Source organism: Sinomonas halotolerans (genome assembly GCF_039615075.1).
GTDB lineage: Bacteria > Actinomycetota > Actinomycetes > Actinomycetales > Micrococcaceae > Sinomonas > Sinomonas halotolerans.
Window position 1 is genome coordinate 26,127 of the sequence record NZ_JBDFRB010000008.1, and the last position, 41,405, is coordinate 67,531.

Sequence of the window (41,405 nt, forward strand, 5' to 3'; positions counted from 1 at the left end):
CCCGCCTCGCGCACGTCCGCGGGCCCCCGGCCCGCGGCCCCGCCCCCGCCCGCGCGGCCGGCCCCGCCCCCATCTGCCGGGGCCGGCCGCGCGAAGCCCAGCGGCAGGTAGAACTCGCCGTCCCACGCGAAGGGCAGCACGTGCTCCCCGGGGGCCAGCGGCCGGTCGAGGCGCACGATGAGGGGCTGCTCCGGGGTCACGCTGCCGGGATCGCCTCCCTCCTCGAGCGTCAGCACGAGCGCGTCCGCCTCTGCCTCGCCCGCGCGGGTCGCGGACAGCGCGAACGACGACGACCCCTCGCCCTGCAGCGCGTCCGGCACCGGGGGCGCATCGAGGTCCCGGGTGGCGGACAGGGCGGGCGCGAGCTGGGCGCGGGCGCGCAGGGCAGGGTGGGGCGCGATGCCCACGCCCGGGGCGAGCTCGGCGCTGCGGTCCGGCGAGACGGCGACGCCGTCCCGTGGCCGGACGGAGACGACCTCGAGGCTGTGGGCATACCAGTCCGCGGCGGCTGCACCGGCGCCCTGGGGCTTGGCCCGCCGCGTGGCGGCCCGCCCGAGCACGGCGTCCAGACCGGTGGCGGTGGAGCGCACGGCCGCGTCCCGCGGGGGCGCGGAGACGTCGAGGTCGCCCTGCTGCAGGCCCCGGAGGTCGAACTCCTCCGTGCCGACCACGAGCTTGAGCACGTCCGTCACCTCGGTGACCCCGCGCTCCCACAGCGCGTCCGGCACGTCGGTGAGCAGCGCGATCTCGGTCGACTGGCCCGGCGCGAGCTGCTCGGACCCTGCCGGCACGGCGTCCGCGTAGACGCCGAAGGTGTCGGTCAGGTCCAGGAGCCCCACCCAGAGCGGCTGCTGGGACGTGTTGGTGGCCTTGACGGTGTAGCGGCGCGCGCGGTGGGTCCCGTCCGACTCGCGGACGTAGCCCAGGCGGATGGGGCCGGAGGCGGGGATGTCCCGTTCGCCCTCGCCGGCCTCGGCGTCGAGTCCGACGGCGATGCCGCCGTCCGCGATCCGGGAGCCGGGGTTCTGGAGGCGGAGGGTGCGCAGCCAGGCGGCCACGTGCTCGAGGACGCCGAGGGCCTCCTCGGGCGTCGACGCGCTGGGGGTGAGCTCGCGCTCGCTGCCCGCGCGCCTGATCGCGTAGTGGCCGGGCGTGCACGTCACCGTGGCCTCGGCCGGCTCGCCGGCGCCGGCCTCGGCCACGAGCCGCGGTCCCGCCGCATCGCGGTCCTCGAGGGACGAGCGGAGGGCCGCGGCGTCCTCCTCCGTGCCCTCGAGGGCCACGAGCAGCGGCGGCAGCGGGGTCGAGGTGACCACGGCGCGGTACACGCGGCCGGGGTCGAGGGCGCCCGAGGTGACGGTGATCGTCGCGGTGGCGGGGCCGGCGTCGGCCACCTCCGCGCTCGCCGCCGGGGCGCCGTCCTGGGCCATGATGTCCAGGAGCGTCCGCTCGTCGCGGACCGGGGAGAGAAGGCCGTGCATCGTGCCGCCGTCCACCGTCCAGCCCGTGTCCCCGTGGGTGGCCACGAAGTGCGGCGGGAGCGCCTCGACCGTCGCCCCGAGGAAGGGGCGGTCGAGGTCTGCGCCGTCGGAGGCCTCGAGCTGGGGCGTCTGCGCGCGGACAAGGGTACGGACGGTCGAGGCCAGCTGCCGGTGGACCTCGCGGTAGGTGAGCGCGCCGGGGCCGGCCGCGACGAGGGCCGCCTCGAGGGCTGCGGACATGGCGCCCCGGTGCTTCTCCCCGTGCACCACCTCCTTGGAGGTCTCGTTCGCGCGGCATCCGGAGAGCAGCACGTGCCGGGCCGCGGGAAGCGCCCAGCCGCTCTCGTCGCCCGCCTCGCGGGCGGCGCCCGGCGTGCGTGCGAGCGCGTCGACGGCGTCCGGGTCGAAGACGAAGCTTCCCAGGGGCCGCTCGCGGTGGTCCGCGGGGGCGCGGCGCCCGGCGGTGCCGTCCTCGAGCGCCGCGCGGGTCCCGCTCCCGGAATGGCAGCAGTCGAGGACGACGGCGAGATGCGGCTCGCGCGCGGCGACCTCGCCGAGGAGGGCGGCGAGCTCCTTGTCCGCGAGGTCCCACTGGCCCGGGGAGCGGCTGTCGAAGAGCACGAGGGTCTCATCGAGCCGATCCGGCTCGAGGTGCCACCACTTCTCCGGCGCCGGCTCCTGGGAGCCGTGGCCGCTGTAGTACAAGAGGGCGGCGTCGCCGGGTCCCGCCTGCGCGAGGTGCTCGCGGAAGCCGGCAACCACCGCCTCCCGGGTCGCCTGCCCGTCCAGGAGCGTGCGGATCCTGACGGGGCCTGCGGCCCGGGCCTCGAGGAGCTGCGCGAACGCCTCGATGTCGTTCCGGCAGCCGCGCAGGGGCGGGACCGGGGACTCGTAGGCGTCGATGCCCACCAGCAGGGCGTAGAGCGTCGGTTGGTGCGTCATGGCGGACTTCTCCCCTTCGGAGGATCGGGCGGGTGGGGGTGACGAGGGCCCTCAGACGATGCCCCAGGCGGTGATCGTCGAGGCGCCGAGGTAGTACGAGGGGTCGCCGTAGAGGGCGTAGGCGGCCCACGTGATGCCGTCCTGCTGGCTCGTGCGGACCTCCTCGCGCGCCCGGCGGAGGGCCTCGCCCACGCGCTGGCGCTTCTCGATGAGCTCGGAGTAGAACCGCACGGCAAGCTGCGCGGCCGTGTCGTCGAACACGGGCCAGAGCGCGCCGACGCATGCCTGGGCGCCGCCGTAGACGAACGCCGAGGCGAGCCCCTGGGCCCGGGCGATCGTGGAGCCGGTGGACTGGCCGGGCTGGGGCGAGGCGGACATGCTCGTCTCGCACGCGTTGAGGAAGACCACGGGATGGCCCTCGAGCAGCCGCTGCACGCGCGCGGCGCTGAACCGCTCGCCGTTGGCCAGGAGCAGGTAGCTCTGGTCCGGCTTCTCGGGGTTGTACCAGGCGTGCCCCACGTAGTGGATCAGGTCGTAGTTGCCGAGACTGAGCTCGTCGGTGAGCCGGCTGGACGTCACCTCGTCCTCGGTGCACAGCCTCGTGACGTGGGGAGCCGGCTTCATGCTGGCCAGCCGCTCCTCGATCGCCTCGATCTCGCGGTCGGCCTGTTCGAGCGGCTCGCCGTAGACCGAGCGGATGACCAGCACGCGCGAGCCCTCCCTGCGGCTGCCGCCGAGCGGCTCCCGGGTCCTCCGGGGGAAGGTCTGGCCAGCGGGCATGCGGGCGAACACGCGCTTGAGGCACAGGAAGTTGTTGCCGTCGTGGAGCAGCTCCCAGGGCAGCTCCGGGTTGTTGGACGTGATCGTGAGCGGGAGCGGGGAGGTCTCGTCGATGAGCCGCTGCATGGCGTCCGGGATCAGGAGGCTGTACATGCGCCGGCCGATCTTCTCGAGCCGCGTCGCCGGGTCCAGCTGGTCCAGATGCTCGTACTGTGCCCGCGCGGCAGGCACCGCGCGCCGCACCGGCGACTCCCCGGCGTCGTCCGCCTGGGCCTGGGCCCCGCCCGCCGCAGCGGCCATGGCCGAGCGGATCCCCTGGACCGCGCCCTCCGCGATCCGGCGCACGGTGCCCTTGAAGAGGTCCTGGTCAGCCACGAGCACCTCCACGTCGTCGTAGAGGTTGGTCTCCTGGATCGACTCGTACCCGGGACGGCGCAGCAGGACCTTGTAGGGCACGCCCTGGTTCACGTCCCCGCCGGAGATGAGGAACAGCTCGGCACGCCGGGCCAGGCGGCGCTCAGTGGTCTCCGCCTGGGCGATCCGCGCCTCGAAGGAGGTGATGTAGGAGTCGAACCTCTGCGGGTCCACGGCCCTCTCCGGCCCCTCCCCGGCCGTGAGGCCCTGGTCGGAGAGCAGCGTCAGGGCGTGCTGGACCGCGACCGCGACGCTGTCGTAGCGCCCGGCCTGGAAGTCGGCCTCGCTCGCCCGGAACTTCCCGATGCCCTCCACCGCGAGCGTCCGCTCGTTCTCGGCGTCCGCGAGCCGCACCAGGTCCGCCTTCTCGACGAGGCGCTGGAGGTGGTCGAAGTTCAGGCGGAGTGCACGGTACTGCTCCTTGAGCAGCTGGACGTACTCTTCGATGTTCCGGCGGCGTTCGAGGAGGTTCTCGTGGACCTGCTGCGCGACAGCCCAGAGCGGCTGGTCGAGCAGCTCCTCGAGGTGCGCGAGTCCGTGGGCGTCGCCCTCGGGCGGCCCGGCGGCGAGGACCGCGAGCTGGTGGTCCGCCTGCTCCACCACGCCGGCCAGCTTCCTGGCCACGTGGACCTCGCCCACGACGGCGGTGAGCCGCGTGCCGCCCAGGGAGTCGGCGAGGTCGCGCAGCTGCTCGAGGAGCGAGCGGCACTCGCTGAGGCGGTGGGCGGCCGCGGCGAGGCGGGCCGCAGAGACGTGGGGAGCTGCCGGAGCGGGAGGGGCCGGCGCGGGAGGCGCCGTGTCCGGAGGCTCGGGGGCAGGAGGGTCCGGGCGGCGGAGCGTGGAGGTGTCCACCGGGGCCCTCTCCTCGTGGAGCGCTGTCATGTCGCTGCGCCTCCCGTCGCCCCCCGGCCTGCGGTTCCCCGTCCTGTTGTCCCTGCCCGGGCCGCGCTCCCGGCGTGCCGCTTGGGGCCGATGTCCCGCGCGAGTGCGTCGATCTGGTCCTGGACGAACGCGGGAGTGTCGCTGCCCTCGACCGCGTCCCACTGCTCGCGCAGCGCCGCGAGGTTGGCCTGCTTGATCACGAGCATGAGGTTGGTCGCCGTCGTCTCCTCCGGCAGGCCGGATCCGGCGTTGGGCACCGCCGCGGCCGCCACGGGTTCGGGCTCCCTGGTCGACGCCTCGACGATGGGGCCGTCCGCGTTGAGGAACAGGACGGCCTGGGACCACTCGTCGCCGGCGGAGGGGGAGAAGCTGATCTGCTGCGCCCGCCCGGAGGCCACGGCCTGCGGGATCGTCGCCCCGGAAGCGAGGGCGAAGTAGAGCCCGCGCAGGAAGGCCCGGACGCCGTCGTCGCTGATCTTGCCGCGGATCCCCACGACCGCCCGGGTGCGGGTGGCGAGCTGGGAGGCGAGCTGGTCCGTGTTGCAGGCGGCCAGGACCAGCAGGCGCAGCTGCTCGCTCGTGTGCAGGCTCCGCGCGAGGCTCTTGGCGGGAACCGTGTCCGCCGGCCCCCCGGTCCCCGCGACCATGTCCTGCAGGCCCGAGCGGGTGGGCCGGCCCGTGCCCATGAGGTGGACCACGTGGGCCTCGTCGCGCTCCAGGGACTCGAGGATCTCCTTCGGGGAAGCGTCCGGGATGTGGTGCAGCCGGGCCTCGGGGAAGGCCTCCCGCATGATGGCGGGGTCCGCGCCCTGGTCCAGCCCGGGGATGCGCGTGGTGATGGCCAGCAGGCGGACGCGCTGCTGGGGGACGGGCTCGAGGGGTTTCTCGAGCTCCGCGGCCAGCTCGGGGTCCGCCGGCAGGAGCTGGCGGATGATCGACATGCCGGCGTCGAAGGAGACATAGGAGGTCGAGGTCGCGCTCGGGTCCGAGAGCAGCTCCCACGGCAGGCCCTGGACGGCGGGGGAGGAGCTGCGGATCACGATCAGCAGGCCGCGCTTCCTCCTGCGGTCTATCGCCTGGGCCCACGAGCGGCTGAGCCCGCCGGAGAACAGTTCGCTGAACAGCTGGGTGCCCACCTTGGCCCGAGCCTGCTCGGAGACCATGCTCGTGGAGGCCGCCATCGGCGAGGTGGCGTAGTTCCACTCGCTCCGGGCGACGAACTGGCCTCTGGTCACGCCCTCCACGCCGGAGAGGCGGGCCTCGACGTCGAACCGGTCTGAACTGCCGGAGACCGGACGGAACGTGACCACGAGCCTGATCGGCGCCCCGTGCGCCGGTCCCACGAATTCGGAGACGTCATTCTTGAAGAGGACCATGGGAGGTTCCTTGGGTGCGTGCGTCCTCGGGTGCCGCCCCCCGCCGGCAGCACTATCGTCCTGCCGTACGGGCCGTTCGGGAAGGGCTCGTCACCCACATTTTCCATTCGATGGATAAAAAGCCCTGTCAAGGCCGCGTGCTGCGTGCGCTCTTGACGGACCCGGCGTTCGGCGAGAAAATCCCCCGGCCCGCGGCGAGTTAACCTTCCCGGCGAGTTAACCTTCCCGTCGACGGAGCGTCGCCCGGGGCCATCCGTCCGGACGAACCACTGTCGCCTTCGCGGGATTCACTGGGCGCGCATCCCGACCCCGGCCGAAGGCTCCACCGTGCTCCTGCTGCGCCGCTGCGCTCCGATCCTCGCCCTGCTGGCCTCGCTGCCGGCGCTCCTGCTCGCCCTCGCCCTCCCGGCGTCCGCCCACGTGCGCGAGAGCACGGGCTACTCCTCCATCACCGCCGAGGGCTCCGAGGTCCGCTACACCCTGAGCCTTGAGTACGAGCTCCTCGCCCGCCTCGTCCAGCTCGGACCCGGCGCAGTGGAGGCGGCGGACGACGGCGCCCGGCAGCGCGCGCTCGACGAGGGCCGGGCGGCGCTCGGGGACTACCTCGGCGAGCGGGTGACGGTCGCGCTCGACGGGGCCATGTGCACCCCGGAGCTGGCCAATGCCGCCCCGGCGGAGCGCGACGGCATGGCCTACGCCCAGCTCGAGCTGGAGTTCGCCTGCCCGGGCGACTCCGGCGAGTACCGGGTCGGGTATGACGTCTTCTCCGAGCGGGACGCGATCGTGGACGCCCACACGAACCTCGTCGAGTACCGCCTCGGCGGCCATGAGGGCCGGGCGGTGATGGACGCCGAGACCCGGGAGTTCACCGCGGGGGAGGGCTCGCCCCTTGCCTCGAGCGTCCGCTTCGCCGGCATGGGGGTCGAGCACCTCCTGACGGGGCTCGACCACGTCCTGTTCGTCGTAGCGCTCCTCATCGGGGCGGGGTCCCTCCGCAAGCTCGTGGGCGTCCTGTCCATGTTCACGCTCGCCCACAGCCTCACCCTCGCCGCCGCGCTGCTGGGCTGGGTGCACGTCCCCGCCGAGATCGTGGAGCCGCTCATCGCGCTGTCCATCGCCTACGTGGGCGCGGAGAACCTCCTCGGCGCCAAGGGCCGGATGCCGGTCGTCTTCCTGTTCGGCCTCCTCCACGGGCTCGGCTTCGCCGGCACCCTGCAGGTCACGGACCGCGTCGACGGGTCCCTGATGCTCTCCCTGCTCAGCTTCAACGTCGGCATCGAGGCCGGCCAGCTCCTCCTGGTCGCGGTCGGCCTCCCCTTGATCCTGCTCGCACGGCGGTCCCGGTTCTCCGAGCCCGTCCTGCGCGGGGCGACCATCGCGGTCGCAGCGTCCGGTCTGTTCTGGTTCATCGAAAGGTTCTTCCTCGCATGAGACCCCTCCCACCCGAAAAGCGGCTCCGCGCCGCCCTCTACGGGGGCACCGCGGCGCTGGCCGCGCTCGTCGTCGCCGCCCCGCTCACCTCAGCCGTGGCAGAGACGGCGGAGACGCCGTCGGCCGCCGTCTCCGGCCGCGTCTTCGAAGACCGCAACGGCAACGACGCCTTCGATCCCGGCGAGCCCGCGCTCGCAGGCGTGAGCGTCTCGGACGGCAACAGCGTCGCCGTGACCGATGCCGAGGGCCGCTACAGCCTGGACCTGCCGGTCGAGCGCCGCGGCACCGACCTCGTCTTCATCACCCAGCCCTCCGGCTACTCGGTGGGCACGGACGAGTTCAAGACCCCGAAGTTCTACCGCAGCCTCGGCGCCCTCGCCGGGGGGGACGCGAAGACCGCGGACTTCGCCCTCGTCAAGGACACCAAGGCCGAGCGGAGCAACTTCACGTTCGGCAACGTCGCTGACCCGCACTACAACCCGCAGATGGCCCAGCAGATCACCGAGATCAACTCGACCCAGCAGGATCTCGCGTTCATCCAGGTCAGCGGCGACCTCACGGACCGTGCCACGGACACCGAGTTCGGCATCTACAAGGCCGCCACCGCCCTCTCGAAGGTGCCCGTGTGGCCGGCCGTGGGCAACCACGAGTACTCCCCGGGCACCACGTACGCGGAACGGATCAACAACTACCGCAACCACGTGGGCCCGGAGTGGTACTCCTTCGACTACGGCAACCGCCACTTCGTGGTGCTCGAGAACAACGGCGTCGCCCCCTTCGAGGAGCAGCTGACCTGGGTCAAGCAGGACCTCGAGCGCAACGTCGGGGACAAGAAGCTCGTGGTGCTCACGCACCAGCCCATGAACGTGCCGTTCGGCTCCCGCGAGGTCTACGACCAGTACGGGGCGCTGCTTGAGCAGTACAAGGCCGAGCTGATCCTCGTGGGCCACGAGCACTCCAACGACGTGGAACCGAACAGCGACTTCGCGGGCACGGCCAAGCACGTCCAGACCACCTCGAGCTCCTACACGATCGACAACTCCCCGCGCGGCTTCCGCTACGTGAGCATGACCGAGGACTCCTTCAAGAACCCCTTCCGCCAGTACTCGGCCGAGAAGGAGCTCACCATCACGAGCCCGGCCGACGGCGCCTCCGTGCCGCTCGCGGGCTTCCCGGGCATCCAGGCCAACGCCTACGACACCTCCGACGCCCCGCGCACCGTGGAGTTCAGGGTCGACGGCGGCAGCTGGCGCCCGCTCAAGGCCTCCGGGGAGTTCACGTGGCACTCCGCGCTGCAGCCTGACCTGCGCACGCTCGGCCAGCACACGCTCGAGGTGCGCGCGACCGACGCATCCGGCGCCTCGTGGAGCAAGAAGTCGACCTTCACGTTCACCGACGAGAAGGCCATCGCACCGGCCAAGGGCGCGGACTGGAGCCAGCACCACGGCGACGCCGCCCACTCGGGCGTCGCGGCCGACGCCGTGGGCAAGGACCTGCGCCTCGCCTGGTCGCACCGCACCGAGGGCACGTTCCTCACGGGCTCCCCGGCGATCATTGACGGCGTCGTGTACGCCGGCACGCGGGACGAGAACGGCGACGGCAACAGCGAGGTCCACGCCGTCCAGCAGGCCACGGGCAAGACGCTGTGGAGCTACGACGTTCCGTCCTCGGTCCACGGCAGCATCGCCGTCGCCGGGGGCAAGGTCTACGTGCCCACGCTCCGCGGCACGCTCTTCGCCCTCGACGCCGCCACCGGCCAGCTCGCGTGGCAGAACGACCCGGAGCCGGCCCCGGCACCGTACAACCAGCGCACCTACGGCTACTACGGCGTCACGGTGGCGGACGGCAAGGTCCTCTACCCGTACCAGACCCGCCACGGCGAGGCGAAGAACGGCCTCCTGCTGGCCCTGGACGCTGCGACCGGCAAGCGCGTGTGGGCCGCCCCGATGAGCGGCGCGACCATGAGCGACGGCACCCCCGCCGTGGCCGACGGCCGCGTCTACGTGGGCAACCAGACCGCCGACCGCATCCTCGCGTTCGACCTCAAGACCGGCGAGAAGGTGTGGCAGTCCGGGTCCTCCCTGGGCGGCTGGCAGGACGGCGTCCCCGCCGCGGCGGGCGGCAAGGTCTTCATCGGATCGAACAACGGCATCATCGCCCGTGACGGCGCCACCGGCGCGACCCTGTGGACGTACCGCAGCCAGAGCCCCTCGCAGCTGCGCGGCGGCGCCACCCCGGCGGCCCCGGCCATCCGCGGCAACGTGGTCTACATGGGCTTCCCGAGCGGCGAGGTCGCGGCGCTGGACGCCACGACCGGTGCCGTCCTGTGGACCAAGGTGCTCCCGGGCGCGCTGGACAAGGGCGGCGTGCACACGTCCCCGGCCGTCTCCGGTGACCGGCTCTTCGTGGGCTCGAACAACGGCTCCTTCTACTCCCTCGACGTCGCCACCGGCGAGGTCACCTGGGAGTACAGGATCGGCTCCTGGGTCACCGCCGGACCGGCCGTGAGCGGCAACACGGTCGTGGCGGGCGCCTTCGACGGCAACCTGTACGCGTTCACTGCGAAGTGACGCTGGGAAGTGACGCTGGCGTGATCGTCGCGCGGTAAGGGACAGACCGGCGCACGACGGCGGGGGGCGGCCCAGGCGGGCCGCCCCCCGCTGCGCGTTCACCGGGAGTCTCCCCGGAGCTGGTGCCCGGTTAACGGGTGCCCGCCAAGCTGGGCTGCATGCCACTCCACCTGCCGGGCAACGCCCACCTCGTCGACCGCCGCCTCTTCCTCGCTGGGACCGCGGCTGTCTCCGCTGCAGCCACTCTGGCCGTCACCCCGGCCACGAGGGCCGATGCCGCGGCCGTGTCCGCGCGGCCCGTGGGAGACCCCTTCACGCTCGGCGTGGCGTCCGGCGATCCGACGCCCACCGGGGTGGTGCTGTGGACCCGCCTCGCACCGAAGCCCTTCGAACCTGACGGCGGGATGCCGCCGGGCCACGCCGTCGTCGAGTGGCGCATCGCCACAGACTCGGGGATGCGCAACATCGTGCTCGGCGGGACCGCGCACGCGCCTGCGGAGCTGGGCCGCTCGGTGCACGTCGAGGCCGAGGGCCTGCAGCCGGAGAGCGAGTACTTCTACGAGTTCAAGTTCCGCAGCCACGTCTCCCCGACGGGCCGCACCAAGACCCTGCCCGCGCCGGGGGCGGACGTGCAGCAGCTCGACTTCGCCTTCGTCTCGTGCCAGAAGTGGGACGACGGCTTCTTCCCGTCCTACCGGCACATGGCTTCGGAGGATCTCGATCTCGTGGTGCACCTGGGCGACTACGTCTACGAGTACGGGATGTCCCCGAGCGGCGGGCTCCGCCGCACTCCGGTCCCCGCCGCGGCCCAGCCTGCCCCGCAGACCCTCGAGCAGTGGCGGGCACGCTACGCCCTCTACAAGTCGGACCCCGACCTCCAGGCCGCCCACGCGCGCTTCCCCTTCGTGGTGACGTGGGACGACCACGAGGTCAAGAACGACTACGCCGGCGGCTGGGAGGGGCAGACCGCCGCCTTCACCGCGGTGCGCGCGGCCGCCTACATGGCGTACTACGAGCACCAGCCGCTGCGGGCCCGCTCCCTTCCGCGGGGGACCGACATGCAGCTGTACCGCAGGCTCCGCTACGGCCGGCTTGCCCAGCTGGACATGCTCGACGGCCGCCAGTACCGTGACGCGCCTCCCTGCGGCTGGGGCGAGGCCCCCGCCTGCGAGGCGGCGTACGACCCGTCGATCAGCATGCTCGGCTCCGCCCAGGAGCGCTGGCTGTACGACGGCCTGCGCACCGCCGGTGTCCGGTGGAACATCCTGGGCAACAATGTCATGGTCTCCCGGCTCGACCACGACGGCGTGGAGGGCGAACTCCTGTGGCACGACGCCTGGGACGGCTTCCCGGCGGCGCGGAAGCGCCTGCTGGACGTCATCGCGGAACCCTCGGTGCGCAACGCCGTCTTCGTCACGGGGGACTGGCACTCGACGTTCGTCAACGATGTCCACCTCGACTTCGACCGCCCCGGCTCCCCGGTGGTCGCGACCGAGTTCGTGGGGACGTCGGTCAGCACGAACGGCGATCGGGCGGTCTACGGCCCGTACTACGGGCCGATGATCGGCTTCAACCCGCACATCAGGTTCTTCGACGGCGACCGCCGCGGCTACGTCCGGTGCCGCGTGACGCCGGAGCGCTGGCGCACCGAGTTCCGCATGGCCACGAGCGTGGCGACGCGCGACGCCGGGCAGTACACCCACGCCGCGTTCGAGATCGAGGACGGCAGGCCGGGAGCGGTCCGCGTGTAGTGGGCCCCGCCGCAGGGCACCGTGGCTTTCTGCCCTATCCGCCCTTCCCCGCGAGGGGAACAGTGGATGGCAGGAACCGTGCACGAGACGCACGGTGCGGCGTGAGAGGAGTCAGCCATGGCCGGAATCGTGGACCGCGGTCCCTGGGGAGTGCGGCACCGGAATGCGTCGTCGGTGTCCGACTCGCCCGCGCAGTCGCGGGCGCGGGAGCGGGCCGTCGCCACCCAGTCCATCGCGGGTGCGCGGGCGCTCGCGGTCCTGAGGATCACCCTCGGGTTCATCTTCATCTGGGCCTTCTTCGACAAGCTCCTCGGCCTGGGGTTCTCCACGCCCCCCGAGAAGTCCGTCCTGTCCGGAGGGTCACCCACCACCGCCTACATCAGCGGTCTGAAGGGAACGCTGTCGGAGGGGTTCCACACGCTGGCCAACCAGCCCTGGGTCGACTGGCTCTACATGGTGGGCGTGCTGGGCCTCGGGCTGGCCCTCATCACGGGCGTCGCACTCCGCGTGGCAACCGTGGGCGGAGTGGCCCTTCTGCTGCTCATGTGGCTTTCCGTGCTTCCGATCAGGACCAACCCGTTCGTGGACCAGCACATCATCTACGCGCTCGTGCTGATCGCGCTGACGCTCAACCACGCGGGGGACACGTGGGGCCTCGGCCGGTGGGTATCGCGTACTGTCGGCCCGCGGACTGGGAGCTGGCTGCGCTGAGCCTGAGGGTGTGGAGTGGCAGGCGGCGGCCGGCTGCGACCGGCCGCCGCCGGCTAGTGGCAGCTCCATGAGAGCGGCCGCCAGCGCCGTCAGAGCGGCTTGGCGTCCTTCCGGAAGGCGATCCACTGGCGCTCGAAGCTCTCGCGCGCCCGCACCGCCGTCTCCTGCTCGAGCGCGTGCAGGCGCCCGAGGCTGAAGGTGTTCACGCCCTCGGCGTGCGCCTGCACCGCCAGCTCGCGCAGGAAGTCGCGACTCACCACGCTGTCCTGCAGGTCGCCGAGGACCTCCTGGATCTCCTCGGCCGCCTTCTCCGTCTTCGCCGCCCGCTTGCCGTGCACGGCCCCGGCGGCTTCGGCGGCATAGCGGAGGCGCTTGGCCTTCTTGCGCACCTCGTGCAGCGCCTCGTCCACCGCGGAGTCCTCTGCGTCCCCGGACTCGGCGGCGTCCTCGGCGTCCTCCGCCGCGCGCACGGCCTTCTGGAGCCGCTTGAGGTCCTTCGCCACGAGCTTCGCCACGGCCTTGTGCGCCTTCTTCCTGCCCGCTCGCTCGAGCGGCGGGTCCGCGACGAACGCGTCGAGCGCGTCGAGCAGGCGGAAGTAGCGCTCGCTGTCCAGCGCCTCGAGGCCGGTGGCGTGGGCCTCGCGGTACCCGCTCGCGCACTCCTGCTCGATCCTCTCCACCACGTCGCCCATGAGCAGCTCATCCGGCTCGGCCTCCGCGAGCTCCACGAGCCGCTCCCGCATGACCTCCACGTCCCGCGCGTCGCCCACCTCGTGCGCGAGCCACTTGAGCTCGTCGCGCAGGTGGTTCGCGGCGTCGGCGTCGACGAGGGGCCGGTAGGTCGCGAGCGCCGAGCGCATCCGCCGGGCGCTCACGCGGAGCTGGTGCACGGAGTCCGGCGCGTCCCGGCGGACCTCGGGGTCCGCCGCCTTGAGGGCGTCCGCCTGCCGCTGGAGGTAGTCCTGGAGCACGACGGCGGCCGGCCCCTTCCGCTTCGGCGTGCGCCGTTGCCCGGGCTGGCTAGGGTAGGAAGGGCCGAGGGCGCGGGCGAGCTTGGACGGGAGCTCGGCGGGGTGGACCCCGGCGTCGGCCAGGAGGCGGTCCGCCGCCTCGAGGAGGTCCTCGGAGCCGTCCACGAGCTCGAGCTCCCACTCGCGCCATGCCTGCGTCCGCCCGGCGCCGGCCTCGGGGTCGGTGCTGTTGCGGTCCCCGGGCGGCGGCAGGAGGGCCTCGGCGTCCACGTGGTCGTCGGTGGCCTCCGCGAGCACGGTCCCCGAGGCATCGAGCAGGGGGAACGAGAGGCGCCGTGTCCTGAGCCGGGCCACCGGCACAAGCTCCCGGCCCCGCACGTGGACCGCGACGAGGCCGCGGAGCCGCTGGGGCACCTCGGGCGCGCCCTCGCCGTCGTCCTCCGCGCCGAGCGGCTCGGTGACCTCCGTGCGCGCGCCCTTGGGGGCGGGGAGCTTGAGGTGCCAGCCGGCGTCGAGCCCGCCCGTGCGACGCCGCAGCGTGATTCCGTGGGCGGCGAGGACCAGATCCGCGGTGTCGAAGTACAGGGCGTTGAGGTAGTGGGTGACCGGTTTTCCGGTCCGTTCCACGCCGGGGAGCTCCACGAGCCTGGGCGCGGGCGTGCTCTGGTCCACGGTGTACTTGCGCTCCACCTCGAGGGCGTCCCTGCCGGCCATCCACCCAGCCTAGGCCAGACCCCTCGAGGAGTCAGCCCCACGCCGTCGAGAAGCCACCGCCTCCGGGCCGAGGCAATCGAGGGACTCTCCCTGGCACGTCATATCGATTTCTTTGAGGAGTCACGGACTTCCTTTCAGAGTCAAGGAATTGGCGCGCTGAAAGGGGCCTGATATCCGTCCGGAATTGACGTGGCACATGGTGGAATATCCCAGGCCATGGCGATTGCGCGTGGTCTCACTATGGGGAAATGGGGAATCGGTGGACTACACGTCTGCGTCGCTTGAGAAGAGGCCGGGCAAGCCGAACAGGAAGACCTTCTGGACCATCGCGATCCTTGCGCTGCTCCTCCTTCTCGTCCTCGCGGCACCGCCTCTGGGTGTCCTCGCGGGGCTCGTCCTGCTCATCGTGGCGGGGGTGAGGCTCATCGTCCGGCGCCGCCACCCCAAGGCCCGCACCATCACCATGGCCGTGAGCGCGTTCGTCGCCCTCGTCGTCGCCGGCGGGATGGTTGCCGCCACGGCGGCCGACGACAGCGCGAGGGCCGCCCTCAGCTCGGGCGTGCCCACGGAGACCGCTTCCGCGACGCCCACGCCGTCGTGCCCTTCGCCGACGCCGACCGTGACCGTCACGGCGACCGCTACGGCAACCGCCACGGAGACGGCCACCGCCGCTTCCACTCTGGGCAGCACCACTGAGCCGAGTGAGACGCCCAGTGAGACGCCGAGCGAGACCCCCAGCGAAACGCCGAGCGAGACGGCCAGCCCCGAAGCCTGCCCGACCGCCACCGCCACCGTGCTCGTCGCGGCCCACGCTGCAGGGGACACGTGCACGAAGGCCGGAGCGAAGTACTCGTTCGAGGCCGAGGACCTCGTGTGCGACCGCGACCGCTCGGGCGCGCTCCGCTGGCTCCTCGTCGCGACGGCCGCCGAGATCAACGCCGAGCGCAAGGCCAAGGCCGCCGAGAAGGCCGCGGCCGAGAAGGCGGCGGCTGAGAAGGCGGCGGCTGAGAAGGCGGCAGCTGAGAAGGCGGCCGCGGAGGCCGCCGCTGCCCAGCGCCAGCAGGTCTACGCCGAGCCCTCCCCGGAAGGTGAGGCCCCTATGACTTCGGTGACCGGGACCGTCACCGCTGGCGCCTTCTGCAAGTCATCACTCGCGGGCCAGACCGGATACACGTCAACCGGGCTTCTGGTGCACTGCACGAAGGCTGCCGGCGACGACCGCTACCGCTGGCGGCAGTAGGCGAACGTTCTGCGAGGAGCGAGCACACGAGGGGAGCGAGGGACGAGTGGGCTTCGCGTCTGCGCCGCGGGGGACGCGCTCCCGTGCGCGGCTGAAGAAGACGGCGTGGACCGTCGCGGTGCTCGTGCTGCTCCTGGTCCTCGTGGTGGCCGCGCCGCCGCTCGCCATCGGGGTGGGGACGTCGCTGCTGGGCGTGACGGGCATCCGGCTCGTCGTCCGGCGCCGTCGTCCCCGGGGCCGCACGATCGCCATGGCAGTGGGCGCGTTCGCCGCGACGGCCGTGTCCATGGGGATGGTGGCCGCGACCGCCGTCGAGAGCGGCCCACGCCCCGCTCCCGGAACGCGCTGGGGGACAGACACCGGTTCGGCGGTCCCGACGCGCTCGTGCCCCTCGCCCGTCCCCACGGTGACCGTGACCGCCCTGGCCAGTGCGGCGCCGTCGTCCGCCACGTCCGGCCGGCGCGCGGCACCCGCCGCGGGGACGACCGCCTGCCCGAGCGCGACCGCCACGGTCGTGATCGCCGCCCACGCCCCCGGCGACGAGTGCGCGGAGGCCGGGGCGGCGTACTCGTTCGAGACCCTCAGCCTCGTCTGCGGGCCCGACCGCCCCGGAACGCTGCGGTGGCTCCTGCCGCCGGTCGCCGCAGAGATCGCCGCCGGGCGGCACGCGAAGGAAGCCGCGCGGGCTGCCGCCGCCAGGAAGGCTGCGGAGAAGAAGGCCGCAGCGGAAGCGGCCGCGAAGGAGGCGAAGCAGGCTGCTGCCGACAAGGCGGCCGAGAAGTCGGCGCCGCCGCAGCGGCCGTAGGGTGAGGGGAGTGCCGTCTCCGAGGAGGATCCCATGACCGCAGTCTCCATCTCCGCCCGCGCCGTCCTGCTGGACATGGACGGGACCCTCGTGAACTCGGACGCGGTCGTGGAGCGGCTGTGGGCCGAGTGGGCCGAGGTGCAGGGGCTGCCGTGGGACGTGGTGGAGCCGGTGATCCACGGCCGCCAGGGCTGGCTGACCATGTCGATGCTCCTCCCGGAGAGGCCCATGGAGGCCAACCTCGCGGACGAGGCCCGCATGCTGGACGAGTCCCGCACCGACGTGGGAGGGGTAGTGCCTGTCCCCGGTGCCCCCGCGTTCCTCGCGGCGCTCGCGGGCCTGCCGCACGCGCTTGTGACCTCCGCCGACGAGGATCTGGCCCGCCGCCGCATGGGCGCCGCCGGCCTGCCCTACCCCGAGGTCGCGGTGACCGCTGACCTCGTGACCGCGAGCAAGCCGGACCCCGAGGGCTTCCTCCAGGCCGCCGCCCGCCTCGGCGCGGCGCCGGGGGAGTGCCTCGTGCTCGAGGACTCCGAGGCCGGGATCGCCGCGGGCCTCGCCGCGGGGATGCGCGTGCTCGGGATCGGCGCCCGGGCCGCCCAGTTCGCGCCGACCTTCTGGGCGGCGGACCTCACCGCGGTCGCCGTCGCCCGGGCGCACGACGGCGAGGTGCGGCTCACGCTGGGCCGCGCCGGCTGACGCTGGGGGCAGTCTCCCTGTCCCGGAGGGCCTGGGCGAGGATCTGGACCAGATGCCGGCTTTCCAGCCCTGCAAGGTCCTGCACCTGCGTGCGGCAGGAGAACCCGTCGGCGAGGATTCCCCGGTCTGGTTCTTCGGCGGCCTTGGCGAGGATGCCGTCCCGTGCGATCTTCTCCGAGACTTCGTAGTGGCCCTTCTCCATCCCAAAATTGCCTGCGAGCCCGCAGCAGCCTGCGGAGGTCTCGACGTCGCACCCCATGGATTCGAGCAGGGTGCGGTCCGCTCCGTAGCCCATGACCGCCTGATGGTGGCAGTGAGGCTGGACGAGGAGTTTCTCGGCCGCAGCCGGGGGCTCCCACCCGATTGACGTGAGGAATTCTGCAACGGTTCTGACCGAGCCGGCGAGCTCGGCTGCGCGGGGGTCGTCCGGGAGGAGTTCGAGGAGGTCTGAGCGGAGAGTGGCGGTGCAGCTGGGCTCGAGACCGATGATGGTCCGCCCCGCCCGGACCGACGGTATCAGCAGGTCTAGCGTCCGGCGGAGCTTCGCCTTCGCAGCGGCCAGCTGGCCTGTAGAGATGAGGGTGAGGCCGCAGCAGGCTCCTGGCGCGGCGATCTCTACGTCGCAGCCGGCGGCGGTGAGGACCTCGAGCGCGTCCCGCGGGACGTCGGGGGCCATCGCGTCCGAGAACGAGTCGACCCAGAGCAGGACCCGGTGCCGGCCTGATGTCTGCTGGGCACGACGGCGGGCGGCTCGGTCCCAGCGGAACGGTGCCAGCGGGACGGCTGGCAGGGAACGGCGGTTGTCCGCGCCCATCAGGGTCATCATGGCCCGGCGCAGTGCGGGGAGCCGGCTGGCGAGGTTGACCATGGGGGCGAAGGGCGCAGCGAGCCTGAGCCACTGCGGGAGCCGACCGAGGGTGTAGTGGCTCAGAGGGCGCACGCGGCCCTTGTAGGTCTGGTGGAGGGCTTCGGATTTGAACATGGCCATGTCGATGCCCGTAGGGCAGTCGTTGGCGCAGGCCTTGCAGCTCAGGCAAAGGTCGAGGGCCTCGTGGACTTCGGGCGAACTCCAGCCGAGCGTGACGACGCCACCGTTGAGCATCTCCTGCAGGGTGCGCGCGCGGCCGCGGGTGGAGTCCTTCTCGTCGCGGGTGGCGATGTAGGAGGGGCACATGAATCCGCCTTCAGCGCGAAGGTCCGCGCGGCATTTGCCCACCCCGACGCAGCGGTGCACTGCTGTCGTGATGTCGCCGCCGTCGTGGGCGAAGGCGAAGCCGTCGATCGCCGTGAGCGGAAGCGCGTGGGGGCGGCGGAGGTCTGCGTCCAGCGGGGCAGGGCGGACGACGACGCCGGGGTTCATGAGGTCCTCCGGGTCGAAGAGGGCTTTGAACTCCTCCATCGCGCGGATCGCCTCCCGTGAGTACATCGTGGGGAGCAGTTCGGAGCGGGCCCGACCGTCCCCGTGCTCGCCAGAGAGTGAGCCTCCGTGCTCGGCGGCCAGGGCGGCGGCACGCTCGAGGAAGCGGCGCATGAGGGCGCCGTCCTGCTCTAGCGGGAAGTCGATCCGGACGTGGACGCAGCCGTCGCCGAAATGCCCGTAGGCCAGACCGGAGAGCGCCTCTTCGCGCATGAGCGCTGCAAGACTGCGCAGGTACGCGCCGAGCCGCTCGGGCGGCACCGCCGAGTCTTCCCACCCGGGCCAGGCCTGCTCGCCAGCAGCCGTTCGCCCCGCGAGCCCTGCCCCGTCCGCCCGGATCTGCCACAGCCGCGTGGCGTCGGGCCCGGCAGGGAGCACGACGGCCTCGCGGGCGCTGGAGGCGGCGGCGAGCTTCTCGGCCGCCGCGACCGCCTCCTCGGAGGTGGCCCCGCCGACCTCGGCCATCAGCCAGCCCCCGCCGGCGGGCAGCGCCGGGACGCTGCCGGTCCCGTGCGCTCGGCGGACGACGTCCACGAGTTGGGCGTCCAGGCCCTCCAGGGCGAGGGGGCGGAAGGGCAGCAGGGCCGGGACATCGTCCGCCGCAGTGGCCATGTCCGCGTAGCCGAGCACGGCCAAGGCCGGTGCCGCCGCCCGGGGGACGAGCCGGACGGTTGCCTCGAGCAGGATCCCGCAGCTGCCCTCGGTCCCCGTGAGCGCCGCCGCGAGGTTCCGCCCGTTCTCCGGCAGCAGGTGCTCGAGCGAGTAGCCGGAAATCTGCCGGCCGAAGCGGCCGAACTCGGTGCGCAGCACCGACAGGTTGCCCGCGAGGAACGCCTCAAGCCCGGGCACGGCTGCGAGCGCGTCCTGGCCCGAGCCGACGGTGATGACCTCGCCGGTGCCAGTCAGCCAGGTCATCGACACCACGTTGTCCGCCGTGCGCCCGTACGCGAGCCCGTGCGGGCCGCACGCGTTGTTCCCGATCATCCCTCCGATCGTGCACCGGGTCGCCGTCGACGGATCGGGCCCGAACCGCAGCCCGAACGGGGCGGCGGCCTCCTGCAGCGCGGTGAGCACAACCCCAGGCTCGACGACAGCCGTGGAGGCCTCGGCGTCGATCGCCAGGACACGGTCCATGAACCGGGAGAAGTCGATCACGAGCCCCGGTCCCAGCGCGTTGCCCGCGCACGAGGTGCCCCCGCCGCGCACGGTGACGGGAATGCCGTGCTGACGCGCACAGGCCACTGCGGCGACCACGTCCGCGGCCGAGCGGGGCATGAGGACCGCTTCTGGCACCACGCGGTAGTTCGAGGCGTCGGACGCATAAAGCGCCCTGGCCAGGGAGGAATCGTCAACGATGCCCCCCGTTCGGGACCGCAGGTCGTCGATGAACGGCTGGCCCTGCCGTGTAGCGGGACTGACGGTACTCGTGGCCATGTTCTGCTGCTGCTCCCTGCTGGGTCGGATCGGAGTTGAGTCGGATCGGCACAGGGCCGGATCGCCATCTGTTGAATGAGTGCCGGGGTTCCCGACCCGGCGAGCGTGAGCGCCCTCTATGCGAGGACGAGGCGGCGGGGCGTCTCGCCGGCCGCTCCCCGGAGCCACCCGGCGTCGAGACCCTCGTCGCCCAGGGCCGCGATCAGGTTCTCGAGCGCCTGCGGCGGCTCGGGGCTTGTGGGCTGGCCTGCGTCCGAAGCGAGGACGAGTCTCTCTCCTGCGGCGCGGGCCACCTCGGCGAGGCGGGCTGCCGTCATGCCGGGTTGGTGGAGGAGTTGGTACGCCGTGATCTCCACGTAAGCGCCGCGCTCTGCGAGCTCCGCGATCTCCATCGGGTGCATGCCTGGCACGGTGTAGGAGGGATGCGTGAGGAGGAACCGCCTGATCCCACGGCCCTCCGCCTCGTCGAGGAGCCAACGGCACTCGGTCGCGCTGACATGGCCTGTGCACAGCACGGCGTCATGTTCGGCGATGAGGTCCAAGATGAGCATGATGTCCCGCTCGGTCTTCCCGTCCTCGGCTGCAAGCACTGGCGGGACCGAGAGGACGGCGCGGTCCATGCGCGGGTCGAGGTCGTCCAGCCGGGGCAGGCACGCCGTCTCCTGGGTATGCGCGTCTGCGGTGGGGAACCACACCACGCGGCCCCCGCTTGAGAGGGCCGAGAGCACGGTTGCGGGGCTGAGCCCACCCACGGCACGGTTGAGGGCCACGCCGCCCACCACGTCCAGCCCCGAGGATCGGGCTACCGCGCTCGCACGCCCCACCGTGGACTCATGATGGGCCTTGAGGACGAAGCCGCTGTAGCCCGCTGCCGCGTAGCTCGCCCCGATCTCGTCGTCGAACCCGATCCGATCGAGCACATCAGGCGCGGCGTGGACGTGTACGTCAAACACGGTCGGGCTCCTGTCCGGCGAGGCGTGCGGCGAAGTGGGCTGCCGCCCCGGCGGCGGTGCTCGGGGGTATGGCGGAACCGAGGAAGTCGGTGCGGGACTCTGCGAGGATTGGAACGTCTTCCCGAAGCCGGCGCAGCGCGGAGAGGTCCAGATCGGCGACGGCGGTGTTGGGCTCTTCGGCCAGCTCGGCGAGGACCGCCCCATCGGGTCCGAGGACGCGCGAGCCGCCCCAGAAGCGCACGCCGCTGTCTGTCCCGCTGCGGTTCACGAACACGACGTAGCACTGCAGGAGCAGCGCCGTGTGCTCGAGTATGGTGCGCCATGTCCGCTTGATCCCGGCGGGGTCGGCGCCGTCGATGCTCGCCACCGGCACGACGAGGACCTCGGCCCCGCTGCGCGCCGCGAGCCACGGCACCGCCGGATGCCACATGTCGTTGCAGATCACGGTGGCAACCTTGGCGCCGGCTATCTCGGTCACGGCCACACGGGTGCCGGGCTCGAAGAGCAGATGCTCGTTCCATGGCGCGTAGGAGACGGGGTGGATCTTGTGCTGGACGTGCCCGGAGCCGCCATCACCCATGAGCAGGTAGCTGTTCCAGGGCAGACCCGCCGGGTTCTCCTCGGCGAAACCGATTCCCACAGTCCCCGGGCCTTGGTGGAGGGGGGCAAGGCGCGGGTCGTGGGGTGTGATCAAGTCCTCGACGGAATGGCGGGCGAACCCGTACCCGTTGAGGGAGAGTTCGGGGGCAACGGCCAGATCCACTGGCCCGACCTCACTGCGCAGGGCGGCGAGGTGCGCGACGTTGTCGTCTACTGCGCCGAAGACTGGCGCGGCCTGGAGGAGCCCCACACGCAGGGTGCAGGGCTCCTCGGGGCGCGTCAGCTCAGCTGGTTGGCGCTGAGCCACGTGCTGGCGACCTCCTCCGGGGTCTTGCCGTCCACGTCGATCTGGGCGTTGAGCTTCTGCAGTTCTTCCGCGCTGAGCAGCTCATTGACCGGTGCCATGGCCGCCTCGACGCCGGGGCTCTCCTTGAGCACCTCGCCACGGACATTGAGCGAGAGATTGTACGGCGGGAAGAACCTCTTGTCGTCCTCGAGCACGGTCAGGCCCAGGGCGGAGATGCGCCCGTCCGTGGCGAAGACCTCGCCGAAGTTGCAGGGGTTGCCCTTGGCCACGGCGTTGTAGATGGGGCCCTCTGCTAGCTCGGCGACCTTGTCCTTCGCGAGGCTGAAGCCGTAGGCCTTCTGGAGGCCGTCCCATCCGTCGTCGCGGCCGAAGAACTCCGAAGCGCCGCAGAACGTGGCGCTTCCTGGGTCCTTTTGAACGAGCTGCGCGTAGTCCGAGAGGGAGGACACCCCCAGCTCCTGTGCCTTTTCTGTCTTCACGGCGAGGGCATAGGTGTTGTCTGCGGATGCCGGCGGGAGCCACACGACGTCGTTCTTCGCCTTGTCCAGCTCGCTCAGCTTCGTATACAGCGCCTTGGGGTCCCGGACGTTGTCCTTCTGCTGGAGCGCGAGCCAGCCGGTGCCCGTGTACTCCCAGTACATGTCGATCGCACCGCTGGTCAACGCCGCGCGGACGGCGTTGGAGCCGCTCATGCCGCACGTGCGCTCCACCTTGGCTCCCTGCGACTCAAGCCGCTGGGCCGTGACCTCGCACAGCAGGAGCTGTTCGGTGAAGTTCTTCGACGCGACCGTGAAGGTTGCGCCCTTGAGGGGGCCGTCCGCGGCGGGACCGGCTCCTGTGTCTGCCTGGCTGCCGCTGAGGGCACAGCCGCTGGTCAGCACGACGCCGAGCAGACCGGCGATGGCGAGCAGGGACTTGCGCATGCAGGGCTCCTTTCAGAGGGGTTGGATGATGGTGAACGGAACAGGTGGAGATCTCAGATGCCGCGAGGGCGAAGGGACCGTTCGGCGATCCCGGCAACCCAGTCGACGGCCAGTGCCAGGGCGATGGTCAATGCGCTCCCGACGATCAGGACCGGCATGCGGTTGAGGGCGATGCCGGAGGAGATGATGGAGCCGAGGCCGCCGGCGTTGGTGAAAGCGGCCAGCGTTGCCGCGCCGACGTTGAGGATCAGGGCGACGCGGATACCGGCCAGCATCACGGGCACGGCCAGTGGCAGCTCGATCGTGAAGAGCACCTCCCTGCTGCCCATGCCCATGCCGCGACCGGCGTCGAGGAGGGCGGGATCCACTTGGCGGATCCCGACCATGGTGTTCCTCAGCACCGGCAGGAGCGCATAGGCCACGAGCGCGACCACTGCCATCCAGAAGCCCACGCCGAAGAGCATGGCGAGGATCACGAGGATGCCGATCGAGGGCACGGCCTGGCCTGCGTTGGCCACCGCGAGGACGGCGGCTCCAGGAGCGGCGAAGCGGGGCCGGGTGAGCATGACGCCGAGCGGGACTCCGACCACAATGGTGAGCAGCGTCGACGCCGCCACAAGCAGGACGTGCTCCCACACCGCGGCGAGGACAGCCTGGGGCGCCAAAGCGCGGACGGAGATGGAGTCCAGTTCGAGGGACCCGACATAGGCGAAGACGGCTGCGAGCAGCAGCGCGATGACGCCGGGAAGCGTCCAGAGGGCCCCGCGCCGCATGCCGGGAACCGCTGCCTTCTCGATCGCCGCCGTGCTCACGAGACCGCCTCAAGCGGCTGGGCGGCGGCTGTGAGCAGGGTCTGGAGGCCCACGTAGCGGGTCCCCTCCGGCAGCCGGACGCTGATCCCCTCCGCGCGGGCCGAAAGCACCATCTCGAGGGCGCGGTGCACGCTCTCGTTCGCGTCCACCTCGATCGTCGAGAGGAGGTCCGAGACGTCCGAGGGGGAGGACCGGACGACGCCTGCGACGCTCAGCAGTGAGAGCCGGCGGACTGCTGCGCCCGAGCCGACGAAGTCGCGGACGAACTCGTCGGCCGGGTTGCTGAGGATGTTCAAGGGAGTGTCGAACTGGGCCAGCCGGGAGCCGGGGCCGAAGATCGCGATGCGGTCGCCGAGGCGCAGCGCCTCATCTATGTCATGCGTGACCATCACGATGGTCTTGCGTATGCGCTCCTGCAGGCGTAGGAACTCCATCTGGAGCTTCTCCCTTGCGATGGGGTCCACCGCTCCGAACGGCTCGTCCATGAGCATGACCGGCGGATCGGCGGCGAGGGCGCGGGCCACGCCCACGCGCTGCTGCTGGCCGCCGGAGAGCTGGCGTGGATACCGTCCTGCGTACGTGGAGGGATCGAGTCCCACCATGTCCAGTAGTTCCTCCGCGCGCCTGCGGCGCTCGGCCTTGGCCATTCCCAGCATCTTCGGGACCAAGCCGATGTTGTCCGCAATGGTCAGGTGCGGAAGCAGCCCGATCTGCTGGATGACGTATCCGATCCCGCGGCGGAGCTGATCCGCGTCCGCGTGGGTCACGTCCTTGCCGTCGATGACGATGCGGCCCTCGGTGGGCTCGACGAGCCGGTTCACCATGCGCAGTGTGGTGGTCTTACCGCATCCAGAGGGGCCTACCAGGACGACGAACTCGCCGCGGCGGATCTCCATTGAGAGCTCGGCGACCGCGGCGCGGTCCTGCCCGGGATAGCGCTTGGAGACACGGTCCAGGACGATCATGCTGTCCGTGCTGGGGCTGGGCTTGTCAGACATTCAATCCTCGCAGACTGGTGATTTTGGCGATCCCCATGAAGATGAGGTCCAGGAGCAGGGCTACGACGACGACCCCGAGGACACCGGCAAGCGCCTCCTCGAGCGCGTTTGCGCCGCCGATCCGCTCGAGCCCCCGGAAGATCAGCTCACCGAGACCCGGTCCGCGGACAACGGCCCCGATGGCGGCCGTGGCCACGAGCATGATGGTGGCCGTCCGGATCCCGTTGAGGATCACTGGCCATGCCAGCGGAAGAACCACGGTGCGCATCCGCTGGCCCGCGCTCATGCCCAGCCCTCGGGCGGCGTCGATCACGGCAGCGTCCACGCCGTCGATCCCCGTAACGGCATTGCGCAGAATGGGGAAGACGCCATAGACGGACAGAGCCGCGACCGTCGGCGCCACTCCGAGCCCGAGGAGCGGGATCATGAGTGCGAACAGCGCGAAGGAGGGAATGGTGAGGAAGGTCCCGGTGAGGGAGAGGAGTCCTTGGCGGATCCGCGGGCTGGAATGGGTCAGGAGCGCGAGCCCGATGCCGGCCACGGCCGAAATGGACACGCTGATCAGGACCAGCTCGATGTGCTGGGCAGCCAGGAACATGAGCCGGGCGGCGTTGTCGGTCAGGTAGGAGACGAGGTTCACGGTCTAGTCCTGATCCTCGCCGTGGCCGCCCGAGGGCAGCGGTGCACAGGGCATACCAGCATGGGGCATCGTTGGTCCTGCTCGTTCGTTGGGTGGATGGATTGCCGGTTGCCGGCAGGGCTGCCCGCTCGCGGGGCCGGTCTCCCGGCTACGCGGTGGAGCGCGCCTCGGGGCAGAGTGAACTCTGCAGAGCCCTGACGGTGGCGAGCAGATGGGCCCCGAACACCTGGGTGTGCGGTTCGACCCGGAAGGCCGGACCGGAGATGTTCACGGCTGCCTTGATGCGTCCCGAGAAGTCCCGCACCGGCGCCCCGATGCCGGTGAGCTCGGGATCGAACATCCGGTTGGCCACGGAGTATCCGCGCTGCCGCGCCTCCTGGACCTTGGCGAGGAAGGCGCGTGCCTCGCTTGCCGAGACCCCGTCGTCGCCGCGGCGGACCATCTCGAGGATGTGTTCGTCATCGTGGTCCATGAGAAGCGCCATGCCGCTCGAGCTCCGGTTCACCGGGATGGTCCGGCCGACCCAGTTGACCGCCTCGATGGACCGGCGGGAGCTCTCCGAATGCACGGTGAGCACCTCTCCGTCGCTCAGCACCGTGAGATAGGTACGCTCCCGGACGGCCTCCGTGAGCCTGAGCATGAGGGGGGCGGCGAGTTTGGTCAGGCGCTGATCGCCGGCCCGCACTGCGAGTGCGAACAGGCGCCAGCTCAGGTCGTACCGCCCGGACTCCTCGTCCCTGGCGACGAGCCCGGTTTCCAGCAGGCTCTTGAGCTGCCGGGAGACCACGGACTTCTCCCGGCCGAGGAGCCGGGACACGTCCGCAACGCTCAGTCCGTCAGGGAACGCTGAAGCGTCTGCCGCGCTGAGGACGTCGAGGATGGCCATCACCCTCGAGGCGCCGCTCTGCACTGCAGCCACTCGGTTCTGCTCCAAAGCCATGACCGCCATCCTAGGAACTTGGTGTGATCTGAGCAACACGACGTTGCGGTTTCTGCAACAGTGAACGTTTCGTCAGGCGGAGATGCTGCGTGCGGGGGTTGTCGAGGACTCGAAGGCCTCGTCAAAGAACTCCTTGAGGCGGTCGCAGAGCAGGATGAACTCCGGATGGTCCACGAACATGAAGTCGTTGTGGCGCCCGTCCACCGAGTAGAGCGTCTTGGGCGAGGCCGCTGCTTGGAACAGCGACTGGGCCTCGTCGTACGGGTGCAGCGAGTTGCGGGTCCCGTGGCCGATGAACAACGCCGTCGGGGCGAGGTTGGCCACCACATTCTCCACCCTGAGGTCCAGGATCGACTCGGTGAACTGGATCCTCGTCGGGTGGCCGAAGCCGTAGACCGAGGAGAGCTCCTTCTCGACGTAGTCGCCGGTTGCGGGGTCCAGGGGGTAGTGCTCGAAGGTGTCCGCGAGGCGGGATTCGCCCTCGAGGACGCGGCGCGTCCGGTCCTCCTCCACCTCTTCGACGATCTTCTGGAATTCGTCGTAGGTATGGATGGACTTGAGCCAGCGGGCGCCGTCGTAGAACCCATTGAGCGAGGCCACGGCGGCGACGTTCCGGCCCTTCTCGGCGGCGAGGATGACGTTCGCGGCGCCCATGCCCCAGCCGATGAGACCGACGCGGGCAGGGTCCACCTCCTTCTGTGCGAGGAGGAACGTCACGGCGTTCCGCACGTCCTGGGCCTGCTCCTCAATGAGGACCCTGCCCTTCTCGCCCTCGCTGTCCGCCATGCCGCGGTAATCGAAGCCGAGGCAGACGAACCCCCTCTCGGTCATTCGCTCGGCGAACATCTTCGGGTAGAAGCTGTTGAAGCCCTGATAGCCGGAGTTGACGACCAGTGCTGGGTGACGCTCGCCGTCGGGCAGCCCCTCCGGCAGATAGACCGTGGCCTTCAGCTGGCTGCCCTCGCTGTAGAACGACGCTTCCTTCTCGATCACTGTGGTTCCCTTTTCGCCTGTCCCGGGTTCGCCGGCACGCCTTCCTGCATCCATGTCCAGAACGCGAGCCTCAGGGGCATTGCGAGCGCTGAGGCGGGCTCTGTTTGGCCCATCGGCGATCTGGGTGTGGTGCAGGTCTCAACGAATTCACTATCGCGGCGCGGATGCGAAATGAGCAACTGAATGGTGCAGTTTCTGCAACGCGGTGCGTCGGTCGCCATGCCGGGCGCCGGGGCCTAGCGGCGGGCGAGCCGGTAGGAGTGCTCGCGCAGGGCGCGGGTCCACGCGTAGGTCCCGGCCCCGGGCAGGACGTTGAGGAGAGGGTCGAAGCGCAGAGGCGTGTCCTGGACACGGCCTCCGGCGTCGAGGACCGGCGCGAGGCGGAGCGTTCCGCAGCGCTGCCAGCTCCCGCGCGGCGCGGCCCACAATAGCTCGAGGTCCCAGCGCGCGTCGGGCCGGAAGCGCCCCGGCGCGCCGGGATCCGTGCCGGCCGTCCGGGCCCCGAGCAGGACGGGACCGTTCGAACCGCGGTAGGGCATGAGGGACGTGAGCCGTGCGGCCCCGGCCGTACGGTGCATGGTGAGCGCGAACCTGCCGGGGACCCGCCAGCCGGTGGATGCGAGCAGGAGGTCGGCGGCGCCGTCGTCCGTGTCCAGACGGAGGGCGAGGCCGATGACGTCCGGCCACCCCGGCGGGAAGCCGGCCGACCGGGACAGCCGCGCGGTGACCGGGGTGATGCCGGGGGAGTCGAGGAGGGCGATCCCGGAGGCGGGACCGCCGGCCACCTCGAGCGCGCCGGAGAGGAGGACGCCCTGCGGGTGGATTGGCCGGTCCGGGCGGACGGCCTTGACGGCGGCGAAGCCTGCTGCGAAGAGCCGCCCGAGGGCGCTGGTCGGACGCATCACACGGGGAATGCTACGTGCGCCGGTACTGGGCCGTGATGGGGCACTCGAACGGGTCGCGGGCTGCGAGCCCCACCCGGTTGAGGTATGAGAGGACGATCCGGTAGGAGCGCCACAGGCTCGTCTCGGTGTAAGGGACGTCCAGGGCGCGGCACTGCTCGCGGACGATCCGGCGCGCCTTGGCCAGGTGCGGGCGCGGCATGCTCGGGAAGAGGTGGTGCTCCACCTGGTAGTTGAGGCCGCCCATGAGCCACGTGGCCCACCAGCCCCCGCGGATGTTCCGCGAGGTGCGCACCTGCTTGGAGAAGAAGTCCAGCTTCGCGTCCGGGGCGATCACCGGCATGCCCTTGTGGTTCGGGGCGAAGGTGGCGCCCATGTAGAGGCCGAAGACGGCCAGCTGCACGCCGAGGAACGCGAAGGCCATGCCCACCGGCAGGAACCAGAAGAGCGGCACGAGCATGATCGCGAAGCGCAGCCCGATCAGCCCGAGCTCGGTCCAACGGCGCTTCACCGGCCCGCGGGAGAAGAGGTGGCGGAGGCTGAGGAAATGGAGGTTGATGCCCTCGAGGGTGAGCAGGGGGAAGAACAGCCAGCCCTGCCGGCGGGTGATGAAGGCCAGGAGGCCCTTCGCCTTCGCCGCGTCCTCCTCGATGAAGGAGATCGTGTCGATCTCGATGTCCGGGTCCTTGCCCACCCGGTTGGGGTTGGCGTGGTGCCGCGTGTGCTTGGAGTCCCACCAGGAGTAGCTCATCCCCACCACGGCCGCGAGGACCCGTGCGAGCCGGTCATTGGCCGGGCCCGTGGAGAGGATCTGACGGTGCGCCGCCTCGTGGGCCAGGAACGCCACCTGGGTGAAGAGAATGCCCAGGCCCGCCGCGAGGAGCAGCTGGAACCAGCTGTCCCCCAGGAGGAAGGAGCCGGTGAGCAGGCCGGCCAGCAGGAGCACCAAGCCACCCCCGACGAGGCTGTAGAACCACCGGGTGCGGCGCAGCAGGCCGCTTTCGCGGACCACTTGGGCTACCTCGAGGTAGGCCCGGGCCATCGGAGGGAAGGTCCGCGCGTCCGCGTACCGCTGGGGGTCGGGGGACGTGCGGGAGAGCGTGGGGCCGGATGCTGTGGCGATCAGAGCACCATCTTCACTACAGGGCGCTCGGGGCGCGGCGGGCTAGGGGCGGGAGGGGAACAGGGTGGCGGGGGCCGATTGCTGCGGCCCCCGCCGCCCGGCAGAGGGTTCAGAGAGGGCGGATGTTCGCAGCCTGGGGACCCTTGGGCCCGCGCTCGGAGTCGAACTCGACCTGCTGGCCCTCTTCGAGGGAGCGGTAGCCGCTCGTGGCGATCGCGCTGTAGTGGGCGAAGACGTCCGGGGTGCCGTCAGCGGGTGCGATGAAGCCGAAGCCCTTCTCGGAGTTGAACCATTTCACGGTGCCAGTGGCCATGTGTTTCTTCCTTTGGTGGTGGTCGCGATGATCGGGACCGTTGTTCCGCACCGGTGGAGACGGCACGGGGGTGCTCTGCGCCGGTGGAGGCGGCGCGGGAACAGCTGTGGGGGCGGAGCGCGCGGAGCGGCGCTGTGGCCTGCGGTGTTCTCTGCGAGTCTGCGATGTAGGCGGCGGCTGATGCGTGGAGCGACGCGCCTCGTGCTCGCGGTCGGGCGGCCCAGTGGGGGCCGTGCTGCCGGTTCTGCCCTGCCGATGCTTCTGCCGCTCAGGGACGGAAGCCTGAGGGGAGAGCCGCAGGTGTTCAGTGCTGGCCCCTTGTCCGGAGCCCGGGCGGCCCTCTGTCGGAGGCCGGCACTCGGTCCAGTCTACGTGCCGGAGCCCCGTGCGCCTATTCGTCCTCTCCGGCCAGGTTCAGCGACGCGGTCTGGAGGATCTCCTCGATGTGCGCGGAGGGGACGTCGTGCCGGTAGGCGTCCGCGACGCTCTTGAAGCCGATCGTCATGCCGAGCACGAGGCGCGTGTAGTCCGGCGCTAGGGCCTCGATGACCTGCCGGATCACCTGCGGGAGGACGCCGCGGAGCAGCTCGGCCTGCTCCGGGGAGCCGCCGGCGATGGACACCGAGACCATGTCGTCCACCTTGGCCAGCGTCTTGAGGGACTCCTTGAACATCTCGGTCGCCGCGGGGTCCTCGGGGTCCCAGGACAGCGCCGCGGTCAGGATCCCGATGCCCCGCTGGACCATCTCCGTGTCCTCGCTCATGGTCCCATCCTCCACCCGTCGGGGCGGGGCGGGGCAAGGGGTGCGCCGGCCAGCCCGCTTCAGTCCCGCCCCGCTTCGGTCCCGCCCCGCTTCAGTCCCGGCGCGCCGCCGCTGCGATGGCGGCCGCGAGCTCCGGGTCCATGGGGGCGCGCCCCTCGGCCCCACTCCCGGCCCCTGTCCCGCCACCCGGCGAACCGGCGCGGCGTCGCGCCGAGGCGTGGACCGCGTGCACCCCGGCTGCGAGGAGGCCCGGCACGAGCTCGGCCGTCACGCCCCCGCCGGCCATGATCTGCAGTCCCGGCGCGTGCTCGCGCCCGAGCTCCACGAGCCGCCCGAGCATTCCCAGGCCCTGCCCGCAGTCCGGCGCCCCGCCGCTGGTCAGGACGCGGTCCGCCCCGGCCCGCGCGAGCCGCGCGAGCGCGTCCGCAGGATCAGCGCCGCCGGCCAGTGCGGCGTCGAACGCCCGGTGGAACGTCACCTCCGCGCCGGGCGCCTCGGCGCGCACGACGGCGACGAGCCGGCTGAGCGCCTCGGCGTCGGGCCCGCCGTCCGCGGCCAGGGCGCCCACGACGACGCCCGCCGCGCCCGCCCGGACCGCCCCGACCGCGTCCCGCCCGATCACGTCCAGCTCCTCGCGGGTGTAGACGAAGCCGCCGGGGCGGGGCCGCACGAGCACGTGCACGGGAAGCCCCTGCCCGCACGCGGCCCGGATGGCCCCGCCGCTCGGGGTGACGCCGCCGGTCTCGGCCAGCGCCGCGCACAGCTCCACCCGGGTGGCGCCCACGGACGCGGCGAGGCGCACGCCAGCGGCGTCCTCGACCGCGAACTCGAGGTCCGGCAGCGCCGAGCCGCCCCTCAGAACCCCTGCCACGCCGGCTTCCGGCCGAACGTGTACTGGTAGTACTCCGTGTGGGCCAGGCGGGACGCCGCTGCCTCGTCCACGAGGACGGTCGCGTGCCGGTGCAGCTGCAGCACGGACGCAGGGCACAGAGCGGCGAGGGGCCCCTCCACGGCGGCCGCGATCGCCGCCGCCTTCGCCTTCCCGAGCCCGATCAGCACCACATGCCGCGCCTCGAGGATCGTGCCCAGGCCCTGGGTGAGGACGTGCTCGGGCACCTCGTCGAGGCTGTCGAAGAAGCGCGCGTTGTCCTGCCGGGTCTGCGCCGTGAGCGTCTTGATGCGCGTGCGGGAGGCGAGCGAGGACATGGGCTCGTTGAACCCGATGTGCCCGTCGGTGCCGATGCCGAGGATCTGCACATCGATCCCGCCCGCTTCCGCGATGGCCCGCTCGTACCGGTCCGCCTCGGCCGCGGGGTCCGCGGCCTCCCCGTCCAGCCCGTGCACCGCCCCGGGGGCGAAGTCCACGTGGTCCGCGATCTCGTCCCGGATCACCGAGCGGTACGACTGCGGGTGGCTGGCCGGCAGGCCCACGTACTCGTCGAGCGGGAAGCCCTGCGCCTGCGCGAAGCTCAGCCCCTCCTCGCGGTGCCGCCGGATGAGCTCCCGGTACGTCCCGAGCGGGGTCGAGCCGGTGGCCAGGCCCAGCACGGCCGGGCCGCGGCGGAGCCGCTCCTCGATGATGTCCGCGGCGGTGCGGGCCACGGCGTCGGAATCGGGCAGGACGATGATCTCCATGCTGCTGCTTTCTCGTGATGCGGTCGCGGCCAGAAGCCGGGCGCGGGCCGCGGTGAGGGGCGCACGACGGCGGGGACCCGCCGTCGTGCGCCGTGCCCCGTGCGTTGAGCTACTTGGCGGGCTACTTGGCGGGCTCGGTCTCGACAGTGACCTCGTCGTCCTCGCGGCCCGGTGTGCGCAGGTTCCAGCGCTTGATCACGAAGCTGAAGAGGAAGTAGTAGATGACCGCGTAGCCGAGGCCGATCGGGATGAGCAGCCACGCGTTCTCGGCCTTGCCGAAGTTCAGCACGAAGTCGATGAGCCCGGCAGAGAACGTGAAGCCGTGGTGGATGTCCAGGGCGTTCACGAGGGCCAGCGACGTGCCGGTGAGGACCGCGTGCACGATGTAGAGCGGGAACGCGACGAACATGAACGAGTACTCGAGCGGCTCGGTGATGCCCGTGAGGAACGCGGTGAGAGCGGTGGAGAGCATGATGCCGCCCACGATCTTGCGCTGGGACTTCTTGGCGTGGCGCCAGATGGCCAGGGCCGCGGCAGGGAGGCCGAACATCATGATCGGGAAGAAGCCGGTCATGAACAGGCCGGCGCCCGGGTCGCCGGCGAAGAAGCGGTTGAGGTCGCCGCGGACGAGCTGGCCGTCGGGGCCGGTGAAGTCACCGATGAGGAACCAGACCACGGAGTTGAGGATGTGGTGCAGGCCGGCCGGGATGAGCATGCGGTTCGCGAACCCGTACACGCCGCCGCCCACCACGGCGTTGGCGGCCACGGCCTGGCCCACCCACGAGAGGCCGGCGTTGAACAGCGGGTAGAGCAGGGCCATGACGACGCCGGCCACGAGGCTCGTGACCGAGGTCAGGATGGGCACGAGGCGGCGGCCCGAGAAGAAGCCGAGGAAGTCCGGCAGCTTGGTCCTGTAGAACCGCTGCCACAGGGCGGCGGAGAACAGGCCCACGATGATGCCGGCCAGCACGCCGTAGTTGATCACGGCGGGCTTGCCGGCCGGGTCCACCTGGCCGGCGAGGACGAGCGGGGACATCGCCTTGAAGACCCCGTCGATCACCATGTAGCCCACCACGGCGGCCAGCGCCGTGGAGCCGTCGGCCTTCTTGGCCCAGCCGATCGCGATGCCGACGGCGAAGATGAGCGGCAGCCACGTGAAGACCGCGTTGCCTGCGGCCGAGATGACGGCCGCGCCGCCCTCGAATCCGGGGATGGCGCCGAGCAGGTCCGCCTGGCCCAGACGGAGGAGGATGCCGGCCGCGGGGAGGACGGCGATGGGGAGCATGAGCGTGCGGCCGAGCCGCTGGAGGGTCGCGAAGACAGCGTTGGGCTTCTTCTCCGGCGCCTGCGCCGTGGTGTCTGTCGACATGGGGTGCACCTTTGCGAGTGGGGGTCTTGTCCAGCCCCGGCCGGAGCCGGTACTGTCTGGTTATGACCAGTTCAGTGTGAGCGGGCGCACCAACCGGTGTCAAGGCCTCGCCGTACGGGCCACGGAGGCCCAGACTGGACGCACCACCGTCAGAGAGGACATGCCATGTCGAAGGCAGAGAAGATCGTCGCGGGGCTCGGCGGAGCCGGGAACATCGTCGAGGTGGAGGCATGCATCACCCGCCTGCGCACCGAGGTCAAGGACTCCTCGCTCGTGAGCGAGGCCGCACTCAAGGCCGCCGGCGCGCACGGCGTGCTCGCGGCGGGCACCGCGGTCCAGGTGATCGTGGGGCCGGAGGCGGACACGCTCGCCGAGGACATCGAGGACCTCCTCTGATGACCGGGACGCTCGTGGTCCTCGCCCCGCTCGCCGGCACGGCGGTGCCCATCGCCCAGGTGCCGGACCCGGTGTTCGCCGGCCAGATGGTCGGCTCCGGCGCGGCTGTGGAGCCGCCGGCCGGGAAGGTGTTCGACGTCGTGTCCCCGGTCGCGGGGAAGATCGTCAAGCTCCTGCCGCACGCCTTCGTGGTCGTCGACTCCGAGGGGCGGGGGGTACTCACGCACGTGGGCATCGACACCGTGAAGCTCAAGGGCGAGGGCTTCGAGGTGCTCGCCGAGAAGGGCGCGATGGTCGACGCCGGCGCTCCCATCATGCGCGTCGACCCCGCCCCCGCTGTGGCCGCCGGCTACTCCATGGTGAGTCCCGTCGTCGTCCTCGACACGAAGCCGGACCTGGCCACCTCCGTCGCCTCCGGCGAGGTCGAGGCCGGGGCGGAGCTGTTCGCGATCAACGGCGGCTGAGGGGAAGCGGCGCGGTCACGACAGCGTTGCGGCGCGGCCTTCACAGGCCGCGCCGTGCCCGCTACAGGGTTTCGGGAATCGGGCGCCCCGGGAAGAGCATGGAGTGCTGTCGCAGGTACATCCGGCGCCCGATGAGACGGTAGGCGAGGCGGACCGGGGCCGGAATCTCCTCGTAGAAGATCTTCCTCCGCTCGTCGGGCGGATTGGTGGCCAGCACCATTCCGAGGTAGGCGACGAGGAACTTCTTGTCGTGCTGATCGACCCCGTGCTTCGGGAGAGCGCTCAGCTCCTTGTCGGTCATGACCCGGTCGACGACGGGCATCACCTCGGTGACCTCGCGGCGCAGATGCTCGTTGAGCACGGTCTGCAGGTCCTCGTGGCGCTGTGCGACCTCGTCTCTGTCCCCTGCGCCTGCCGTCTGCATCCAGCGCTTGCGGACGGCTTCAATGCTCTCGACGCGATCTCTGACCTGTCGGTGGTGGTCGAGCATCTGGTCGACGTGCGGTGCGCTTGCCGGCGCGCGCTCCGCCAGGCGTGGGTACATCAACAGCTCCTCGCCCTCCTGGTGGACAAGGAGCACCTTGTGGAAGTTTCCGAGCACTTCTCCCACGTAGCCGGCGCGTGCCCTGTCTCCGGGGGCGGTCGAGCGCACCAGGTCGGGCGCTTCGCCATACGCCCAGAGGAGGAAGCGGTGAATCCGCCGCATGCCGGTCGATCCTCTCGACAGGACGGGACCCGGCGGCACAGGCGCCGCAGCCTCGCCGGGCTGCATCGTGAAGAAGTCGGCCATGGCGTGGCCTCCCTTTCAGAAATGAGGCGAGACCCTGAGCAGGCGCACGTCGCTGGTCTCTCGCGGCGGAAGCCGCGGACGCAGACTGGGTCTCGATTCACGTGTGGTCCTGCCGGGCGCGCAGAGTGCCCGGGTGCGCCGCGGGTTCCCGGCGGCGAGAGGGGTGCCGCATGGGTGCGCCTGCGGGAATGCCCCGGCGCAGCGCGGGGAGCGGGTGCCGGGGCCGTCTGGATGGCAGCCGTCGCCGCCATGGACCTAGATTACTACGTCTTTAGTAGATAGCCACTGCTTTTATAGTAGTGACTATGTCCACTCGTGAACGGGCTCTGGAGGCCGCCGTTGAGCTGCTCGGCACGCAGGGCCTGAGGGCCCTCACGCACACAAGGGTCGACGAGGCTGCCGGGATGCCGAGGGGGTCGACGTCGAACCACTTCCGCACGCGTGCCGCCCTCCTGACCGGCGTGGTCGAATGGCTCGCCCAGCAGGATCTGGCCGACCTCGGTGGACCTCCAAGCCTGCCGGCCGATGTCGCCGCCTTCGTCGCTCTGCTGGCCCACACCGTGGAGGCCACGACCACAGGCTCCCGGACGCGGACCATTGCGCGGTACGTGCTCTTCCTCGAGGGCACCCACAACGAAGACGTGCGGCGCCCGCTGCTCGCTGGCCGGGCGTACTTCCGGGCCTTCGTCGAAACCTCCATGGCGCGCCTCGGGGCGCCTGATCCCGCGGCAGCCGCGACCGCGATCACCGCCGTGGGCGAGGGCATGATCATCCACCGCGTGGCGGTCGATCCCGATGCCGACGTGCTCGCGCCCCTTGACGCCGTCGTGCGGGCGTTTCTCCCGCGCGTGAGGGCTACGCGGGGGCCGTCCGGATCCGGGCCAGCATGACGACCCCGAGGAAACGTCTCCTGCGGGGCTTCACGGCAGGTTGCGCAGCGAGTCGCCGGGGCACTGGGCTTCCACTCTGGGATCCAGGTCTGGGGCACGGCAAGCACCGTGCCCCAGACCTGATCTGAACACTCCTACTTGCCGGCAGCAGCCAGCTCCGCCACCACCGGAACGTCCACCCAGGCGTTCTTCTCGGCGGACGCGACGATCGCATCATCGATCAGGGCCGTCTGGTACCCGTCGGCGAAGTTGGGGCTGACGGAGCCGCCCTCGGCGATGGCCTTGAAGAAGTCGTGGGCCTCGATGATCTTCGTCTCGCCGTAGCCGATGCCCAGGGCGGGGATGGGCCAGAGGCCCTCGCCGTAGGGGTGGGCCGGGCCGGTGTAGACGGTGCGGAAGCCGCGGCGGTCGTTGCCGTCGGAGGCGAAGCAGACCTGCAGCTCGTCCCGGCGCTCGTAGTTGAAGAAGATGCTGCCCTCGGTGCCGTGGATCTCGAAGGTGATGAAGTTGTTCCGGCCGTAGGCGTTGCGGGTGGCCTCGATGGAGCCTACGGCGCCGTTGGCGAAGCGCACCATGGTCATCACCTCGTCGTCGACGTCGACCTCCCCGCGGGGGCCTTCGCCGCCGCGGACGTTGCCGAGCGCGTCGGCCCCGCCGGTCTGCAGGGGGCGCTCCGGGATGAAGGTGGAGAGGATCGAGTTCACGGAGGCGAACTCGCCCACGAGGTAGCGGGCCATGTCGATCACGTGGGTGGCGATATCGCCGAGGGCGCCGGAGCCCGCGACCTTCTTCTGGAAGCGCCAGGACAGCGGCGAGTTCGGGTCGGCGGACCAGTCCTGCAGGTACGTGCCGCGGAAGTTCAGGACGCGGCCGATCGCGCCTTCCTCGATGTACTTCTTGGCCAGGGCGACGGCGGGGGTGCGGCGGTAGTTGAAGGCCACCATGTGCACGATCCCGGCGTCCTTGACCGCGTCGTACATGGCCTTGGACTCCTCGCCGGTGCGGGCGAGGGGCTTCTCACAGATGATGTGCTTCCCTGCCCGGGCGGCGGCGATGGCGATCTCCGCGTGCAGATGGTTGGGGGTGGCGATGTCGACGACGTCGATGGACGGGTCGTCGATGATGCTGCGCCAGTCGGAGGTGGAGTTCTCGAAGCCGAAGCGGCGGGCGGCCTCGGCGGCGAGGTTCTCGTTGGCCTCGGCGATGGTGTGCCGGACGGGGATGGCCGGGGCGGGCCAGAAGAACATGGGCATGGCCGAGTACGCCAGGGAGTGGGCCTTGCCCATGAAGCCGCCTCCGATGAGGCCGACGTTGAGGTTCTTCACGATGGTTTCCTTCTCGAGCGAAAAAAGGTGGGGAGTGGGTCAGGGGAGGAGCTGCTGGAGGTACTTGCGGCTGATCTCCGCGGCGGCCTTCGGGTCGCCGTCGTACTCGTCGAGCTCGACCATGAGCCAGCTGTCGTAGCCGCTCTCCTTGATCGCGGCGACGATGTCGGGGAAGTCCAGCTCGCCCTCGCCGAGGGGCAGGAAGGCGAACGGGTCCTTGCGGAAGTCCTTGAGGTGGACGTGGCGGATCCGGTCCGGGTACTGGCGGATGACGGCGGCCGGGTCGCCGCCGCCGGCGGCGAGGTGGGCGGTGTCCGGGCAGAAGCCGATGCGGGTGAGGGGCATCAGCTTCTCCAGCTCGTCCGGGCTCTCGACGATGGTGGAGAGGTGCGGGTGGTAGCTGGCGGACAGGCCGGCGGCCTCGGCGATGTCGGCGACCCGGTCCAGCGCCTCGCCGAGGCGCTTGTAGTCCTCGTCGGTGGTGCCGGCGGCGCGGCGGGCGCCGCCGCCGACGACGAGGCGCTCGGCGCCGAAGGTCGCGGCGAGTTCGGCGGCGCGCTCGATGCGGTGCAGCTCGTCGGGCAGGATGTCGGCGTAGATGAAGTTCGCGCCGGTGTAGACGCTGACCAGGGAGACGCCGGCCTTGTCGAGGATGCTGCGCAGTTCCTCGGGCTTGTCGGCGTACGCGGCGAGGTTGCCGTCGAACATCTCCACGCCCTCGTAGCCGGCCTGGGCGATGTCCGCAACGGCCCGGTCCATAGGCCCGTGGGTCAGGTAGAAGAGGTCCTTGACGCTCGTCACGCCCTGGGGGTGGCCGACGACGCCGCCCCAGGTGATGGAGCAGTATCCGAGTTTCATTGCTTCTGCCTTTCGACTGCCGAGGAAGACTCGAGGGTTTCGTGTGGGTTGCCGGTGGGGCGAACGTCAATCCACGCATGGTGTGCCGCGGAGGTGAGGACCGCTTCGGTCAGGAGGGCTGCCCGGAGACCGTCCCGGAACGTGGGCAGGCCTTCGGGTTCCTGGCCCTGGACTGCCGCGTAGGTGTCCGTGACGAAGGCGTTGAAGCTGTCCTGGTATCCGTGCGGATGGCCGGGAGGGAGCTTGGCATAGCGTCGGCCGCCGGGGGTGGAAAGGGTCTGGGGGCCCACCGGGACGTCGGAACTGGAATCTGGGCGTCCGATGCGCAGCGTGTCCGGTCGCTCCTGATTGAAGCTGAATGATGCTTCGGTTCCATCGAAGGAGAACCAGAGGCGGTTCTTCCTTCCCGGGCTGACTTGGCTGACGACCAGCGAGCCTGTGGCTCCCCTGTCGGTCTCGAAGATGAGCGTTGCCCCGTCCTCAGTGGCCACGGAGGACAACGTGCCCTGGGTTTCGCGCTGCTCGTAGGCCCGGCTCGTCCGTGCGATGATCCGGGTGATCCTGTGTCCCGTGGTGAACTCCATCAGGTCGCACCAGTGGACGCCTATGTCGCCGAACGCCCTGGACGCTCCTCCGAGCTTCGTGTCGACCCGCCAGTTCGTGGCTTCTGCACCCGCGAGCCAGTCCTGAAGGTAAGAGCCGTGCAGCAGCCAGAGACGGCCGGCCTCGCCGCTGAGGATGCGGTCGCGTGCCTCGCGGACGGCCGGATAGAACCTGTAGACGAAGGGCACGGCTGTGACGACGCCTGCCTGGTCCGCGAGGTATGCCAGTTCCGTGGCGTCCTCGACGCTGGTGGCGAGGGGCTTCTCGCAGATGACGGCCTTCCCTGCCGCAATGGCCTTGCGTGCGAGGTCCGCGTGAGTGGCGTTCGGGGTGCAGATGTGGACGACGTCCACGTCGTCCCGAGCGATCAGTGCCTCAGGGGACTCGGCCGCGGCTCCCGCGCCTAGTCGGGCTGCTGCCGCCTCGGCGCTGGCCTGGCTGCTTCCGGCGACTGCGCTGACTGTGCTTCCCGCCGCGCGCACAGCGTGCGAGTGGACGGTGCCCATGAATCCTGTGCCGATGATCCCGGCTCGCGGTGTGGAGGCCATGGTCGCCTACTTCTTCCGGGCGAGGGCGACGGCGAGGATGATGATCGCGCCGCGGACCACCTGCTGCTGGCTGCTGTCCAGGCCCGCAAGGATGAGGCCGTTGTTGATCAGGCCGATCAGCAGTGCCCCGAAGAGGGTGCCGATCACCGAGCCGGCGCCGCCGAAGAGGCTGGTCCCGCCGAGGATGACGGCGGCGATCGCCGAGAGCTCGTCGCCGGCGCCCCACTGGAAGCGGCCGGACTGCAGGCGGCCTGCGTACAGCATGCCGGCCACGCTCGCCACGACGCCCGAGATGAGCAGCACCTGGAACTTGATCATCTTCGTGTTGATGCCGGTGAACTCGGCGGCGGTGCGGTTGCCGCCGGTGGCCAGGACCTGCCGGCCGAACTTCGTCCGGTTGAGCACCACGGCGCCGATGGCCACGAAGATGGCGCTCCAGACGATCAGGCCGGGGACCGGGCCGAAGTTGCCAGAGCCGAACAGCATGTTGAACGTGTCGTCCAGGATCGGCTGCGGTGCCGAGGCGGTGATCCACTGGGCCGCGCCGACGGCGATGCCGAGCATGCCGAGGGTCACCAGGAAGGACGGGATGCCGAGCAGGCTGACCAGGGCTCCGTTGATGGAACCGACGAGTAGGCCGACGGCGAGGCCGGCGAGGATGCCCGGGATGAGGCCCCACTGGGAGAGCGCCATGGCGGTGCAGACACTGGAGAGCCCGGCTACCGAGCCGACGCTCAGGTCGATCTCCGCGCAGGAGATCACGTAGGTCATCCCCACCGCGATCACGGTGATGGTGGCCGTCTGCCGGAAGATGTTCAGCAGGTTCTGCGGCGAGAGGAAGCCCTGGTCCCGCAGCAGGACGGCGAAGAAGAGGAAGACGACGACGAAGCCGATGTAGATGACGTACCGGCGCCAGTCGAGGTCCTTGAGCACCGTGCCGAAGTTGCGGGGGGCAGCGGTGTCGCTGGGGGTGATGGTGGTTGTCTTGCTCACTGGTCAGACTCCCTGGACTGCAAGTTGGAGATATTCCTCGTCAGCGATCTCGCTGCGGGGGATGTCACGGATGACGGAGCCGTCCTTGAGGACGAGGACGCGGTCGCTGACCGCGAGGAGTTCCGGGTACTCGGAGGAGATGACGATGACCGCCTTGCCGGCGCTGGCAAGCTCGCGGATCATGTCCAAGATCTCGCTCTTGGTGCCGATGTCGACGCCGGCGGTCGGCTCGTCCAGGATCAGGATGTCCGGATCGTTGCCCAGCCACTTGGCGATGACCACCTTCTGCTGGTTGCCTCCGGAGAGGAGGCGCACCGGGCGGTGCGGGTGGGCGACCTTGACGGCGAACTTCCGGATCAACGAGGAGGAGAGCTCCTTGCCCTTGGCCTGGTCCAGCAGCGGGCCGCGCTGGATCTGGCCGAGGAGGGGCAGGAGGAGGTTCTCGCGGACGGAGTGGTCCAGGACCAGCCCCTGTGCCCGCCTGTCCTCGGGGACGAGGGCGACGCCGGCCTCGATGGCCTGCTGCGGGGTGGCCAAGGTGACCTTCCTGCCCCGGATCAGGATCTCGCCGCTGTCCACCCGGTCGATGCCGAAGAGCGCCCGGGCCAGCTCGGTGCGGCCGCTGCCCATGAGCCCGGCCAGACCGAGGATCTCCCCCGGGCGGAGGGTGAAGGACACCTCCCGCACCCGCCGGCCCGCGGTGAGGCTGCGTACCTCGAGGAGGGGTGCGCCGTCGTGCGCCACGTGGTCCCGCGCGCGGTAGGCGAGCTGGCCCTCGATCTTCTTGCCGACGATGCCCTCGACGATCTGCTCGGGGGTGACGTCGGCCAGCGGCTCGGTCAGCAGCCGGCGCCCGTCGCGCAGGATCGTGATGCGGTCCGCCAACCGGTAGACCTCGTCCATCCGGTGCGAGATGTAGATGATCGAGATGCCGCGGTTCTTCAGCCTGTCGATCAGCTCGAACAGCGCCTCGGACTCGTGCCGGGCGAGGCTGGCGGTGGGCTCGTCCATGATGAGCACCTGGGCGTTCTGGGACAGCGCCTTGGCGATCTCCGTGAGCTGCCAGTACGCCGTGCCGAGGCGGGAGACCTCGGCGCGGGGGTCGACGTCGACCTCCATCTCGGCGAAGAGCTCCCTCGCCTTCCGCACTGCGGTGCGGTCGTCGATGAGGCCGGCGCGGCCCAGCGGCTCGGCCGCGAGGAAGATGTTCTGCGCGACGGTCAGGCTCGGCACCAGGCTGAACTCCTGGAAGACCATGCCGATGCCGGCTGCCTTCGCGTCCTGGATGGAGCTGATGGTGACGGGCCGGCCGTTGATGAGGATCTCGCCGGCGTCCGCCTGGTAGACGCCCTGGAGGATCTTCATGAGGGTGGACTTGCCGGCGCCGTTGCCGCCGGCGAGGGCGTGGACCTCGCCCCTGCGGACCTCGAAGCCAACGTCCTTGAGGACGGGGACGCCGTTGAAGCCCTTCGAGATGGAGCGCATGTCGACGACGTTGTCTGGGGTGTTCATGGGTGCACTTTCGTCAGCGGTGCCTGAGTGGTGCAGCTGCTTCGGACGGGTGGTGGGGGGGGGGGGGGGGGCCCCCCCCCCCCGGTGCGGCGAAGGCTTGTTGGAGTGCTGGGGCTCTTTTGGTGCGGCCACCTGGT

Annotated in this window: 36 protein-coding genes; 10 read left to right on the forward strand and 26 right to left on the reverse strand. The window is 70.9% G+C overall.

The window, feature by feature from the left end:
* The 3 genes from ABCQ75_RS10435 to ABCQ75_RS10445 all read right to left on the reverse strand — a co-directional run.
* Positions 1-2,423: caspase family protein (locus ABCQ75_RS10435; protein WP_345885305.1), on the reverse strand; the 2,423-nt coding region annotated here is incomplete at its 3' end.
* A 51-nt stretch (positions 2,424-2,474) separates the two neighbouring features.
* Entirely contained in the window at positions 2,475-4,499 is a 2,025-nt protein-coding gene (locus ABCQ75_RS10440; protein ID WP_345885306.1) for a CHAT domain-containing protein, read from the reverse strand.
* Positions 4,496-5,875 (reverse strand): CHAT domain-containing protein, encoded by a 1,380-nt coding sequence (locus ABCQ75_RS10445; RefSeq protein WP_345885307.1) that lies wholly within the window; start codon positions 5,873-5,875, stop codon positions 4,496-4,498. Before ABCQ75_RS10445 ends, ABCQ75_RS10440 begins: the two co-directional genes overlap by 4 nt.
* A 327-nt stretch (positions 5,876-6,202) precedes the next feature.
* Between ABCQ75_RS10445 and ABCQ75_RS10450 the strand changes: the two genes are divergently transcribed.
* The 4 genes from ABCQ75_RS10450 to ABCQ75_RS10465 all read left to right on the forward strand — a co-directional run bounded on the left by ABCQ75_RS10450 (position 6,203) and on the right by ABCQ75_RS10465 (position 12,338).
* Positions 6,203-7,306, forward strand: coding sequence for a HupE/UreJ family protein (locus ABCQ75_RS10450; protein WP_345885308.1), 1,104 nt, complete (start codon positions 6,203-6,205; stop codon positions 7,304-7,306).
* Positions 7,303-9,876 (forward strand): outer membrane protein assembly factor BamB family protein, encoded by a 2,574-nt coding sequence (locus tag ABCQ75_RS10455; protein ID WP_345885309.1) that lies wholly within the window; start codon positions 7,303-7,305, stop codon positions 9,874-9,876. The genes ABCQ75_RS10450 and ABCQ75_RS10455 overlap by 4 nt, the downstream gene beginning before the upstream one ends.
* Positions 9,877-10,034: 158 nt before the next feature.
* A complete protein-coding gene (locus ABCQ75_RS10460) occupies positions 10,035-11,627 on the forward strand; it encodes an alkaline phosphatase D family protein (protein ID WP_345885310.1) in 1,593 nt (530 codons plus the stop codon).
* 117 nt (positions 11,628-11,744) lie between these two features.
* Positions 11,745-12,338, forward strand: coding sequence for a hypothetical protein (locus tag ABCQ75_RS10465; RefSeq protein ID WP_345885311.1), 594 nt, complete (start codon positions 11,745-11,747; stop codon positions 12,336-12,338).
* An 89-nt stretch (positions 12,339-12,427) separates the two neighbouring features.
* Here ABCQ75_RS10465 and ABCQ75_RS10470 read toward each other — a convergent pair whose 3' ends face one another.
* The gene (locus ABCQ75_RS10470) at positions 12,428-14,023 is read right to left on the reverse strand and encodes a CYTH and CHAD domain-containing protein (RefSeq protein WP_345885312.1); all 1,596 of its coding nucleotides are present in this window, start codon (positions 14,021-14,023) and stop codon (positions 12,428-12,430) included.
* 259 nt (positions 14,024-14,282) lie between these two features.
* Here ABCQ75_RS10470 and ABCQ75_RS10475 point away from each other — a divergent pair, with 259 nt between their 5' ends.
* Genes ABCQ75_RS10475 through ABCQ75_RS10485 form a run of 3 tightly spaced genes read left to right on the forward strand, consistent with a single transcriptional unit; the run spans position 14,283 to position 16,767 of the window.
* Positions 14,283-15,263: a hypothetical protein gene (locus ABCQ75_RS10475; protein ID WP_345885313.1), complete on the forward strand. Its 981-nt coding sequence runs from the start codon at positions 14,283-14,285 to the stop codon at positions 15,261-15,263.
* Between the two features lie 46 nt (positions 15,264-15,309).
* The gene (locus ABCQ75_RS10480; RefSeq protein WP_345885314.1) at positions 15,310-16,068 is read left to right on the forward strand and encodes a hypothetical protein; all 759 of its coding nucleotides are present in this window, start codon (positions 15,310-15,312) and stop codon (positions 16,066-16,068) included.
* Between the two features lie 33 nt (positions 16,069-16,101).
* On the forward strand, positions 16,102-16,767 hold the full coding sequence (locus tag ABCQ75_RS10485; protein ID WP_345885315.1) for an HAD-IA family hydrolase: 666 nt from the start codon (positions 16,102-16,104) through the stop codon (positions 16,765-16,767).
* Here the strand turns inward: ABCQ75_RS10485 and ABCQ75_RS10490 are convergent.
* The 16 genes from ABCQ75_RS10490 to ABCQ75_RS10565 form a co-directional block, all read right to left on the reverse strand.
* Positions 16,745-19,618: an FAD-binding and (Fe-S)-binding domain-containing protein gene (locus ABCQ75_RS10490; protein WP_345885316.1), complete on the reverse strand. Its 2,874-nt coding sequence runs from the start codon at positions 19,616-19,618 to the stop codon at positions 16,745-16,747. The two genes, ABCQ75_RS10485 and ABCQ75_RS10490, sit on opposite strands and share 23 nt — an antisense overlap.
* Before the next feature lie 116 nt (positions 19,619-19,734).
* Positions 19,735-20,571 (reverse strand): DUF6282 family protein, encoded by an 837-nt coding sequence (locus tag ABCQ75_RS10495; protein ID WP_345885317.1) that lies wholly within the window; start codon positions 20,569-20,571, stop codon positions 19,735-19,737.
* The gene (locus tag ABCQ75_RS10500) at positions 20,564-21,478 is read right to left on the reverse strand and encodes a nitrilase-related carbon-nitrogen hydrolase (RefSeq protein WP_345885318.1); all 915 of its coding nucleotides are present in this window, start codon (positions 21,476-21,478) and stop codon (positions 20,564-20,566) included. The genes ABCQ75_RS10495 and ABCQ75_RS10500 overlap by 8 nt, the downstream gene beginning before the upstream one ends.
* On the reverse strand, positions 21,451-22,401 hold the full coding sequence (locus tag ABCQ75_RS10505) for a glycine betaine ABC transporter substrate-binding protein (RefSeq protein ID WP_345885319.1): 951 nt from the start codon (positions 22,399-22,401) through the stop codon (positions 21,451-21,453). The genes ABCQ75_RS10500 and ABCQ75_RS10505 overlap by 28 nt, the downstream gene beginning before the upstream one ends.
* Before the next feature lie 53 nt (positions 22,402-22,454).
* Entirely contained in the window at positions 22,455-23,213 is a 759-nt protein-coding gene (locus tag ABCQ75_RS10510; protein WP_345885320.1) for an ABC transporter permease, read from the reverse strand.
* Positions 23,210-24,211: an ABC transporter ATP-binding protein gene (locus tag ABCQ75_RS10515; RefSeq protein WP_345885321.1), complete on the reverse strand. Its 1,002-nt coding sequence runs from the start codon at positions 24,209-24,211 to the stop codon at positions 23,210-23,212. The genes ABCQ75_RS10510 and ABCQ75_RS10515 overlap by 4 nt, the downstream gene beginning before the upstream one ends.
* Positions 24,204-24,851, reverse strand: coding sequence for an ABC transporter permease (locus tag ABCQ75_RS10520; RefSeq protein WP_345885322.1), 648 nt, complete (start codon positions 24,849-24,851; stop codon positions 24,204-24,206). The genes ABCQ75_RS10515 and ABCQ75_RS10520 overlap by 8 nt, the downstream gene beginning before the upstream one ends.
* Before the next feature lie 148 nt (positions 24,852-24,999).
* The gene (locus tag ABCQ75_RS10525; RefSeq protein WP_345885323.1) at positions 25,000-25,791 is read right to left on the reverse strand and encodes an IclR family transcriptional regulator; all 792 of its coding nucleotides are present in this window, start codon (positions 25,789-25,791) and stop codon (positions 25,000-25,002) included.
* Positions 25,792-25,863: 72 nt separating this feature from the next.
* Positions 25,864-26,784 carry an alpha/beta hydrolase gene (locus ABCQ75_RS10530; protein WP_345885324.1) on the reverse strand — a complete coding sequence of 307 codons (921 nt, stop codon included), beginning with the start codon at positions 26,782-26,784 and terminating at the stop codon, positions 25,864-25,866.
* Between the two features lie 236 nt (positions 26,785-27,020).
* On the reverse strand, positions 27,021-27,686 hold the full coding sequence (locus tag ABCQ75_RS10535; protein WP_345885325.1) for a hypothetical protein: 666 nt from the start codon (positions 27,684-27,686) through the stop codon (positions 27,021-27,023).
* Between the two features lie 13 nt (positions 27,687-27,699).
* The gene (locus tag ABCQ75_RS10540) at positions 27,700-28,728 is read right to left on the reverse strand and encodes a fatty acid desaturase family protein (RefSeq protein WP_345885326.1); all 1,029 of its coding nucleotides are present in this window, start codon (positions 28,726-28,728) and stop codon (positions 27,700-27,702) included.
* Positions 28,729-28,918: 190 nt separating this feature from the next.
* Positions 28,919-29,122 carry a cold-shock protein gene (locus tag ABCQ75_RS10545; RefSeq protein ID WP_345885327.1) on the reverse strand — a complete coding sequence of 68 codons (204 nt, stop codon included), beginning with the start codon at positions 29,120-29,122 and terminating at the stop codon, positions 28,919-28,921.
* A 391-nt stretch (positions 29,123-29,513) separates the two neighbouring features.
* Positions 29,514-29,885, reverse strand: coding sequence for a hypothetical protein (locus tag ABCQ75_RS10550; protein ID WP_345885328.1), 372 nt, complete (start codon positions 29,883-29,885; stop codon positions 29,514-29,516).
* Positions 29,886-29,976: 91 nt separating this feature from the next.
* A complete protein-coding gene (locus ABCQ75_RS10555) occupies positions 29,977-30,756 on the reverse strand; it encodes a copper homeostasis protein CutC (protein WP_345885329.1) in 780 nt (259 codons plus the stop codon).
* Positions 30,741-31,520: a glucosamine-6-phosphate deaminase gene (nagB, locus tag ABCQ75_RS10560; protein ID WP_345885330.1), complete on the reverse strand. Its 780-nt coding sequence runs from the start codon at positions 31,518-31,520 to the stop codon at positions 30,741-30,743. The genes ABCQ75_RS10555 and nagB overlap by 16 nt, the downstream gene beginning before the upstream one ends.
* A gap of 121 nt (positions 31,521-31,641) precedes the next feature.
* Positions 31,642-32,889, reverse strand: a complete 1,248-nt coding sequence (locus ABCQ75_RS10565) for a PTS transporter subunit EIIC (protein WP_345885331.1) — start codon at positions 32,887-32,889, stop codon at positions 31,642-31,644.
* 165 nt (positions 32,890-33,054) lie between these two features.
* On the opposite strand from ABCQ75_RS10565, the gene ABCQ75_RS10570 reads away from it, so the two are divergent.
* Both ABCQ75_RS10570 and ABCQ75_RS10575 read left to right on the forward strand, forming a co-directional pair.
* Positions 33,055-33,285 (forward strand): PTS sugar transporter subunit IIB, encoded by a 231-nt coding sequence (locus ABCQ75_RS10570; RefSeq protein ID WP_345885332.1) that lies wholly within the window; start codon positions 33,055-33,057, stop codon positions 33,283-33,285.
* Complete coding sequence (locus ABCQ75_RS10575; RefSeq protein WP_345885333.1) at positions 33,285-33,749, forward strand: PTS sugar transporter subunit IIA; 465 nt, start codon at positions 33,285-33,287, stop codon at positions 33,747-33,749. The genes ABCQ75_RS10570 and ABCQ75_RS10575 overlap by 1 nt, the downstream gene beginning before the upstream one ends.
* 61 nt (positions 33,750-33,810) lie before the next feature.
* Here the strand turns inward: ABCQ75_RS10575 and ABCQ75_RS10580 are convergent, their stop codons facing one another.
* Positions 33,811-34,539: a hemerythrin domain-containing protein gene (locus tag ABCQ75_RS10580; protein WP_345885334.1), complete on the reverse strand. Its 729-nt coding sequence runs from the start codon at positions 34,537-34,539 to the stop codon at positions 33,811-33,813.
* A gap of 305 nt (positions 34,540-34,844) precedes the next feature.
* Between ABCQ75_RS10580 and ABCQ75_RS10585 the strand changes: the two genes are divergently transcribed.
* Complete coding sequence (locus ABCQ75_RS10585) at positions 34,845-35,429, forward strand: TetR/AcrR family transcriptional regulator (protein WP_345885335.1); 585 nt, start codon at positions 34,845-34,847, stop codon at positions 35,427-35,429.
* Positions 35,430-35,563: 134 nt separating this feature from the next.
* Here ABCQ75_RS10585 and ABCQ75_RS10590 read toward each other — a convergent pair whose 3' ends face one another.
* The 5 genes from ABCQ75_RS10590 to ABCQ75_RS10610 are packed head-to-tail and all read right to left on the reverse strand — an operon-like array spanning position 35,564 to position 41,268.
* A complete protein-coding gene (locus tag ABCQ75_RS10590; RefSeq protein ID WP_345885336.1) occupies positions 35,564-36,754 on the reverse strand; it encodes a levoglucosan dehydrogenase in 1,191 nt (396 codons plus the stop codon).
* A gap of 39 nt (positions 36,755-36,793) precedes the next feature.
* Positions 36,794-37,612: a sugar phosphate isomerase/epimerase family protein gene (locus tag ABCQ75_RS10595; protein ID WP_345885337.1), complete on the reverse strand. Its 819-nt coding sequence runs from the start codon at positions 37,610-37,612 to the stop codon at positions 36,794-36,796.
* The gene (locus ABCQ75_RS10600) at positions 37,609-38,763 is read right to left on the reverse strand and encodes a Gfo/Idh/MocA family protein (protein ID WP_345885338.1); all 1,155 of its coding nucleotides are present in this window, start codon (positions 38,761-38,763) and stop codon (positions 37,609-37,611) included. The genes ABCQ75_RS10595 and ABCQ75_RS10600 overlap by 4 nt, the downstream gene beginning before the upstream one ends.
* A 6-nt stretch (positions 38,764-38,769) precedes the next feature.
* Positions 38,770-39,756 carry an ABC transporter permease gene (locus ABCQ75_RS10605; protein ID WP_345885339.1) on the reverse strand — a complete coding sequence of 329 codons (987 nt, stop codon included), beginning with the start codon at positions 39,754-39,756 and terminating at the stop codon, positions 38,770-38,772.
* Between the two features lie 3 nt (positions 39,757-39,759).
* Positions 39,760-41,268, reverse strand: a complete 1,509-nt coding sequence (locus tag ABCQ75_RS10610) for a sugar ABC transporter ATP-binding protein (RefSeq protein ID WP_345885340.1) — start codon at positions 41,266-41,268, stop codon at positions 39,760-39,762.
* Between the last annotated feature and the right edge of the window lie 137 nt (positions 41,269-41,405).

Coding starts and splice junctions, on each gene's coding strand:
- ABCQ75_RS10465 (WP_345885311.1), top strand. CDS start 11,745: ATGGCCGGAATCGTGGACCGCGGTCCCTGGGGAGTGCGGCACCGGAAT.
- nagB (WP_345885330.1), bottom strand. CDS start 31,520: ATGGAGATCATCGTCCTGCCCGATTCCGACGCCGTGGCCCGCACCGCC.
- ABCQ75_RS10455 (WP_345885309.1), top strand. CDS start 7,303: ATGAGACCCCTCCCACCCGAAAAGCGGCTCCGCGCCGCCCTCTACGGG.
- ABCQ75_RS10445 (WP_345885307.1), bottom strand. CDS start 5,875: ATGGTCCTCTTCAAGAATGACGTCTCCGAATTCGTGGGACCGGCGCAC.
- ABCQ75_RS10440 (WP_345885306.1), bottom strand. CDS start 4,499: ATGACAGCGCTCCACGAGGAGAGGGCCCCGGTGGACACCTCCACGCTC.
- ABCQ75_RS10540 (WP_345885326.1), bottom strand. CDS start 28,728: ATGGCCCGGGCCTACCTCGAGGTAGCCCAAGTGGTCCGCGAAAGCGGC.
- ABCQ75_RS10550 (WP_345885328.1), bottom strand. CDS start 29,885: ATGAGCGAGGACACGGAGATGGTCCAGCGGGGCATCGGGATCCTGACC.
- ABCQ75_RS10570 (WP_345885332.1), top strand. CDS start 33,055: ATGTCGAAGGCAGAGAAGATCGTCGCGGGGCTCGGCGGAGCCGGGAAC.
- ABCQ75_RS10565 (WP_345885331.1), bottom strand. CDS start 32,889: ATGTCGACAGACACCACGGCGCAGGCGCCGGAGAAGAAGCCCAACGCT.
- ABCQ75_RS10575 (WP_345885333.1), top strand. CDS start 33,285: ATGACCGGGACGCTCGTGGTCCTCGCCCCGCTCGCCGGCACGGCGGTG.
- ABCQ75_RS10505 (WP_345885319.1), bottom strand. CDS start 22,401: ATGCGCAAGTCCCTGCTCGCCATCGCCGGTCTGCTCGGCGTCGTGCTG.
- ABCQ75_RS10610 (WP_345885340.1), bottom strand. CDS start 41,268: ATGAACACCCCAGACAACGTCGTCGACATGCGCTCCATCTCGAAGGGC.
- ABCQ75_RS10580 (WP_345885334.1), bottom strand. CDS start 34,539: ATGGCCGACTTCTTCACGATGCAGCCCGGCGAGGCTGCGGCGCCTGTG.
- ABCQ75_RS10470 (WP_345885312.1), bottom strand. CDS start 14,023: ATGGCCGGCAGGGACGCCCTCGAGGTGGAGCGCAAGTACACCGTGGAC.
- ABCQ75_RS10595 (WP_345885337.1), bottom strand. CDS start 37,612: ATGAAACTCGGATACTGCTCCATCACCTGGGGCGGCGTCGTCGGCCAC.
- ABCQ75_RS10545 (WP_345885327.1), bottom strand. CDS start 29,122: ATGGCCACTGGCACCGTGAAATGGTTCAACTCCGAGAAGGGCTTCGGC.
- ABCQ75_RS10585 (WP_345885335.1), top strand. CDS start 34,845: ATGTCCACTCGTGAACGGGCTCTGGAGGCCGCCGTTGAGCTGCTCGGC.
- ABCQ75_RS10515 (WP_345885321.1), bottom strand. CDS start 24,211: ATGTCTGACAAGCCCAGCCCCAGCACGGACAGCATGATCGTCCTGGAC.
- ABCQ75_RS10490 (WP_345885316.1), bottom strand. CDS start 19,618: ATGGCCACGAGTACCGTCAGTCCCGCTACACGGCAGGGCCAGCCGTTC.
- ABCQ75_RS10600 (WP_345885338.1), bottom strand. CDS start 38,763: ATGGCCTCCACACCGCGAGCCGGGATCATCGGCACAGGATTCATGGGC.
- ABCQ75_RS10535 (WP_345885325.1), bottom strand. CDS start 27,686: ATGCGTCCGACCAGCGCCCTCGGGCGGCTCTTCGCAGCAGGCTTCGCC.
- ABCQ75_RS10525 (WP_345885323.1), bottom strand. CDS start 25,791: ATGGCTTTGGAGCAGAACCGAGTGGCTGCAGTGCAGAGCGGCGCCTCG.
- ABCQ75_RS10485 (WP_345885315.1), top strand. CDS start 16,102: ATGACCGCAGTCTCCATCTCCGCCCGCGCCGTCCTGCTGGACATGGAC.
- ABCQ75_RS10460 (WP_345885310.1), top strand. CDS start 10,035: ATGCCACTCCACCTGCCGGGCAACGCCCACCTCGTCGACCGCCGCCTC.